Origin of the sequence: Desulfovibrio psychrotolerans (assembly GCF_013340305.1) — a bacterium.
GTDB classification, from domain to species: domain Bacteria; phylum Desulfobacterota; class Desulfovibrionia; order Desulfovibrionales; family Desulfovibrionaceae; genus Halodesulfovibrio; species Halodesulfovibrio psychrotolerans.
Genome location: NZ_BLVP01000010.1, coordinates 1 through 57,671, shown reverse-complemented (window position 1 = coordinate 57,671; position 57,671 = coordinate 1). Strand labels below are relative to the sequence as shown.

At 60.4% G+C, this 57,671-nt stretch carries 44 protein-coding genes, 1 tRNA gene and 1 pseudogene (1 of these 46 running past the window's edge); 15 read left to right on the top strand and 31 right to left on the bottom strand.

Annotation, left to right across the window (positions count from 1 at the left end):
* The 6 genes and pseudogenes from HUV26_RS12165 to HUV26_RS12140 all read right to left on the bottom strand — a co-directional run.
* Positions 1-514 carry the 5' portion of a sensor domain-containing diguanylate cyclase gene (locus HUV26_RS12165; RefSeq protein ID WP_174410420.1) on the bottom strand. 422 nt of this gene lie to the left of the window's left edge, so 514 of the gene's 936 nt are visible here — the first part of the coding sequence; the start codon lies at positions 512-514; the stop codon falls past the left edge of the window.
* Between the two features lie 467 nt (positions 515-981).
* The gene (locus HUV26_RS12160) at positions 982-3,162 is read right to left on the bottom strand and encodes a methyl-accepting chemotaxis protein (RefSeq protein ID WP_243451374.1); all 2,181 of its coding nucleotides are present in this window, start codon (positions 3,160-3,162) and stop codon (positions 982-984) included.
* A gap of 420 nt (positions 3,163-3,582) precedes the next feature.
* Positions 3,583-4,407, bottom strand: a complete 825-nt coding sequence (locus HUV26_RS12155; protein ID WP_174410419.1) for a glycosyltransferase — start codon at positions 4,405-4,407, stop codon at positions 3,583-3,585.
* A 54-nt stretch (positions 4,408-4,461) separates the two neighbouring features.
* A complete protein-coding gene (locus HUV26_RS12150; RefSeq protein ID WP_174410418.1) occupies positions 4,462-5,166 on the bottom strand; it encodes a chemotaxis protein CheD in 705 nt (234 codons plus the stop codon).
* 521 nt (positions 5,167-5,687) lie between these two features.
* Positions 5,688-5,984, bottom strand: a pseudogene (locus HUV26_RS12145) (HU family DNA-binding protein); the annotation flags it as partial.
* Positions 5,985-6,177: 193 nt separating this feature from the next.
* Positions 6,178-7,164, bottom strand: coding sequence for a YbgA family protein (locus HUV26_RS12140; RefSeq protein WP_174410416.1), 987 nt, complete (start codon positions 7,162-7,164; stop codon positions 6,178-6,180).
* Between the two features lie 130 nt (positions 7,165-7,294).
* On the opposite strand from HUV26_RS12140, the gene HUV26_RS12135 reads away from it, so the two are divergent.
* Together HUV26_RS12135 and HUV26_RS12130 are read left to right on the top strand one after the other, a co-directional pair.
* Positions 7,295-7,942, top strand: coding sequence for an HAD family hydrolase (locus HUV26_RS12135; RefSeq protein ID WP_174410415.1), 648 nt, complete (start codon positions 7,295-7,297; stop codon positions 7,940-7,942).
* Between the two features lie 173 nt (positions 7,943-8,115).
* Complete coding sequence (locus HUV26_RS12130; RefSeq protein ID WP_174410414.1) at positions 8,116-9,528, top strand: EAL and HDOD domain-containing protein; 1,413 nt, start codon at positions 8,116-8,118, stop codon at positions 9,526-9,528.
* Positions 9,529-9,581: 53 nt separating this feature from the next.
* On the opposite strand, the gene HUV26_RS12125 is transcribed toward HUV26_RS12130, so the two are convergent.
* On the bottom strand, positions 9,582-10,346 hold the full coding sequence (locus HUV26_RS12125; RefSeq protein ID WP_205245144.1) for a LysE family translocator: 765 nt from the start codon (positions 10,344-10,346) through the stop codon (positions 9,582-9,584).
* Positions 10,347-10,450: 104 nt separating this feature from the next.
* Between HUV26_RS12125 and HUV26_RS12120 the strand changes: the two genes are divergently transcribed.
* From HUV26_RS12120 to mutM, 4 genes are all read left to right on the top strand, one after another.
* Entirely contained in the window at positions 10,451-11,929 is a 1,479-nt protein-coding gene (locus tag HUV26_RS12120; RefSeq protein WP_174410413.1) for an aminotransferase-like domain-containing protein, read from the top strand.
* A 203-nt stretch (positions 11,930-12,132) separates the two neighbouring features.
* On the top strand, positions 12,133-13,398 hold the full coding sequence (locus HUV26_RS12115) for a phenylacetate--CoA ligase family protein (RefSeq protein WP_174410412.1): 1,266 nt from the start codon (positions 12,133-12,135) through the stop codon (positions 13,396-13,398).
* A gap of 4 nt (positions 13,399-13,402) precedes the next feature.
* On the top strand, positions 13,403-14,902 hold the full coding sequence (locus HUV26_RS16835) for a ChaN family lipoprotein (RefSeq protein WP_174410411.1): 1,500 nt from the start codon (positions 13,403-13,405) through the stop codon (positions 14,900-14,902).
* A gap of 176 nt (positions 14,903-15,078) precedes the next feature.
* A complete protein-coding gene (mutM, locus tag HUV26_RS12105; RefSeq protein ID WP_174410410.1) occupies positions 15,079-15,915 on the top strand; it encodes a bifunctional DNA-formamidopyrimidine glycosylase/DNA-(apurinic or apyrimidinic site) lyase in 837 nt (278 codons plus the stop codon).
* Between the two features lie 6 nt (positions 15,916-15,921).
* On the opposite strand, the gene HUV26_RS12100 is transcribed toward mutM, so the two are convergent.
* From HUV26_RS12100 to HUV26_RS12030, 15 genes are all read right to left on the bottom strand, one after another.
* Positions 15,922-17,274, bottom strand: coding sequence for a biosynthetic peptidoglycan transglycosylase (locus tag HUV26_RS12100; protein WP_174410409.1), 1,353 nt, complete (start codon positions 17,272-17,274; stop codon positions 15,922-15,924).
* Between the two features lie 9 nt (positions 17,275-17,283).
* The gene (gene hypF / locus HUV26_RS12095) at positions 17,284-19,605 is read right to left on the bottom strand and encodes a carbamoyltransferase HypF (protein ID WP_174410408.1); all 2,322 of its coding nucleotides are present in this window, start codon (positions 19,603-19,605) and stop codon (positions 17,284-17,286) included.
* 138 nt (positions 19,606-19,743) lie between these two features.
* A complete protein-coding gene (trpA, locus tag HUV26_RS12090) occupies positions 19,744-20,511 on the bottom strand; it encodes a tryptophan synthase subunit alpha (RefSeq protein WP_174410407.1) in 768 nt (255 codons plus the stop codon).
* Between the two features lie 9 nt (positions 20,512-20,520).
* On the bottom strand, positions 20,521-21,708 hold the full coding sequence (trpB, locus tag HUV26_RS12085) for a tryptophan synthase subunit beta (protein WP_174410406.1): 1,188 nt from the start codon (positions 21,706-21,708) through the stop codon (positions 20,521-20,523).
* Positions 21,709-21,774: 66 nt separating this feature from the next.
* Positions 21,775-22,413, bottom strand: coding sequence for a phosphoribosylanthranilate isomerase (locus HUV26_RS12080; protein WP_174410405.1), 639 nt, complete (start codon positions 22,411-22,413; stop codon positions 21,775-21,777).
* A 44-nt stretch (positions 22,414-22,457) separates the two neighbouring features.
* Positions 22,458-23,219, bottom strand: a complete 762-nt coding sequence (locus tag HUV26_RS12075; RefSeq protein ID WP_174410404.1) for an indole-3-glycerol-phosphate synthase — start codon at positions 23,217-23,219, stop codon at positions 22,458-22,460.
* Positions 23,212-24,207, bottom strand: a complete 996-nt coding sequence (gene trpD, locus HUV26_RS12070; RefSeq protein WP_174410403.1) for an anthranilate phosphoribosyltransferase — start codon at positions 24,205-24,207, stop codon at positions 23,212-23,214. Before trpD ends, HUV26_RS12075 begins: the two co-directional genes overlap by 8 nt.
* A 35-nt stretch (positions 24,208-24,242) precedes the next feature.
* The gene (locus tag HUV26_RS12065; protein WP_174410402.1) at positions 24,243-24,827 is read right to left on the bottom strand and encodes an anthranilate synthase component II; all 585 of its coding nucleotides are present in this window, start codon (positions 24,825-24,827) and stop codon (positions 24,243-24,245) included.
* A complete protein-coding gene (locus HUV26_RS12060) occupies positions 24,808-26,223 on the bottom strand; it encodes an anthranilate synthase component I family protein (RefSeq protein WP_174410401.1) in 1,416 nt (471 codons plus the stop codon). Before HUV26_RS12060 ends, HUV26_RS12065 begins: the two co-directional genes overlap by 20 nt.
* Before the next feature lie 126 nt (positions 26,224-26,349).
* Positions 26,350-27,141, bottom strand: a complete 792-nt coding sequence (locus tag HUV26_RS12055; RefSeq protein WP_174410622.1) for a prephenate dehydrogenase — start codon at positions 27,139-27,141, stop codon at positions 26,350-26,352.
* On the bottom strand, positions 27,138-28,463 hold the full coding sequence (gene aroA / locus HUV26_RS12050; protein WP_174410400.1) for a 3-phosphoshikimate 1-carboxyvinyltransferase: 1,326 nt from the start codon (positions 28,461-28,463) through the stop codon (positions 27,138-27,140). Before aroA ends, HUV26_RS12055 begins: the two co-directional genes overlap by 4 nt.
* A gap of 4 nt (positions 28,464-28,467) precedes the next feature.
* Positions 28,468-29,697: a prephenate dehydratase gene (pheA, locus tag HUV26_RS12045; RefSeq protein ID WP_174410399.1), complete on the bottom strand. Its 1,230-nt coding sequence runs from the start codon at positions 29,695-29,697 to the stop codon at positions 28,468-28,470.
* A gap of 2 nt (positions 29,698-29,699) precedes the next feature.
* The gene (locus tag HUV26_RS12040; RefSeq protein ID WP_174410398.1) at positions 29,700-30,671 is read right to left on the bottom strand and encodes a 3-dehydroquinate synthase II family protein; all 972 of its coding nucleotides are present in this window, start codon (positions 30,669-30,671) and stop codon (positions 29,700-29,702) included.
* Between the two features lie 22 nt (positions 30,672-30,693).
* On the bottom strand, positions 30,694-31,494 hold the full coding sequence (locus HUV26_RS12035; protein WP_174410397.1) for a 2-amino-3,7-dideoxy-D-threo-hept-6-ulosonate synthase: 801 nt from the start codon (positions 31,492-31,494) through the stop codon (positions 30,694-30,696).
* 40 nt (positions 31,495-31,534) lie between these two features.
* On the bottom strand, positions 31,535-32,335 hold the full coding sequence (locus tag HUV26_RS12030) for a 2-amino-3,7-dideoxy-D-threo-hept-6-ulosonate synthase (RefSeq protein ID WP_174410396.1): 801 nt from the start codon (positions 32,333-32,335) through the stop codon (positions 31,535-31,537).
* A 573-nt stretch (positions 32,336-32,908) separates the two neighbouring features.
* Between HUV26_RS12030 and HUV26_RS12025 the strand changes: the two genes are divergently transcribed.
* From HUV26_RS12025 to HUV26_RS12015, 3 genes are all read left to right on the top strand, one after another.
* The gene (locus tag HUV26_RS12025) at positions 32,909-34,291 is read left to right on the top strand and encodes an ammonium transporter (RefSeq protein ID WP_174410395.1); all 1,383 of its coding nucleotides are present in this window, start codon (positions 32,909-32,911) and stop codon (positions 34,289-34,291) included.
* 14 nt (positions 34,292-34,305) lie between these two features.
* The gene (locus HUV26_RS12020) at positions 34,306-34,632 is read left to right on the top strand and encodes a P-II family nitrogen regulator (protein WP_174410394.1); all 327 of its coding nucleotides are present in this window, start codon (positions 34,306-34,308) and stop codon (positions 34,630-34,632) included.
* Between the two features lie 201 nt (positions 34,633-34,833).
* Entirely contained in the window at positions 34,834-36,102 is a 1,269-nt protein-coding gene (locus HUV26_RS12015; RefSeq protein ID WP_174410393.1) for an EAL domain-containing protein, read from the top strand.
* A 356-nt stretch (positions 36,103-36,458) separates the two neighbouring features.
* On the opposite strand, the gene HUV26_RS12010 is transcribed toward HUV26_RS12015, so the two are convergent.
* Genes HUV26_RS12010 through cbiR form a run of 3 tightly spaced genes read right to left on the bottom strand, consistent with a single transcriptional unit; the run spans position 36,459 to position 39,181 of the window.
* The gene (locus HUV26_RS12010) at positions 36,459-37,610 is read right to left on the bottom strand and encodes a DHH family phosphoesterase (protein WP_243451373.1); all 1,152 of its coding nucleotides are present in this window, start codon (positions 37,608-37,610) and stop codon (positions 36,459-36,461) included.
* 3 nt (positions 37,611-37,613) lie between these two features.
* On the bottom strand, positions 37,614-38,120 hold the full coding sequence (locus HUV26_RS12005; RefSeq protein ID WP_174410392.1) for a bifunctional adenosylcobinamide kinase/adenosylcobinamide-phosphate guanylyltransferase: 507 nt from the start codon (positions 38,118-38,120) through the stop codon (positions 37,614-37,616).
* Positions 38,117-39,181: a cobamide remodeling phosphodiesterase CbiR gene (gene cbiR, locus HUV26_RS12000; protein WP_205245143.1), complete on the bottom strand. Its 1,065-nt coding sequence runs from the start codon at positions 39,179-39,181 to the stop codon at positions 38,117-38,119. Before cbiR ends, HUV26_RS12005 begins: the two co-directional genes overlap by 4 nt.
* Positions 39,182-39,375: 194 nt before the next feature.
* Between cbiR and HUV26_RS11995 the strand changes: the two genes are divergently transcribed.
* Positions 39,376-39,528, top strand: a complete 153-nt coding sequence (locus HUV26_RS11995) for a hypothetical protein (RefSeq protein WP_174410390.1) — start codon at positions 39,376-39,378, stop codon at positions 39,526-39,528.
* Positions 39,529-39,685: 157 nt separating this feature from the next.
* Here HUV26_RS11995 and HUV26_RS11990 read toward each other — a convergent pair whose 3' ends face one another.
* Entirely contained in the window at positions 39,686-43,120 is a 3,435-nt protein-coding gene (locus tag HUV26_RS11990) for a UvrD-helicase domain-containing protein (protein ID WP_174410389.1), read from the bottom strand.
* A 268-nt stretch (positions 43,121-43,388) separates the two neighbouring features.
* Here HUV26_RS11990 and HUV26_RS11985 point away from each other — a divergent pair, with 268 nt between their 5' ends.
* From HUV26_RS11985 to HUV26_RS11970, 4 genes are read left to right on the top strand one after another with little or no spacing between them, the layout of a single operon-like run.
* Positions 43,389-44,186, top strand: coding sequence for a hypothetical protein (locus HUV26_RS11985; protein ID WP_174410388.1), 798 nt, complete (start codon positions 43,389-43,391; stop codon positions 44,184-44,186).
* Positions 44,183-45,061, top strand: coding sequence for a tRNA1(Val) (adenine(37)-N6)-methyltransferase (locus HUV26_RS11980; RefSeq protein WP_174410387.1), 879 nt, complete (start codon positions 44,183-44,185; stop codon positions 45,059-45,061). Before HUV26_RS11985 ends, HUV26_RS11980 begins: the two co-directional genes overlap by 4 nt.
* Complete coding sequence (locus tag HUV26_RS11975; protein ID WP_174410386.1) at positions 45,058-45,906, top strand: class I fructose-bisphosphate aldolase; 849 nt, start codon at positions 45,058-45,060, stop codon at positions 45,904-45,906. The genes HUV26_RS11980 and HUV26_RS11975 overlap by 4 nt, the downstream gene beginning before the upstream one ends.
* Before the next feature lie 12 nt (positions 45,907-45,918).
* Positions 45,919-46,284, top strand: coding sequence for a hypothetical protein (locus tag HUV26_RS11970; protein WP_174410385.1), 366 nt, complete (start codon positions 45,919-45,921; stop codon positions 46,282-46,284).
* Between the two features lie 57 nt (positions 46,285-46,341).
* Here the strand turns inward: HUV26_RS11970 and HUV26_RS11965 are convergent, their stop codons facing one another.
* Positions 46,342-48,156, bottom strand: a complete 1,815-nt coding sequence (locus HUV26_RS11965; RefSeq protein WP_174410384.1) for a chloride channel protein — start codon at positions 48,154-48,156, stop codon at positions 46,342-46,344.
* A gap of 36 nt (positions 48,157-48,192) precedes the next feature.
* Positions 48,193-49,137, bottom strand: coding sequence for a bifunctional riboflavin kinase/FAD synthetase (locus tag HUV26_RS11960; RefSeq protein ID WP_174410383.1), 945 nt, complete (start codon positions 49,135-49,137; stop codon positions 48,193-48,195).
* A 464-nt stretch (positions 49,138-49,601) separates the two neighbouring features.
* Between HUV26_RS11960 and HUV26_RS11955 the strand changes: the two genes are divergently transcribed.
* Positions 49,602-49,688 (top strand) — tRNA-Leu (locus tag HUV26_RS11955).
* 131 nt (positions 49,689-49,819) lie between these two features.
* On the opposite strand, the gene HUV26_RS11950 is transcribed toward HUV26_RS11955, so the two are convergent.
* From HUV26_RS11950 to HUV26_RS11940, 3 genes are all read right to left on the bottom strand, one after another.
* On the bottom strand, positions 49,820-50,704 hold the full coding sequence (locus tag HUV26_RS11950; RefSeq protein ID WP_174410382.1) for an NAD(P)-dependent oxidoreductase: 885 nt from the start codon (positions 50,702-50,704) through the stop codon (positions 49,820-49,822).
* A 324-nt stretch (positions 50,705-51,028) separates the two neighbouring features.
* A complete protein-coding gene (locus HUV26_RS11945) occupies positions 51,029-52,417 on the bottom strand; it encodes a TolC family outer membrane protein (protein WP_174410381.1) in 1,389 nt (462 codons plus the stop codon).
* A 150-nt stretch (positions 52,418-52,567) separates the two neighbouring features.
* The coding region (locus HUV26_RS11940; RefSeq protein WP_174410380.1) for a tandem-95 repeat protein at positions 52,568-57,671 on the bottom strand (5,104 nt) is incomplete at its 5' end.

The following is a 57,671-nucleotide window of genomic DNA, read 5'->3' as shown; positions in this document are numbered from 1 at the left end:
ACTGCTTGCCCTTCTGCTGCGTCTCATCCAGCCACACGGGCACCGTGTCCATAAGAAACAAACGGTTGCCCAAGCCTGTCAGCACATCTTTGTAGGCATAGCGGATGGCCTTATCCATCAGCGATTCGCTCACATCCTTCACGGTAGAAAAAAAGCACTCGTGCTCGGGGGAAAACATAAGGTTCCAGCTCAGACGCTTGTATTCACCGTCATTACACTGGAAACGAAAAATCACCGATGTGGTGCTCACATCGGCGGTGATCAAACTCTGCAACTCCGCAAGGGCGCGTTCGCGGTCGTCAAAATGCATATACTCCACAAGATAGCTGCCAAGCAAAACGCTTTCGTCATGCCCGGTCACAGCCTCCCAGTGGGTATTCACATCCTCGAACCGTCCATCAATGGACACAACAGCACCCATATCATGCGTCAAAGAGAGCCACGCGTAGCGCTCTATCTGCAACATGCGTTCTATCATGCCCAAGTCGGGCTCAAAGGAAGGTATTTCGTGCACGGCTCACCCCCACCAAAACAGATTCCCCAACACGACCCCGCACGATCACGGGAGAGACGTCTCGGGCACCATCCGGCACCCGCCCCCCGCCTGCGCGGCCCACTGTTGCAATCTTCATCGCCGTGAACCGCCACTCCCAGTCTCGCCTAGGGCAATCACTCGGGCTGTACCAAAATTGGCCCGAAAAGACAAAAGGTAAATCGAAAAAACGCTATTGAGCAAATAATACCTTAAAACACGGCCACTTTCGCACCCGCAAAAAAACGGAAAAACCACACCCAAACACGCAGGGCAGGCTGCCTTATGCAGTCACTCCCGCCTTAACCTGTCGGCAAGCATACGCCTTTGCCGCACATGTGCCGGCAATGGCAACTCCCGGAACGCGAAAAACACCGAGTAAGGGCACTGCACGCGCGGAACTGCGGAGCAAACGGCAGGATAGGCTGCCAGCCACTTCCCAACGACCGCTACCCCTTGCGCAACGAAACAAGCAATCCGTTCAGTGCTTCCGCATCCCTGCGCAGCATATGAAGTGTCTCCTGCGCCCTGTCCATGTCACCTGCTGTTTCCGATGCAATGCGGCTCACGTCCTCCACTGCGCGGTTAATCTCTTCCGAAGCGGCAGACTGCTCCTCTGAAGCAGTGGCTATGGAACGAACCTGATCGGTCGTGCCCTGCACAAGGGAGACAATCTCCCCAAGGCGCTCTCCCGCCTGAACCACAAGGCCGGAAGCCTGCCCCACCGCATCACCGGCAGCCCCCATATCGCCCACGGTCTTGCGTGTTCCCACCTGTATAGCCGATATGGCGCTTCCCACTTCCTGCGTTGCATGCATGGTCTTTTCCGCCAGTTTGCGCACCTCGTCCGCCACCACAGCAAACCCGCGTCCCGCCTCACCCGCCCGGGCGGCCTCTATGGCCGCATTCAGGGCCAGCAGGTTAGTCTGATCCGCTATGTCATTGATGACGTTGATGATATCACCTATCCCTTCAGCGTGTACACTCAACTCATCCAAACCGTTTCGCATGGTGTCAAAGGTCTTCTGCACCGCCCCCATGGACGACACAACCTCACCCACAACCCCGGCCCCGGAAACGGCGCGGTTTCTGGCCGTTTCCGCGTTATCCGCAGCCGATGCGGCATTCCGTGCCACTTCAAGCACGGTCGCGTTCATCTCCTCCATGGAAGAAGCCGTCTCACCGAGGCGGTCATTCTGTATGCCGGTCCCACTACCTACCTGTTCAACCAGTGCAGCCAGTTCCCCGGTTGCGCCACTCACGCTCTCCACAACCGCTTCCAGCCGCGCGGCCGCTTCCATAAGCCCCTGCTTTTTAGCCTGCTCAGCCGCGCCACGGGCCTCTTCCGCCTCCGCCATGGCCCTTTGCGCCTGCGCCGCCTGTTCGTCCGCCTGTTCCTTCCTCTCCTCTGCCTCGGCAATCTTCGCCCTAAGCGTCTCCACCATGGTCCTCAAAGACTGCACCAGACTACCTATTTCATCCTGCCCCGCATATGTTATGCCCCGGTTCAGATCGCCCGCCGCCACGGCATCGGCAAAATGCACCGTTTCACGCAACGGGCCAACCACGCTACGGGCAAGCATAAACACACTGACCGAAACCACAGTAACAGCCGCCAGCAACAGCAAGGCTCCCACCATACCCGTCTGATCCATCACTGCACGCAAGGCGCCCTGCGCCTCATCCAGTTCCTGCCGTATGGAATCCTGCATAACCGTCAGGCTTTCCAGAACCCCGTCGCCTTCCGCATCCAGCCGGTCATCCATTTCCGCAAATGCCTGCCGCATGGCCTGCTGCTCATGGGCCCCCTCTCGAATGGCCTCAGGAAGCTCCCGCTCCAAAGCCTCGGCAAGTTGAGGCAGCAAGGCAATAGCTGTCGCAAGAGCCTGTTCCGATTCACCGGCCAAAACGGTCCTGAGCACGGGCATTTCCCGTTCCAGCATCCGCAATCCGTCGGCTATTGCTGTAGCGCGCTCCGGCGAAATATCGCCTTCCTCCTTGTCTACAATGGCATCCATGGCGGCAAGCATGACACGCAGCACCACCCTGCGCATCTCCGCAATCCGCTGGAGCATACGCCCCTCTGCACCGCCGGACTCCCTGGTATACTCCAAGCCGGACTCAATAACCGCCAGGGCCTCGTCAAGGCCGTCGCCAAACTCATCCAGCCGGTCATCCAGTTCTTCAAACCGCTTCGAAACAGCCTCTGACCGCCCCGCACTCTTCTCGATAAGATTCTTCAGGTCCACGCGCACCGCGTCAATAAACTGTACTCCCGTGTGTGCCAACTGGCGGGCAACCTCGCGCTCCTGATCCGTATCCGAAAGCATTTCCAGTTTCGGCAGTCCGCTGAGCAGCATAGCCGCGTTTGCCTCAATCCCGGCCATCCTCTCCTGACTGATGGTACCGTCTTCCCTGTCCACAATGGAATCCATGGCGGCAAGCAGCAATTCCAGCGTGGCAGTTCTCATTTCCTGCACCACCTGCAACTGTTCCTGCCGTTCATGGTCCTGTTCCACATAGACTCTGACAGCCTCCTGACCCCAGCGTCCGATGATGCCCATGACCACCAGCGCGGCAACCACCCCAACCCCCAGCACAACCATCTTTGCACGAATAGTCAGCCGCATGTCTCTCTCCCTCCGCTCCTTATCCATTCCAGCCTGTTACAAAAGCACAACGCTGCACACACAGGCCGAAAAAGGCCATCTTCCGTAGCATAGCATAACAGAGTGAACCTGCAACAGTTCAGTTGTGTGCCAATGCAGGTTCGGCGCATACGACGGCACCACCGTTGCGGGCAGAAAAGCGCAGCGACATGAATATGATCAGGAAAAGGAGGTGGAGAAGGAGGAATCGGCAGAGCAAGTCTATCTGTTTGAAAAAACCACTCCCTGCAAGCCGTTCAAACTCGGTGTGATGCAGGACGCAAAAAAGGCTCAGGCCCTGTTTCCCATGTTACCGGCAGGCGCGCAAGAGGCTTGCGCAATACCCACAACACCTCGCGGCAACACTGCAAGATGCTTTTCCGGGTTCTGCCATACAAACACCTATTCCCAGCTGCGGACCAGTGCCGCCTCCTCAGGGGAAAGCAGGTCATACCAGCGTTCGCGGAACCACGCATAGTGGTTGATGCGCAGGTCCTTCCACAGGGCGGGGCGGATATCCCACGGCTTGGGGCCGTGAAAATGGATGATGCGCCCCTCGCGCCGGGCTTCCTTCCTGTACGGGGGACAGTTGCAGGAAGGGGGCAGCTTGGTGATGCGCTTACCGAAAAAATAGTTCAGCAAAGACTGGTCCAGGTTGCCTATGTGATGCAGGTTCTGTTCGCAGTACGCCAGAAAATTGCGGATATAGTCAAGCCTGCGCAGCCGCGCCAGATTAAAGAGCACCACGCCGGATGAATACGTCCAGATGGGAAAAGGCATGGGTACCACGTAGCGCTTGCCCCGATACTGGTATTCCATCTGCTCGACGTTATGAAAGAAGGGGGCCGTATCTTCACGCGCCATGGACATATACGGGGGGCGTATCTCCAGCAGATCGTCGAACCGGGAGTGGAAATAGATATCGCTGTCGCAGTAGAGCACGAAGTCGTCTTCTGCAAGTTCCGGCACCAGTGCCAGTTCCAACTTCAGAAAAGCGCCGATGGCGCGATGAAACTGCGCGGGCACCACATCCCTGTTCAGCACCGGAGCATAGCAGGACAGGGCAATGCCTTCATCCCGCACCCCCTGCATCACGGACTCGTCCTGACCGCCGTAGACGCAGAGCACGGGCACGGAGTCGCCATACAGCCTGCGCAGGCTGCGCACCGCCACCCGGGCAAGCATGAGGTAGCGGGGGTTGTCATCGATGCAAAAGACTATCTTCATGGTGTCCCGAAACGCGGCGCCATGCGCCGGTACTTCTTGCCTTATCTCATCCGGCTACCGCTGTTTGCCCGTCATGTCCGCCGCATTTGGCATGTCCTTCAGGCCCGTTATAGCTAATTCCGATGGAACAACACCGTCCAGGCGACCCAACGGACACGCGCGCCCCTCTACAACAGGTACAAGCACGCTTTCCTGCTTCAGCACCACCTGTCCCTCGGCACGGCCCAGCATCTTCAGCCATACCTCGCCGGAGCGGGTATCAAAAACCAGCTTGCGCCCCCTGTCTCCCAGCACATTCTCCCGGGATACTGTCAATCCCAACCGCTGCAGCATCGCACGCGCCGTCTCCACATTGCGGGAGCCCACATCCACAAGGCTGCGTACAGATGCAGTACCGCCCTGCCCCATGCTGAACGCTCCCCCGAAGAGTTTTAGCTCCATGTCACGGTTGGCTATGCCACGCCGCCGGAATTGTTCATATATGAGGAGAATGGCGGAATCAACAAACTTGCAGGGAGTTTTCCCGGAGTCTTTGTATCCGGCGTGTTCCGGCAGCATGGCGTGGAATATGCCCGCAAGCCCGCTGCCCGCATGAAAAAATGACACGGACACGCACGAACCGAGCACCGTGGCGATGAGCATATCCCCGGCGGTAACTATACCCTCGCCTATCTTGAGATGCACGTTGGGCAGGTTGGAATCCCGCAGCGGACCGGGAAGCGAGGAATGAATGCTGGAGCGTTTGCTGCCTGGCAGCATGGTGGCCTGTACTCCGTCAGGATGCGCGCATCCTGATACTTGGCTGGCTGTTAAAAAATGCCCCTGCGGGCCGGTCAGAACGGCACTGTACGCATCGGGGCAGGCAATCAAAACCCATGCATGAAAAACGTGCGGAGTCCGGCAGTACAGACATTTGCGGCAGGCAGCCGCTTCGGCAGGCTGGCCGTGGTTTTCCCGGAACAATCAGCGCCCGCAGGAATGCCCCGCTCGCCGGATGCCCTACCTGCGGAATAAAGCAACCTCCACCCCATACAATACGCCGCCCCACACGGCACGCCGTCCCATTGCCCGCAGAATGCCGGAAACGTTCCGGTCTCCCCGCTGCGCTTCGGCCCATGCGCTCTGCGGGCATGCCATGGTGCGCCGTCTGAAGCGCGGTACCACGCGGCAGACACTACCAGCCGGACGCGGCGCACGCGCAACAGAGCGGGCGCGCGCCTGCTTTCCGGAATCCACCGGGCTGTGTCTCCCACGTCAAACTATGCCGGGATGGGAACAAACTAGTCGTTCACCAGCTCCTTCAGTTCCTTGCCTGCGCGGAACACGGGCAGCTTCTTGGCAGAAACTTCCACACTCTGTCCCGTCTTGGGGTTACGCCCCTTGTACCCGCTGTAATCCTTCACCTTGAACGAGCCGAAACCACGAATCTCCACTCTGTCACCTTCCAGCAAGGCATCCCGAACACTGTCAAAAAACGTGTTCACGACCAGCGCTGCCTCATCATTGGACAGGTTATGCTCTTCCGACAGCATCTTAACAAGTTCACTTTTGTTCATCCCGGCACCCTCGCTCCTACGGGCAAAAAGATTAGTCCACTATATTAGAGTAATACATACACCGCAAAACTCTGGCAAGGGGCTTTTCCCATTTTTATGCCGAGTTACACGGGGCAAGGCTGCGTCCGGCCAGCATTTCCGCCCGCATTGCGACTGGCGCAACGGCTCCCGGCGGCACTCCGCCACTCCCCGCTGCATCCCGTTGCAACCGGGGCTACACATGATTACGCAGCTTCAGTTCCAGCGGATGCGGGCTCAGGTACCATTGTCCGGCCAGATACGATTCCGCATACTTGCGCACATAATGATTCAGCAAGGTCACCGGAACAATAAGCGGTACAAGCCCTGCATGGTAGGCTTGAATGATTTCCAGCAGTTCCTGCTTTTCATCTGCCGTCAGGGTTTTCTTGAAATATCCCATAACGTGCTGCAACACATTCACATGCTTCTTCACCGTGGCCTCTCTGCCCATGGCCGTGAGCAGTAGGGTCTGATACCGCTCCGCAAGCTCTTCTGCCCTCTCATGCGTACCGGCCCCCGCGACAAGCTTCCCCATCGTGCGATAGTGCTCCACGCTGTGTGACATAATAAGCAGCTTGTGCCGGGTATGAAAGGCCACCAGCCCGCCCGGCGTCATGCCTTCCTGCAGAAGCTGCCGCCACCTGCGCATGACGAAGATGCGCTCCACAAAGTTCTCCCGCAGCGCGGGATCGTTAAGCCTCCCCTCCTCCTCTGCAGGCAGCAGCGGAAAGGCGCGCATAAACTCCGCAGCAAAGATGCCCACCCCCGCGTTAACTGGCGGTCCGGCCTTCTTCGCTTCCTCCGGCGGCACATCGCGGTAGACCTTAACCCTTTCCATGCCGCTGGAAGGAGAAGCCCGTTTGAATATGAAGCCGCACAAGCCCTCATCATGCAACCCGCGTATGCGCTCCTGCGACCACTCGCGCATGCGCCCGGTAAAATCCTCGCCCCCGCGCACGGTAATAAGCCGGGGATTCTGCGGGTCGCCCACAAGGCGCAGAGCCTCGCGCGGCACAGGCAGGCCCATCTCCACCTCCGGGCACACGGGCACAAACCGCACGTACGCCCCAAGCGTGTTCACCAGCCACGAGTCCAGCTTGTGCCCGCCGTCAAACCGCACCTTGTGCCCGAGCAGGCACGCCGAAATGCCCAAGGTAATCTTATCCGTTGCATCAACCATGTTGCGCTTTCTCCATGAAGCGGTACAATATGCACAGTGTCCGGTAAAAAAGGCACCGCACCATCCGGGTGCGCAGCTCGCCTCACCCGGCGCAGGACATGCTCAACGATTGTATACAAGGATGTGAACGATGGCGATAGCCGCGCAGGATATTCAGGTGATATTTTTTGATTTCAGCGGTGTTCTGGCAGAAGAGGGATTTGTTCAGGGACTCAAGGAAATAGGCAGACGCAACGGGCAGGACCCGGAAACATTCCTGCGTACGGCGGCAGACATATGCTACGCCAACGGCTACGCCTCCGGCAGGGCGGACGAGCACGCCTTCTGGAATGACGTGCGCGCAGACACCGGCGTTACAGGAACCGATGAGGAGCTGCGCCGGGAGATACTCTCCCGTTTCATCATCCGCCCGTGGATGCTCCGCGCCGCAGCACAGGTACGCAGGAGCAACCTGCGCACAGCCATTCTCAGCGACCACACCAACTGGCTGGAAGAACTGGACGCCGTGCACGGCATCTTCCGCCACTTTGACAGGGTATTCAACTCCTTCCGGGAAGGCATGACCAAGCGGTCCGCAGACTTCTTCACCCACGCCTGCGCCGTCATGTCCGTGCAGCCGCACCACGCGCTGTTCATAGACGACAACCCTTCCAATACCGACAGGGCAGCGACGGTGGGCCTGAACACCATCACCTACACCACCTACGCCGAATTCGTAACCCGCATGCGCGGCTTTGTTCCCGGCATCGTGCTGCCGCCGGAAGGGTCGGTAAGCTGAGCACGGTTTTCCGGCGGGCATCCCCCAAATCCGCCCGCTACAGCCCGTTGAGAATGCCGCTGCAGACAAGGCAGGGGCGATGCACCCCCCGCCTGCACACATCCCGTTGCCAGTGCACACATGCAATGATACTGTGGTAATGCTCGTACCATTCTCTGCACTCAGGAGCCCCCATGCCCACCGCACATTCCCGTTCCTGTCCGCCCCACTGCGGCAAACAAGGCTCCGGCACCCCGGAAAAGGTGCCGCCTCGCCATGCGTCCGTGACTCCCGCCCGACAGGTCGGGCAGGTCGGGCAGGGCCGGCAGAGCGAACAGGACAGACTGAACGGGCAGAAAGGGCAGAACACACCGGAAACGCCGCCTTCGGAACCCATTTTTGTGGCCCGCCAGCCCATTTTTACCGCAGACAGAGACATATGGGGCTACGAACTGCTCTTCCGCCACAGCGGAACGGCGGCAACGGCGCAGGTGGAGGATCAGGATGTTGCCACCGCCCGCGTCATCGCGGACGGCTACCAGCTTGCCCAGTCCCAGATAGCTGCCGACAAGCGCATGCTCATCAATTTTCCGCGCAACCTCATCCTTTCAGGCGCGGCGTTCACCCTGCCTGCCCACCAGTGTGTGCCGGAAATTCTGGAGCATGTGGAACCCACGCCGGATATTCTGGAAGCCTGCGCCAAACTCAAAGCGGCGGGCTACACCCTTGCGCTGGACGACTACGTGGGACAACCGGGCTATGAGGAGCTTCTGGCGCTTACGGACATCGTCAAGGTGGAAGTGCTGGGCATGAACACCATGAAGCTCAAGCTGGTCACGGCACGGCTCCGGCAGCGTCCGGTGCTGCTGCTGGCGGAAAAGGTGGAAACGGCCGAGATGTTCGAAGCATGCAGGGAACTGGGATACGGCCTGTTTCAGGGCTACCATTTCAGCAGGCCGGAAATCGTGCCCGGCAGCAAGGTTTCCTCCGCCCAACTGGTAAAAGCACGGCTGCTGTCCATGCTGTGCCGGGACTTTGAGATAGGCGAACTCGCTCATGTCATCTCGCGTGATGCCTCGCTCACCTTCCGTCTGCTCAAATATATCAACTCCGCTGCCTTCGGCCTGCGCATGCAGGTGGAATCGGTCAGTCAGGCCATTGCGCTGCTGGGGCAGAACCCCATCCGCCAATGGCTCATGGTGGTGCTGGTGGCAGACATGAACCCCAGCCATGCCGCGCAGGAACTTACCTTCCTTTCCGTGCTCCGGGGCCGTTTTCTGGAACAGACAGCACGCGCTGCGCGTCTGCCTGCTTCTGCAGACACCATGTTCCTTGTGGGGCTGCTCTCGCGCATAGATGTGCTCATGGGCATGCCCATGGCTGAACTTATGGAACAGATTCCGCTGGAACCCGATATCCGGAACGCCTTTCTGGGTGCCCCCAACCCGTTGCGCCAATGGCTTGCCTGTGTGGAAGCGCTGGAAGAAGGCCGCTTTGACGAAGCCCGAAGGGTGCTGGCCATCTACGGCATTGCTCCAAAGGATGCCGCCGCCGTGCGGCTGGCCGCCACGGAATGGACCCAGCGCATACTGGGTCAGCGGGACTGATCACAACGCGCACATAACGTGCGCGCATGACGCTCCCCCGCCTCACGCATGGGCTATACCAGCCGGGAGGCGTGTACCAATGCCAGCGATCCCACCAGCAGCCCCGCCATGACGCCGTTGAACACCCGCTGCCGCAACGATGTTTCCAGAAAACGCCGGATCTTCACCCCCGCATACGCCCACAGGGCGATGGCAGGCGCCGCAGACAGAAATCCCAAGGCTATAAAGGCCACCCCCGCCACCGTTGCCGCCACGCTGCCCGGATTATGCCCGGAGCCGCCGCCCGCCACGGAAAATGACGCAAGCGCCCCCACAATCATCATCCAGCACTTGGGATTCACCCATTGAAAAAGCAGCGCCTGCGTGAAGGAAAACGGCCTGCCCGCAGGCCTGATCCCAGCGTTGCCCGCCTCCGGACCTGTACCGGAACCGGCAGCCGGCTCCGCAACGGGCACCGTACCCGCCGTGGGCGGTATGGTGGCAATCTTCCACGCCAGATACAGCAGATAGGCTCCGCCCACCCATTCCATGGCCGCGTGGACGGCCGGATACTCCGTGAACAGCCTTCCCAGCCCCAGCCCTATGACAAGAATCATGCTCTGCACGCCCAGGGTTATACCCAGCATGTGCGGCACGGTGCGGCGGAACCCGAAGTTCGCACCGGACGCCGTGAGCATGATGTTGTTGGGGCCGGGTGTGGCACACATGGTTACGCAGAACAGGAAAAGAGGAAGGAAATGCCTGCCCATAATGCCGTTCAGAATGCTCTCTGCCATACCGTCCATTGCCGTGGCCTCCGTATCGGGTGAAATATGCATGGCGGCGAAAAATCCCGCATCCGCAGCAGCGGGCAAGGATGTTCCGGCCGCGCATGAATGGATACGATTGACACAATCCTCTCGTCAAAATATGAATTGTCATCATGACAATATTCATCCAACTCCTGCGGGAAACCTGTGCTGCCCCACCAGCATCCGCTGCCGGCCGCCCGCCGCGCCCCAAGTATCTGACCATAGCCGATGCCATTGAAACGGCTGCGGCAAGGGGCCTGCTGCAACCCGGCGTTGCGCTGCCCACGCACCGTGAGGTGGCTGACGTGCTGGGCGTTACCGTGGGCACGGTTACGCGCGGTTATGCAGAGGCGGCACGCAGGGGCCTTGTGCGGGGCGAAACGGGCCGGGGCACCTTTCCGCTCTCGCAGAAGGAAGGGTTTGCCCGCATCGGCAGGCGCGCAGAGGATACCGCAGACTTCCTGCGCGAGGCTGGCACGCTGCACGAGCCGCATGACGCAGAAGCCCACCCGTTGCAGCAGCAGTCGCAGAACGGATTCTCACGGGTGGACATGGGCCTGAACACCCCCTTCCATGCCCTTGATCCCGATCTGGGAGAGGCACTCGGCCAGCTTGCGGCGCGCGGCAACCTGCAACCCCTGCTGCATTACCACCAGCCGCGCGGCCTGCTGCGCCACCGCGAAGCCGGAGTGCACTGGGCAGCCCTGCACGGCTACCGCGCCGAACCGGACAACGTGCTGGTCTGCGCCGGAGCACAGCACGGCATGGCGGTAACACTGAGTGCACTCTTTGCCCCGGGCGACCGTATTGCCGTGGAAAGCCTAACCTATCCGCTCATCAAGCCCCTTGCCAAACGGCTGCGCCTGCAACTGGTTCCCGTTGCCATGGACGCGCAGGGCATGTTGCCGGAAGCCTTTGCCGCCGCCTGCGTGCAGGATAACGTGCGGGGGCTGTACATCATGCCCGGCTGCCAGAATCCCACCCTTGCCCACATGCCGGAATACCGCAGGCACGAAATGGCAGCCCTGTGCCGCCGCCACGGGGTACGCATCATAGAAGACGACATGTATGCCCTGACGCTGGAAACGGTGCTGCCGCCCATATCCGCACTGGCACCGGAACTCGGCTGCTTTATCGCCTCCACCTCCAAGGCGCTCACCGGCGGGCTGCGCACAGCCTTTGTCTGCGCCCCGCCGGACTGCGTGCGCAGGCTGGAATCTGCCATCGAATCCACCATCTGGATGTCCGCCCCGCTCATGGCGGAATTGGCCGTACTGTGGCTGCAAAACGGCACTGCCGCCCGCGTGCTGCACACCAAGCGGGCCGAGGCGGCAGCCCGCAACGCCATGACCCGCGACATTCTGGGCGCATGGAACTATTCCGGCAGGCCTTCCGGCTACTACATCTGGCTGCGCCTGCCCAAACGCTGGCGCTCGGTGGAGTTTTCGGAAGCTGCGGCGCAACGCGGCGTTTCCGTAGCGCACATGGAGCATTTTGCCGTGGGCAGCGCACAGCCGGAACAGGGGGTACGCGTCTCGCTGTGCGGCCCCCGCGACAGGCAGAACCTGCGCACCGGGCTGGAAGTGCTGGCGGACCTGCTCTCGCTCTGACGTTCTGATGTTCCGAATTTCTGATGTGCCGATGTCGACTGCCGCAGGAAAGCCCCCTTTCGGGGCACGGATGACACGCCGAGAGAGTGGTCATATCTATCCGAAATAGTTCATTTAAAAAAATAATCCTTGCAATGCTACGGGCCATTTGCTAGGGCCTGAAGTTCGCTCATGTCATATATTTCCACACATGGAGTACACCTATGACCCGTAAAGACCGTACAGAAGGCATCTACAGCCGCCGCGAGGTGCTGGACGAAAGTGAACGCCGTCAGTACTACCTCATTCAGCTCAAAGACCTTCTTTCCTACGCCTACCGCTATTCCGAGGACGTGAAAAAGCGTTTTGACCGCGCCCAGTTTCAGGTGGAAAAGTTCAAGACGCTCTCCGACCTCAAGCATATTCCCATTCTCAAAAAGAAGGAGCTTATCTTCCTCCAGTCCATGGGGCCGCGCCTCGGCGGTCTGCTCACCAAGGACTTGGGCGAACTCAAGCGCATCTTCCTGTCGCCCGGCCCCATCTTTGACCCGGAAGACCGGGCGGACGACTACTGGGGCTATACAGAAGGCTTTTACTCCGCAGGGTTCCGCTCCGGCGACGTGGCGCAGATCACCTTCAACTATCACCTCGCCCCGGCAGGTCTGATGTTCGAAGAGCCTCTGCGCAACCTCGGCTGCGCTACCATTCCCGCCGGACCCGGCAACGCCGCCACCCAGCTTGAGATCATGCAGAAGCTGCGCGTAACCGGCTATGTGGGCACGCCCAGCTATCTGATGCACCTTGCCCAGAAGGCGGAAGAAAAGGGCCTGAACCTGCGCAAGGACATGTTCCTTGAAGTGGCCTTTGTCACTGGCGAAAAGATTTCGGAAAAAATGCGCTCGCAGCTTGAAAAGAAGTTCGACCTCATCATGCGCCAGGGCTACGGCACGGCGGACGTGGGCTGCATAGGCTACGAATGCTTCCACAAAACCGGCCTGCACATTGCCAACCGCGCCTATGTGGAAATCTGCCACCCGGACACCGGCATTCCGCTCAAGGACGGCGAAGTGGGCGAAATCGTGGTCACCGCCTTCAACAAGACCTACCCGCTCATCCGCCTCGCCACCGGCGACCTTGGCTACATTGACCGTTCTCCCTGCGCCTGCGGCCGCACCTCGCCCCGCATCGGCTCCATCGTGGGCCGTGTGGACACCACCGCACGCATTAAGGGCATGTTCGTGTACCCGCATCAGGTGGAGCAGGTCATGGCCCGTTTTGACGAAGTGAAACGCTGGCAGATAGAAGTGACCAACCCCGGCGGCATTGACGAGATGATCCTGTATATCGAGGCGAGCAACTTCAAGCGCGAGGACGAACTGCTCCATCAGTTCCGCGAAAAGATCAAGCTGCGCCCGCAGTTGAAGATTCTCACCCCCGGCTCGCTCCCGCCGCAGATACGTCCCATCGAGGACAAGCGCATATGGGATTAACCCCATGGCAATAAACCGCAGACACATAACGGGGATGCTCTGCATCCTTGTCTGCATGACCCTTCTGGGCGGCTGCGCGCACAGGCCGCAGCCGCCCGTTTCCTCCCTGCCGCCCGTTACGGCAGACATGCCCGCAGACATGCCCGCGGACATGGCAGAAGGCTCCCTGCTTCTGCACGATGCCAGCCCCGCCAGCCTTGACGATTTTCTCCGGCGTGCCCGGCAGGCAGACTTCATCCTTCTGGGCGAAGGCCACACCGTGCCCTGCGACCATCTTATCCAGTCGCGCCTCCTGCAGGTCCTTGCCGAATCGGGCATGCGCCCCGCCGTGGGGCTGGAGATGCTCTCCACAGACAGGCAGCCCGCGCTGGACGCCGTGAACAACGGCACCGTACCCCTTGCGGACTTTGCCGATGCCGTGGACTGGAAAAAGGAATGGGGCTACCCCTTCGACCTGTACCGTCCGGTGCTTGAAACCGTATACGCGCACCGCCTGCCCCTCCACGCCCTCAATGTGCCGCAGCGCATCGTGCGCAAGGTAAGCCGGGGCGGTGTTTCCAGCCTGTCGGACGAGGAACGCGCCCTGCTGCCGGAACGCATCATCCCGGCCTCCGATGCGCAGCGCGAGGCCCTGCAAGACATGGTGAACGCGCACAAGGCCATGCGGACCATGCGCAACGCCACCCGGCAGGACGTACCCTCCCCGTCGGCTACCGATGCACAGCCCGACGCAGACGTACAGCCGGATGCAGGCGTACAGCCGGACACCGGCGCACAGACAGACTCAGGGCCACAGGCAGACTCTGGCACACAGGCAAACGCTGCGGCACAGCCGGACAGGCTGGCAGGCAGCATGGAGCGCTTCTTCCTCGTGCAATCTCTCTGGGATACAGCCATGGCAGAGCAGGCCATTGCCGCGCATGAATCGCGTAACGCGCCTGTGGTGGTGCTTATCGGCGCGGGGCATGTGGAGTTCGGATGGGGGCTGGCGCACCGCATACGTACCCTGCGGCCCGAATCCACCGTGCTCATGCTCTCCCCGTGGCGCGGCACCGAGCCTGTTGACCCGCAGGAAGCGGACATGCGGTTTTTCTGCCGCCTCGCCCACAAAAGCCGCATGGGTTTCACGCTGGTGCAGACAGAGGAAGGGGCGCTGGTAGAATCCGTCAATCCCGGTTCCCGCGCGGAACAGGCCGGTTTTGCGGCAGGCGATGTCATTCTCTCCGTAAACGGTACGCCCACGGATTCCATGTGGGTACTGCACCGTGCAGGTGCAGAGGCCGCCAAGTCCAATGCCCCGCTGGTTTTTGACATACGCCGGGGAGAGGCCCGGCTTACCCTCTCGGTGTCCATGCCTTCCAGACAGGAAATCGGTCAGGATGCAGGCACGGACAATGGCCCGGGCAATGGCCCGGACAGTGCGCCGGATAGTGGCTCGGATAAGGATAAGGACTCGGGCAAAGACCCGGGCAAGGATCAAACAAGCGGCCAAGTCTCCGACTAAGTATCTGACCAAGTATCTGGCTAGGTAGCCGAACAGGTATTCGACCAAGTATCCGACCAAATATCCGACCCAATAACCGATCAGCCATCAGCCCAATAACCGATACCCGTTTCCCATGCGCTGCCCGTTCATGGACAGAGCAAAGCCGCCCGGAACAATACCCCCTGAGGATTCCCATGCCTGAACTGCCGGAAGTGGAAACCATAGCACGCGGGCTTGCCCCGCAAGTGGAAGGCCGCACCATCACCGCCGTGCATGTCTTTAATGCCTCCACCGTGCATGGCACCCGCGCCCTGCTTACGCATAAAACAGCGGGCTGCACCGTGCGGCGCGTGCACCGACGGGGCAAGCTGCTGCTCATGGATATGGCCGCAGCCGAAGAAGGTTCCCCCGGTCCCACCCACATCGCCTTCCATCTCAAAATGACAGGCCGCCTGTTTGTCTACCCGCAAAATACGCCGCCCGCCGCGCACACACGGCTCATTTTCGACCTCTCGGACGGCCGCCGCCTCTTCTTTGACGATGCCCGCAAGTTCGGATACTGCCGCGCACTGGCGCAGGCGGATTTCAAGGAGTGGGATTTCTGGCAAACGCTGGGGCCTGAACCGCTGGAAACAGGGCAGCAGGCCTTTGTGGAACGGCTGCGCCACCGCCGCACCCGCATCAAGGCAGCCCTGCTGGACCAGACCGTCATTGCGGGCATAGGCAACATCTATGCGGACGAGTCGCTCTTCCGCGCCCGCATAAGGCCGGATGCTCCCTGCAACAGCATACCGGAGAAGCAACTGCGCACCCTGCACGGGGTCATGCAGGCTGTGCTGCAGCAGGCCATCCGCGAATGCGGTTCGTCCATCCGGGACTACCGGGATGCCCACGGCGATGCCGGAGCATTCCAGAACAATTTTCTGGTCTACGGAAGAAGCGGTGAACCATGCCGGGAGTGCGGCATCCCCCTTTTCACCTCTAAAGTCGCCGGCCGGACCACCGTCTTCTGCGGCGTGTGCCAAAGATAGACTATTCTACTGGAAGATAAATCTTTCTTTCAAAAAATCGTCACCCTTAACAACCTTTCGCTGTACTGCATCATGATATACGTCTCCAATTTCACAAACAACCTCTTTGGAAATCACCCCGTCAGCTACCAAGGCTCTACACTGCTGGAGTATCTTATTTAGCAAAACCTTTGAATTAATATTAGACACCCTTTCTATCAAGAAAAAAACCTGTGCTTCTGATGGCTTAACAACAATATCTCCAAAGAAATACTTCATCGCTGGAATAACACCATAAACGCCATGCTCAAATCTCACCGAGCCAATATACATCTCTAATTGCTCGCGCTTACTAAGAATAGAATTAACCCAAAACGCCAGTATTATTTCAACAGTTTTCCTTCTATAGACCTTTTTTTGATCAATAATGAACAATGACCTTGCCAGCTGTTGCGTTATGGTAGACCCACCAACACGTTTTTTTCTTAATAAAATATGAAGCAAAGCTCTAACAATACCACGAAAACTTACACCGCCATGTCGATAGTAGCTTTTATCTTCAATATTGACTAATATTTTAAAAAAATCTTCTGATTTGACTTTTAGCCGCTCAACTTCATACCCTGACAGCCTGCTTCTATATATTACATATTCTATATCATCAACCATTTTCACTCTTAAAATCCATGCCAAAAAACGCCCAACCAAAAGCAACATTCTTTCATGAACATCAAAAAGAGAAATTCTGTAAACTAAACCTACTATAATTACAGGAATAAAAGAAGCAGCAAAAACAATAATGCCATATTGAAAGTCTGTTAATTCAAATTGGACTTCTCTTGCAATTCTATCAACAAAAATCATCAAAGAACAAGCCAACAGGGCAGAAGAAACATAAAAAGGATACGCAGCGGAAGAAATCCATCCATTAAAAATTTTTATAGAAAACGGCTTACTTGCACCATCATGACGCCCCCTATGTAAAACCAACTGCAATGCCCCATAATCCATTCCGAGAATCTCTCTAAGAATAACAACCTTTCTAGCAGAAAAAACAGAAATTTTCTGTCTATAAGCAAAGTATGAAATCATTGCAGAAAAAATTAAAATCAAAGCCACATACAAAACAGAAGAAAAAAACAAAATTCTATTACGATCAGAAAGAGTAACGATAGCACTCAAGCCACCGCCTACAAAAACATACGCCATAACTGCGCCAAGAAACGATACAAAACTCGACACTCCAGCAAAAACCTTCTCCTCAACCTCAAGCAGCGCCGCAGCAAGCTTATATTCTTCGACAACAATATCCCTTCTCTTATATCCATACGTTGGATAATGTTGCTTCCATGAACGAGTATCTTCATCAGTGAAATCCATATGGTCCTCCTACAGCAGCATCTTCCGGCCCCATGCGGCCTGTCCAAGCGATATGCAGCCATCGTTGGGCGGCAGATGCCCGTGCACCAGCGGAGTAAGGCCACGGACGCGCAATGCCTCCGGCAGTTCAATGCTCACGGTCCGGTTCTGCATCACCCCGCCGGAAAGCCCCACTGAGTGTATTCCCAGCACCTCCGCCGCCATGGCCGCAAGGTCCGCCGCGCCGCGTATCAGGCCCAGATGAAACCTGCGGGCAATGACGGATGCCGGCACTTCCATGCACCAGTCCAGATAGGCCTGCATGAACAGGGTGTGTGTATCCAGCACGGCGGGCTGAACATCGGTGAGCACGGGGCAGCCGTACCCTTCCGTCACGGAAAAATCCTGAATCTTTTCCAGCATGATGGCGGCCTGCCCTTCATACGTCACCGTGTGGCACACGCCCAGCATGGCGGCCACCGCGTCAAACAGCCGCCCGCAGGATGAGGTCATGGGCGTGTTTATGCGCCGCTCCAGCACCTGCGGCAGAAACGATGCCGCCTGCGCGAAAGACTCCCACCACGTCCATTGCCGCGTATCCGGTTCGTGCACGCCCAGATTCCAAAGCAGTCCCTGCGCTATGCGCCACGGCTCGCGGATGGCGGCCTCGCCCCCCGGCAACGGCATAAGCGCAAGCTGCCCCACGCGCTCGTGTTCCAGCTCCACGGTATCCACATAGAGCAGTTCCCCGCCCCAGATGGTGCCGTCTTCTCCGTATCCGGTGCCGTCCAGCGCAAGCCCCAGAGCCGGACCTTCGTACCTGTTTTCCGCCAGCACGCTGTGAATGTGCGCGTAATGATGCTGCAGTGTCAGCACAGGCACCCCGTGCCGCTGTCCGTATTCCTCCGCGAACCGGGTGGAAAGATAGTCCGGGTGCAGGTCGCGCACCACGGCCTGTGGCCGCACCTGCAGCACCGCCGCCATATGCTCCGCAATCTCCTGATAAAATCCGTACGTTTCCAGATTCTGCATGTCGCCTATGTGCTGCGATACAAAGGCCTGCGCGCCGCGCGTGTAGCACAGGGTGTTCTTCAGTTCCGGCCCCGCGCCGAGCACACAGGGGCCTTCTCCCTCCAGAAACACCGGAGCGGGTGTGAACCCGCGCGCACGGCGGAAAAACTGGCGCTCCCGCGTACCGGGATGCACGCGGAGCACGGAATCATCGGTGCGGATAAGAATATCGCGGTTGTGCAGCAGAAAGATATCGGCAATGCCCGCCAGCCGCCGCAACGCCTCGCGGTTGCCCAGCGCAATGGGCTCGCTGCTCATGTTGCCGGAGGTCATGACCAGCGCAGGCACCTGCCCGGAGGAAAACTCCCTCAGAAAACCGAACAGCACATGGTGCAGCGGCGTGTAGGGCAGCATAATGCCCACATGGTGCGTATCCGGCATAACCTGCGCCGCAAGGGGGGTATTCTCCAGCGCGCGGCACAGCACTATGGGCCGTTCGCGCCCCTGCATCGTCGCGGCTTCCGCCTCTGTCACCGTGGCCAGTTGCCGCGCGGTCTCCACATCCGGCACCATCACGGCAAGGGGTTTGCCCCAGCGGTTTTTCCGGGTGCGCAGGGCGGTTACCGCCGCCTCGCTTGTGGCATCGCAGGCAAGGTGAAAGCCGCCCAGTCCCTTAATGGCGGCAAGGGCACCCTTGCTCAGTGCCTTGGCGGTCTGGCGCACGGCTTCCGTATGGCGGCACACCTCAGCCCCGTCTGCCGTGGTCAGCCACACCTGCGGTCCGCACACAGGGCAGGCATTGGGCTGCGCGTGAAACCGGCGGTCCAGCGGATTTTCGTACTCCGCGCGGCAGGAAGCGCACAGGGGAAAGCACGCCATGGAGGTCTGCGACCGGTCGTAGGGAATGGCACGGGTAATGGTATACCGGGGGCCGCAGTTGGTGCAGTTGGTAAAGGGATACAGGTAGCGCGGATTGGCAGGGTCGGCCATGTCCGAAAGGCAGTCGGCACAGGTGGCCACGTCCGCGCTTATGAGCACCGTGTTGCCGCTTCCGCCCGTGCTGGCAACAATGACAAACGTCTCTTCCCCGTCCACGGCAGGCAAGTCGTGTTCCGTGCGGCTCACCACCTGCGCCAGCGGGGGCAGTTTGTCGTGCAGGTCACGCCCGAACCTTTCCACGGCGTCCGGCACTCCCTGCGCCTCAATGAACACTCCCTCGGAGGTGTTGCTCACCGTGCCCGTCACGCCGTTGTCCAGCGCAATGCGATAGACGAAGGGGCGAAACCCCACGCCCTGCACCTGTCCCTGAATGACGAACTTACGGCGTAGCATGTCTGGCATGGCACGACGATAGCCGAATTATTCAACCGTGGGAAGGGGTTGTAAGCCGCCTCTGCCAACACCTGCCGGCGGCCCCCGCCACAAGAAAAAGGCCGGAACCCCTGCGTAGTTCCGGCCCGTATTGCAGAACAGCGCAGCCTAGGCCCAGCGGGCCATGAACCCTGCGGTATCCCCTGTCTGGCGTATATGAGTGATAAGCGCACTGCCGAAGATAACCGCATCTATGCTGTCACCAAAAATCTGCAGCTGCGCCGGTTCCCGTATGCCGAACCCCAGCGCGACAGGCAGGTCAAACGCCTTCCGCGCACGGGCCAGTGCCTGCGCGAGTTCTGCGGGAAAACTCTCCCGCGCCCCCGTGGTGCCCAGCACGGAAACCACATACACATATCCCATGGCCACCTGCGCATAGGCGCGCATGCGTTCCTCATCCGTATTCAGCCCCACCAGCGGCACAAGGGCCATGCCCCGCTCCTGCAGCACCGTGCGGTAGGGAGCGTCTTCATCCAGCGGCAGGTCAGGGATGATGAACCCGGAAACACCCGCTGCCTGCGCATCTTCCGCCAGCCGCCCGAACCCGTACTGCAAGAAGGGATTCAGGTAGCCCATAAGCACCAGTTCGGCCTGAAAACGCCCTGCACGGGCGGCAAGCCCTTGCAGCAGCCAGCGCAGGGAAGCACCGTTTTCCAATGCCTGTATGGATGCCTGTTCCACCACCGGCCCGTCGGCGCAGGGATCGGAAAAAGGCACGCCCACCTCTATGATGTCCGCCCCGCCCGCATCCAGCGCCTCCAGATGCTTCCAGAAGCTTTCCCGGTCCGGAAACCCGCCGGGAAGGAAGGGGATGAGCGCCTTGCGGCCCGCCTTGTTGGCCCTGCGAATCCGTTCCGTCAGTCGTGAAGTCTTCATGCCTGCCCCCTATCCCAGTTCGGCAAAACTGTGGCCGATATTCTGCTCAATGATATCCATATCCTTGTCGCCGCGCCCGGAAAGGTTCACGATGACGTTGGCCCCGCGCGGAATGCTCTCCCGGTTTTCCAGCACCCACGCCACGGCGTGCGCGCTTTCCAGAGCGGGCATTATGCCCTCCGAACGGGTCAGCTTCATAAAGGCGGCAAGGGCCTGCGCATCGTTCACGGTACCATATTCGGCGCGCCCACTGGCGTGCAGGTGGGCATGTTCCGGCCCTACGCCGGGATAATCCAGCCCTGCAGCCACCGAGTGCGATGGCAGTATCTGGCCGTCTTCATCCTGCAGCAGCATGGTCATCTGCCCGTGCAGCACGCCGGGGCTGCCCAGATTGAGCGGGGCCGAATTATGGCACTCCGGCTCGCCTGTACCCGCCGCCTCCACGCCCACAAGACGCACCGCCGCATCGGGCACAAAGGCGTGAAACGCCCCTATGGCGTTGGAACCGCCCCCCACGCAGGCAACCACGGCGTAGGGAAGCTCTCCCGTCTTTTCCAGAATCTGCTCTCGCGCCTCACGCCCCACCACGGCCTGAAACTCGCGCACCAGCGTGGGAAAGGGGTGCGGCCCCGCCGCCGTACCGAAGCAATAGTGGTGGGTCCGCTGCTCTGCTATCCAGAAGCGCAGCGCCTCGTTAATGGCGTCCTTAAGGGTCTTGGTGCCGCTCTCCACCGGAACCAGCCGCGCACCGAGCAACTGCATTCTGCGCACGTTGTGCGACTGGCGCGCCACGTCCGTGGCTCCCATGAACACAATACACTCAAGATCCAGCGCACGGGCCGCCGTGGCGGTGGCCACGCCGTTCATGCCTGCGCCTGTTTCCGTAAGCAGGGCGGGTTTGCCCATATATTTGGTCAGCAGGGCCTGACCGAGGGTGTTGTTAATCTTGTGGGAGCCGGTGTGGTTCAGGTCCTCACGCTTGAGCCAGAGGTTGAACCCCAGTTCCCGGGAAAGCGTGGGGCACAGGGTAAGGGGACTTTTGCGTCCCACGTAATCCTTGAGCAGGGCGTTGAATTCATCCTGAAACCCCTGCGAACGCACAATGGTTTCGTAGGCGTGCTCCAGTTCGCGCAGCGGGGGAATAAGCAATTCCGCCACAAACTGGCCGCCAAAGTCGCCGAAGTATCCTTTTTTCATGACTCACCTGTCCGCTACAGTATAGATTGTCCGCCGCATCGCACGGCAGCACCGGGTCCGCGCCGGTTACGGCACCAGCGGCCCGTGCACCATGTCGAACACGGCCTTGAGTTTTTCCGCGCTTTTCACGCCGGGCGCACTCTCCACGCCGGAGTTAAGGTCCAGCCCGCACGGATTGCAGCCCATAATGGCCTGCTTCAGATTGTGCGGCCCAAGCCCTCCGGCGATGAACCACGTCTTTATGCCGCGCAGTCCGGCAAGGAAGGACCAGTCCTGTTCGGTGCCATGCCCGCCGCCCCCGCTGCCCGCGTCGAACAGGTAAAAGCGGGAGTAGGGAGCAAACCGCTCCATATCCGCCTCCAGTTCCTGCCGCGTGGCGTAGCGTGACGGCCAGAAAACCTTCATCACCCTTGTCCTGCCCAGCGCCTTGCAGAACTCCGGGTCCTGGTCGCCGTGCAACTGCGCCAGATTAAGGCGCGCGTGCTGCATAATGCGCTTAACCTCGTCCACGCTCTGGTCCGTGAACACGCCGGTGCGCATGAGCGTGGGCGTTTCTATGGCGCGCACCTGCTCCACCGTGACACAACGCGGGCTGCTTGCGTGAAAGATGAAGCCTATGAAGTCCGCATCAAACTCCACGCACAGGTCCGCATCATGCTGGCTGGTTATGCCGCACACCTTGATGAAGATTTCCTTGTCCAACATGACGTCTCCTTGCCGTTAATTCTGCGTGCCGCACCGCAGTGCGGTCAGCCCAGCAGGGCCTGCAAAGCCTTGCACGGCTCGCCGCCCCGCATAAGCGCGGTACCCACCAGCATGGCATCGTACCCCAGAGAAGCCACGTGGCGCCTGTGCTCCGGGGTGGATATGCCGCTGGCGGCAATCCATACTTCAGCGTAGCTACGTTGGTGCACCAGTCGCCCGCAAATGGCAAGGTCCGTCTGCAATGTCTCCAGATTCCGGTTGTTCACCTGAATGATGCGCGCACCGGCTTCGCGCGCCATATCAAGGTCCCGTTCGTCAAACACCTCCACCACCGCCTCCATGCCGTACTCGTGGGTCATGTCCAGCAACGCGCGCAGGGGCGCGGCACTTTCGAACATGCGCACAATGAGCAGCAGGGCGGATGCTGGCGTGGCCGCCGTCTGCACTATCTGCAAAGGGTGAAAGAGGAAGTCCTTGCGCAGCAGGGGCAGACCCGTAAAGGCCATGCGTTCCAGAAACGTGATATCCCCCTTAAAGTACACATCTTCCGTAAGCACGGAGAGTGCGGCCGCGCCGCCCTGCGCGTATTGGCGGGCCACCTCTTCCGGCGAAAGGGCAAGCTCTATGTCGCCCTTTGAAGGCGAAGCCCGCTTGTATTCGCAGATTGCGGCCAGCCCCGCCTGTTTCAGAGCCTGCCCCAAAGAGGGACGCACGCCGGTAAAAGGTGCGGGCAGCGCGTTGCGGGACGCAAGGTCTTCAAGCATGCGTATCTCATCCGCCTTGGCGGTACGAAAGCGCTCAAGCATGGAGCACCTTCCCGCCCGCGCCCGCCATAACGGCCTCGCGCGCCATATCCATGCACCGGCGCATGTCCCTGCCGTCTTCCAGCAAGTGCACGGTTACCCCCACGTTCAGCACCAGCATGTCGCGCATGGCGGCGTTTCCGCCGCCGGAGAGCAGGTCGCGCAGCACCGCCAGCCCTTCTTCTTTGCCCGACACTGACAGATCGCGCGGGTCGCACGGCCCGATGCCGTACTCCGCCGGGTCCACGGAAACAGCGCGGGTAGACGTGCCTTCCACCATAACCACCTGCGCCGGCCCCATGGGGGTTATCTCATCATACCCGCCCGCTCCGTGCACCACGGCGGCCCGTTCTATGCCCGAGAGGGCCAGAACGTCCGCCATAAGTTGCAGGAACTGGGGCCGGGCCACTCCCAGCAGCTGATGCGTGGGACGCGCGGGGTTCAGCAGCGGGCCGAGCAGGTTGAACAGGGTGCGCATTCCCAGTTCCTGCCGCACCGGCATGATGTGCCGGAAAGCGGGATGAAAGTGCGGCGCGAACAAAAAGACAAAGTTGCGCCGCTTCAGTTCTTCCAATATGGCCTGCGGCTCCTGCAACATGGGCAGCCCCATGCCGTCCACCGCGTCCGCGCTGCCGCAGGAGGAAGAGACAGCCCTGTTGCCGTGCTTGGTAACGGCATAGCCCATGCCCGCCAGCGTAAGCGCCGTGGCGGTGGAGCAGTTAAAGCTGTTCTTGCCGTCGCCGCCCGTGCCCACGGGGTCCACCCGCCTGCCCTGCACGCCGGGAATGAGCCGGGCGCGTTCAAGGCACACCGCCACGGCGGCAGCCATTTCCTGCGGGGTTTCTCCCTTGAGCCTGAGCCCCATGAGAAAGGCTCCCGCCTGTGCCGGTGTCATCTCACCATCCATAAGATGGGTGAACGCCTCTTTCGCAACAGGGGCGGAAAGGTTGTTCCCCTCTGCCAGTGTTTCCAGTATTTCCGATATCTTCATACGCGTGTTCCTTCTCTTTCAGGCCGCCGCACCGGCTACAGGATGCGGTCGGGGAAGTTGCCCAGCAGGATTTCCCCTTCCGGGGTAAGCACCGATTCCGGGTGAAACTGCACGCCCACCCACGGGCGGTCCCTGTACCGCAGGGCCATAACCTCCGTCTCACCCGCCTCCGTGTGCACGGCGCAGGTAGCCTCCAGCAGGTCCGGTGCCTCGTGCACATGGACGATGAGCGAATGGTAACGCCCTATGCGCATGGGCGAAGATACGCCCGTAAACAGGCCCGTGCCGTCATGCTCCAGCATGGACGACTTGCCGTGCATGATGCGCGGCCCCACCACCACAGACGCCCCGGCAAAGTGCCCCAGGATCTGATGCCCCAGACACACGCCCAGCACGGGCACGGTCTTGGGCAGGCGGCTCAGGAATTCGAGGCACAGCCCCGCGTTCTGCGGATTGCTGGGACCGGGGGATATGCACACCATGTCCAACTTCCCGCTCTGCGCCAGTTCAAGGATGGATACATCGTCATTCTTGCGCACTTCCGGAAACCGCCCCGTCTTCTGGAACGCCTGCACCAGATTGAAGGTGAAGGAGTCATAATTATCGATAAGCAAAAACATCGCCGTCCCCCGTTCCGTTGATGGTGACCTTCAGTGCCCGCGCCTTGTTATGGCACTCTTCCCATTCCCGCTCAGGCACGGAATCGTGCACAATCCCTGCTCCGCACTGCCACTGCACCAACCCGTCGCGCACCCACATGGTGCGGATGAGGATGCCGGTGTCCATGTCCGCCCGGTTGTCGTCCAGTCCCATCCAGCCCACCGCGCCCGCGTAAGGCCCCCGTTGCAGGGCCTCCATGTCCGCAATAATCTCCATGGCGCGCACCTTGGGCGCACCGCTCACTGTGCCTGCAGGAAAGGTTGCCGCCATCACGTCCAGCGCGTCCGCCCCTTCCTTCAGGCGTCCCTTGACATACGAGGTCATGTGCATGACGTGGCTGAACCGCTCCACCTGCATGTACTTGTCCACAGAAACGGTACCCGGCGCGGACACGCGCCCCACGTCGTTACGTCCAAGATCCACCAGCATGACGTGCTCCGCCTGCTCCTTGGGGTCTGCTCTCAGTTCTTCCGCAAGGGCCAGGTCTTCCGCCTCCGACGCACCGCGCGGACGCGTTCCCGCGATGGGGCACACTTCCACCTCGCCCTCACGGCAGCGCACCAGCACTTCCGGCGAAGAACCCACAAGGCTTATGCCCGGCAGCCGCATGAAGAACATGTACGGCGAGGGATTAATCTGCCGCAGCCTGCGGTAGAGTACGAACGGCTCGCCGGAAAACGGCGCCTGAAACCGTGTGGAAAGCACCACCTGAATGGCCTCGCCCTGCCGGATGAGTTCCTTCACGCGGTCCACGTTGCGCAGATAGGTGGCGCGGTCCGGTATAGTGGTCACGGGGCCCACGTCCGGGGGTTCCGCCTTGCGCTCCACCGCCGCCCGGTCCATGCGCACGTTCAGCCCCTCCGCCAGATTGAGCAGGCAGAGCTTGTTGTACAGATGGTCGAACAGCACAATGGTGCCGGGCAGCACAAGGCACGCCTCGGCACTTTCCGGGGGCAGCACGCCGCGCAGCTTGGGCTCGAACATGCCCGCCGTGCCGTAGCCGAAGTAGCCGAACAGCCCGCGCGCGATGGGGGGCAGTTTTTCAAACCCCTCTGCCGCCTGCACGGTAACGGCCTTGCCCACGGCGCGCACGCCTTCCAAATAGTCCATACCTTCATACTTTTTTAAAAAATCCAGTCTCTTGTCGCGCGATGCGACCTCCAGCCGCCCTTCCTTGCAGCCCAGCCGCAGCAGGAAGTTGAACCCGATCACGCTGTATCGGCCCCAGCGCCCGTCTACCTCCGCGCTTTCCAGCAGGAATCCCTGCCCGGAACCGACCAGCCCCAGAAACAGGCTGATGGGCGTCTGGATATCCGCCGCCAGCCACTGCCCTGTCTGCTTGAGTACTACGCTCATGTGGTTATCTCCCTGACTTGCTTGTGTTTGCTGTTCTATCCGTCACGGCCCAATCAACAAAAAAACGCCGCGTTCCGGGAGGAACGCGGCGTTTGAGAACTTGATACTACTCTGCCTGGTGGTCTTTTATTGACGCACTCCTCCCGTATTGCTGTTCTCACGCCACCACCAAAGAGCGCGCTCAACGAGCACGTTGATGTCGCCACCGGCGGCAATGTTCAGCATATTACGGAAAGAACGCACTGCGTCCAACGAACTAGGATTGGCTTCGAAAAGCCCCTCGAACAGTTCGGCGTCCTCGGTCATCATCTTCTGCGCGGCGTCAAGGCGGCGCTGAAAGGAGGGGGTGAGATAAGGGGTTATCTCATCCTTGTGCGCCAGCGTGGCAAGGTAGGAAACAGTGGTGATGAAGTTCAGTCCCTGAATAAGGGCGGCTGCCTCGTCATGCTCTTCCGGCGTGGTGCGAAAAGGTTCGCACCCCATACGGGTGAACATGTCTTCCACCATGGCCACATGCTCCCCGTCCGTGCCCTCTGCGGGCGTAACGGCCACGCGCACCTCGTCCGCCTTCGGCTCCGGGCCGAAGAGAGGATGGGTGCCCACAATGGGGCCGTTGTAGACGCGTTGCATCTGACGCATGGGTTGCACCTTCACCGATGTGATGTCCACCAGCACCTGCGGCGGACGGAGTATATCCCGTATCTGTTGCAGCACCGTATCGAATACTGCTGCGGGGATGCACAGGAGTATCACCTTTGCTTCCGCCAGTCCAGCAGCAAGTGACGATTTTGTCAACGGGCGGTCAATTTCTTCCACAGCGTATCCCGCCGCCCGCAAACGGGTGCAGAACATGCGGCCCATCCGCCCCTGCGCCCCTATGACAGCCACCGTGCAGCCGCTAAACTCTCCCTCGCTCATGCCGTTACCCTGCCCCACTTGCGCCAGAAGGACGGAAAGGATTTGGAAACGCATTTGGGGTCGTCCAGCCGCACGTCCACGCCCGCAAGCCCCAGCAGAGAAAGGCTCATGGCCATGCGGTGATCGCCGTAGGCATGGAATACCGTTCCCTCCGGGGCGGCTATGGCTGCGCGTCCTGCCGGGTGCACGGTCAGGCCGTCTTCACGCACCTCCACCCGCACCCCGGCCTTGCCCAGTTCCGTGGCCGGTCCGGCAAGGCGGTCGCATTCCTTGATGCGCAGATGCGCCACATTGGTCACGGTGGTCGGGCCTTCCGCAAAGGCGGCCAGCGCGGCCACTGTGGGGACAAGGTCCGGGCAGTGTCCCATGTCCACCTGCGTGCCGCGGAGCGCGGAAGGATGCACCGTAACGGCCGTTGGTTCCACCTCCACACGGGCTCCCATGCTCCGCAGGATATCGAGCATGGCCTTGTCGCCCTGCAAAGAGTCGGCCCGCAGGCCGGTCACGCGCACAGGGTTCGGCCCCGCCGCGCCCGCTGCCAGAAAATAGGAAGCGCTGGACCAATCTCCCTCCACGCGGTAATCGCCCGCGCGGTAGATGCCGGGCTTGACCACAAACCGGGTCCTGCCGGGCAGCACCTCGCGGATGGTCCGCCAGTCTTTCTGCACCCAGCCGTCCTCTTCCAGCATCTCCACCCGGAACGAGTGGCCGAAATCTTCCATGGCCTTGAGGGTCAGTCCCACATAGGGCCAGCTCACCGCCTTGCCGCCGGTGACGTTGATGGTCAGCGTCTTCCCCAACGGGGCTGCCAGCAAAAGGCCGGAAAGGTACTGGCTGGATTCATCAAGGCCTATGTTCACCTCACCCCCGGGCATGCCGTTGGTGTCTATGACCAGCGGGGGAAAGCCCGGTGCGCCCTCCCACTCCACGCCCACGCCCAACATGCGCAGGGCCATGACTAGTTCGCCGATGGGCCGCTCGTGCATACGCGGTGCGCCGTGGATGCGGAACAGGCCAAGCCCTGCCGCCACCACGGCGGTGAGCAGGCGGCACGTGGTGCCCGATTCACCCACAAAACAGGAAACAGGTTCCTCCCTGCCCCCGGCGGGTGTTCCGGCCACGCCCCGGATGGCGTACAGCCCTTCACCCAACCGCTCCATGCGCGCCCCGCAGGCCTGCATGATCTCCATGGTCCGCTTCAGGTCGTCACTTTCCAGCACGTTTGCCAGCCGCGATTCTCCCACGCCCAGTGCCGCGCCTATGACCATGCGGTGCGAAACCGATTTGGACGGCGGAGCTTCCACCTCAATTATCTTGCTCATGGCATTATCCTTGTCGTTGCGCGTTCGGCGCAACGTTCGCATGTGTGTCCGGCGTGCCCGGCGTATCCGGTGTGTCCATGGTATTCGGGGCAGCAGCCTGCGCGCCCTTGTCTTCTGTCCCGGCGGAAACATCTATATACGGGCCGGTGGGATAGCTGCCCAGAATACGCAGGCTCTGGCAGTGGCCGCGTATCTCGTCCAGCAGGGCGGCATATTCTTCGCGGGCCAGATCGCTCTCCACGTCCACAAAGAACACGTAGCGCCACTTTTCGCCGCGCATGGGCCGCGATTCCAGCTTCTTCATGTTCAGCCCCTCCACCGCCATGACATTGAGCACGCTTACCAGCGAACCCGGCTTGTCCGGCAGTGAAAAGAGCATGGATGTCTTGTCGCGCCCCTCTCCGTCCGAGGGCTGCGGCCCCACAATGACAAAACGCGTCCAGTTGTCCGGCAGGTTCTCTATGCCCCGGGCCAGAATGTTCAGGTCCAGCAGTTCGGCAAGCTTGCCGTGCCCTATGGCGGCGGCTCCCTTTTCGTCGCACACGCGGCGGGCGGCTGCGGCCGTACTCTCCGTGGGCACAATGCGCGCATTGGGCAGATTGGCCCTGAGCCAGCCCCCGCACTGCCCAAGGGGCTGCGGGTGGGAGTAAACGGTGGTTATCTCTGCCAGTTCGCGCTCGCGGGTGAGCAGGCTGTGGCTTATGCGGCAGTACAGTTCGGCCTGAATGTACAGCTCAAAATCCATGAACAGGTCCAGACTCTGGCCCACCGTGCCCTCAAGCGAATTCTCCAGCGGAATGACACCCAGTTCGCACTCGCGGGAATGCACGGCCCGGAACACCTCGTGCAGGTTCTTCTGCGGCAGGTATTCCACGGCCTTGCCCAGATATTCCACCCCGGCAAAGTACGAGAAGGTGCCCTCCGGCCCCAGATAGGCCACCCGCTGCGGACGCTGCAATGCGCGGGAGGAAGAGAACACCTCCCGGTAGATGGAGCGCAGATGCTCAAAAGGAATGGGCCCGGCGTTATGACGGCGCAGGTTCTCCATAACCTCTTTCTCGCGGAAGGGCTTGAAGATCACGTCGCGCGAGCCCCGTTTAAGCTGGCCCACCTCCAGACTCAGCGAGGCGCGGCGGTTAAGCAGCTCCAGAATATCGCGGTCTGTGGCGTCTATCTCCTGCCGCACTTCCTGCATGCGTGGATTCTCGTCCGTCCTGTCCGTCCTGTCGGGCATGGCTAGCCTTCCTTGATGTCTTCTTGGATGCGCATGCCGAAATGGCGTCCTGCCGCATCGGTGCGCACAAGTATCTCATCCCCTTCCTTCAGGGCAACCACGCTCACGGGCGAACCGTCACGGCGCACCACACGGATGGTTTCCGCATTCTGCAGGAATACGGCCCCTTCCGTTCCGCCCACCCGCGCCTTGATAAGCAGCATGGGGCGCACCTCCACCTTGCAGCGACCTACGGTGGCAAGGGCGGTGGAACCGTCGTGCCCCACAATGAGCACCTCTTCGCCCGCCGCCAGTTCCTCCAGATAGGTGGTCCTGTCGCCGGGCATGACTACATAGGCGTGCACGGCGCCGGCGTTCACGCGGAAAGGACGCGCCGCGACATATTCGTTGCGCTCCGTTTCGGCATGAACAAGAAAGGTAAACGCGCTGGAGTTGCCCACCAGCATGCCCTGCCCGGTCTTCATCACCGACATGGTGTCCACGCAGACACGGTGACCAAGCCCCGCGTGCTCCACCGCCGTAACGGTCGCGGGCACCAGTTCCAGCCTGCCCTGAGAGAGTTTGAGTTCCGCCACGATACGCTTCAGCTCCTCCGCGCCTTCCGGGAGAACCACCACGGCGTTCACCCCGCGTTCAAGAATTCCCGCCGCCAGCTTTGCCTCGTCCAGCGTTGCCACTTCCACGGTCACATTGTCCGACTGCGCCAGCAGGTTTTCTATGGGAATAATCTCCCACCCGCGCGCAATGACCACATCCTCGCCCTTTGCAAGGCGGCTCACAGCCTCTTCCTCATCCTTCTTGGAGGCAAAGGCGATAACGGGCATGGCGTCCTGCGCCAGCACGGTGCAACGTGCCAGCGAGCGCACCTTCTCCACGTCTTCCTGCGCCACGATAATGGCGTCCACGCCGGATTCCAGCGCCAGTGTGATGTGGTCCTTGTTGAACGGGACGCTCTTGAACAATACCTTTTTCATTGTTTTTCCATTTTTGTAAATTTTAATCTTCGCCAACAATGGCAATGGCTTGTTCTACATCCCAATCTTCGTGCACCACGCCGCGCAGGGCTTTCACCAACTGCGGGGTGCGTTTGTGCTGGAAGATATTGCGGCCCACGGAAAGCCCCGCACCGCCCGCGCGCACGGAATCGTGTACCATCTGTATGAAGTCTCTGGTGGAATCCATCTTGGGACCACCCGCTATAACCACGGGCACACAGGTGGAATCCACCACGCGGGAGAAGGAATCCATGTCGCCGGTATAGGGCACCTTCACGATATCCGCCCCCAGTTCCACGGCCACGCGGGCGCAGTGGGCAACCACGGTGGGGTCGAACTGGTTCTGAATCTTGGGTCCGCGCGCATACATCATAGCCAGCAACGGCATGCCCCAGTCCGCCGCCACGGCAGCCACGCGTCCCAGGTCGGCCAGCATATCGCGTTCAGTCTCATCGCCCAGGTTCACATGCACGGAAACACCGTCCGCACCATGCTTTATGGCGTCTTCCACCGAGGAGGTAAGCGACTTGGCGTTGGGCGTGGGAGACATGGAGGTGGAGCTGGAAAGATGCACAATAAGACCCACGTCCTTGCCGCCTTCACGGTGTCCGCAGCGCACCAGTCCCTTGTGCATGAGCACGGCATCCACGCCGCCTTCCGCTATACTGTTCACGGTCTCGCGCATGTCTACAAGGCCTTCAATGGGGCCTACGGTCACGCCGTGGTCAAGCGGTACAATGATGGTGCGCCCGGTGAGCCGGTTGAATATACGCTCGATGCGAATCTTCTTGCCGATATGCATTTGATATCCCTCGCAGAATTATGATTACCCGCCAATATGGCTAGTTCGCTTCCAGCACTGCCATGGCTTTGTCCACGGTCCATTCACTGTGTACCACGCCGTGCAGGGCGGCGACCAGAAGGTCGGGCCGGGCATGCTGAAACACGTTGCGGCCCATAGAAAGCCCCGCCCCGCCTGCCTTGACGGAATCGTGCACCATTTCTACCAGCGCGCGGTCCGAATCCATTTTGGGACCGCCCGCAATAACCAGCGGCACGCAGCAAGCTTCGCACACGTAGGCAAAAGAGTCCATATCACCAGTATAATTCACTTTCACAACATCCGCCCCAAGCTCCATGCCCACCCGCGCGCAGTGGGCTATAATGGCGGGATCAAACTCGTTCTGCACCTTGGGTCCGCGCGCATACATCATGGCCAGCACAGGCATACCCCACTCCACCGCGCGCGAGGTCACCTTGCCCAGATCCTCCAGCATGTAGCGTTCCGTTTCATCGCCCAGATTCACATGCACGGAAACAGCGTCCGCACCAAGGCGCAGGGCGTCTTCCACCGTGCCCACCAGCGACTTGGCGTTGGGCAACGTGGCAATGGACGTGCTTGCAGAAAGATGCACGATAAGCCCCACATCCTTGCCGTAGCCACGGTGCGTGCAACGGGGCAGCCCCTTATGCATGAGCACGGCATTGGCTCCGCCTTCCGCCACCTTGTTCACGGTGCCGGGCAGGTCAAGCAGCCCGTAAATGGGCCCCACCGTTACGCCGTGATCCATGGGCACGATGATGGTCCTGCCTGTGTTGCGGTTGAAAATGCGTTCCAGCCGGACGCTTTTGCCAAGCAACATACGTTTCTCCTCGTGGGTTTGCAGCCCTTCGGGCCTTGTTCACGGCAAACAAAAAAGGGCCGCCGGCTTTCGCCCGCGGCCCTCATCTTGTACCTTTTTTACCGAATGTTCAGTTCGTCAGGCACCAGTGTTCGCACCACGGGCTTTCCCATAGCTAAAGTAATACCAAAAATAAAATTCGGTATTCGCGGCGCTGGTGGCAAAGGTGGTGGCAAAGGTGGTGGAAATGGTGGTCATGTCTGAAAAACAGCCTTTTGAAGCGAAGTGAAACTCTCGGTTACAGCAATTTCCGGCACAATAGGAGAGAGGTCATTCCGCTGTCAACACAAATATTCAACATTTTTGCAAACCACCCTCTTCCCTTGTCGCGAGCTGTTTTTACAATTTTGCACATTACTGCACTTCTGTATTATACAAATTTGTTAAATTAGACTATGTACCTTACAGAAATTGCATGCCCACCTTTTCTTGATTCTAACAAATTCAAACACATACCCTATTTGGCACACTAGATGCTCCAGTGTGGGCAATCGATATGGAACAGGGGTGTTTACCCACGAAAAGGAGGATTCCATGTTTTCAACCACGCTCACTTCGTTGCGTACACTGAGGAAGCTGCTTCCCGCTGCGGGCGGTGCGGCAGCGCTTACGCTGGTTCTTGCCACCTCCGCGCTGGCAGAAGACGCCCCCGAAATGCTCACCCAGCAGAACGCCAACATCCTGTGGACACTGATCGCTGCCATTCTGGTCATGTTCATGCAGGCGGGCTTTGCCATGGTGGAATGCGGCTTCACCCGCGCCAAGAACGCGGGGAACATTCTCATGAAGAACTTCGTGGACTTTGCCGCTGGTTCGCTCATCTTCTTTCTCATCGGTTTCGCCTTCATGTTCGGCACCGATGCGGGCGGATTCATCGGCCTCAGCGGGTTCGGTCTCAGCGGTGTGAACGCCACCACCGATGACGGCATGTGGACGCTGACCTTCTGGTTCTTCCAGTCCGTGTTCGCCGCCACCGCCGCCACCATCGTTTCCGGCGGCATTGCGGAACGCACCAAATTTCCGGCCTACATCCTCGTCAGCATTCTGGTAACGGGTTTCATCTACCCCATTTCCGGCCACTGGGCATGGGGCGGCCTGAACGGCAACGCCGGCTGGCTTGAAGGTCTGGGCTTTGCAGACTTTGCAGGCTCCACCGTGGTACACTCCGTGGGCGGCTGGGTAGCCCTTGCCGGTGCCATAATCCTTGGCCCCCGTACCGGAAAGTACGCACCGGACGGCACCCCCAAGGCCATTCCCGGTCACAACATCCCCATGGCCGCCCTTGGCGTGCTGATTCTGTGGTTCGGCTGGTTCGGCTTTAACGCAGGCTCCACCACCACGGCCGACGGCACCATAGGCTACATCGCCCTGAACACCAGCCTTGCCGCCTGCGCGGGCACCGTGGCCGCCATGCTCACCGTGTGGGCCCGGTTCGGCAAGCCTGAAGCTTCCATGACCATGAACGGCTCTCTGGCCGGTCTGGTGGGCATTACCGCAGGCTGCTACGAAGTTTCCCCCGTGGGTGCCATCATCATCGGCCTTCTCAGCGGCGTGGTCGTGGTGCTCTCCATCGAATTCATCGACAAGAAGCTGAAGATTGACGATCCGGTGGGCGCAGTTTCCGTACACGGCGTGTGCGGCGTGCTGGGCACCGTGGCCGTGGGCCTGTTCGCATCGCCCGATTTCGGCAGCATCTCCGGCCTGTTCTACGGCGGCGGATTCGGGCAGACCATGACACAGATCATCGGCGCAGGCGCGGTCTTTGTCTGGGCATTCGGTATGGGCTATGTCGCCTTCTCCGCGGTCAAGCTCATCATGGGCCTGCGCGTCTCCCGCGAGGAAGAGATGAAGGGTCTGGATATCTGCGAGCACGGCTCCGAGTCTTACAACGGCTTCCAGATCTACACCGTGGAATAGGCAGGAGGAATATCATGAAACTCATCATCGCATACATTCGGCCGGAAATGCTCACCCTTGTGAAGCAGGCCCTCTACAGCAAAGGAATATACGCCCTTTCGGTCACCAACATTCTCGGCAGCGGCCAGCAGAAAGGGTTTACCGAAACCTACCGCGGCGTGGTCATGGAAGTGAACCTGCTCAAGAAAGTCCGCCTTGAACTGGGCGTGCAGGACGACAAACTCGACGACGCCCTTGCCGCCATCCAGTCCGGCGCAAAAACCGGCAAGGAAGGCGACGGCATCATCTTCGTGCAGGATATCGTAAAGACCATCCGGGTCCGCACGGGCGAAGTAAAATAACCGTTTCCGACGCCGGGGGGCAACACCCAGCCCCCCGGCACCCTGCGGAAGCGACACCGAAAGGACGCTCCGCGCTCCACACACCCTGCCGGACCGGCCTGCTCCGCCACCCCAAGGGCCGGTCCGGCCCCTTTTACTCCCCGCCGTGCGGTGGCGGGTGCCAAAAAGGGCAACATTCCCCGCGACAGCAGGCGGATACACATGAGCCACTCTCTCGACATAGAAGCCATTATCGCGCACAGGCGGCTTGTCGCCCACTTCCAGCCCCTTGTCTCCGCACGGCGGGGCATGGTCATCGGATTCGAGGCACTGAGCCGGGGGCTGAGCGATACAGATAACGCCACCATCACCCCCGACACGTTGTTCGCGCTCGCCTCCAGACAGGGCATGAGCCTGCAGCTGGACCGTGCCTGCCGCGAAACCGCCTTTGCCGCCTTTGCCGCAATGCATGCCGCACACCCGGAAGCGCTGCTTTTCCTCAATGTAGACGCCTCTGTGCTGACCGAGGCCGTAGTGGGTTCCGGACACATAGAATCCCTTGCGCAACGCCACGGCGTGCCCGCCGCCAATGTGGTGCTGGAGATCATAGAATCGCAGGTGCAGGATACGGCTGCGCTCATGCGTTTCATCCGCCGCTACCGCGAGCGGGGCTTTCTCATCGCGCTGGACGACGTGGGCGCGGGGCATTCCAATCTGGAACGCATTGCCTCCATCAAGCCGGAGGTCATCAAGATTGACCGCTACCTCATCAGCAACATCCACAATGAATTCCACAAACAGGAAGTGGTGAAGGCCCTTTCTGCTCTGGCAAGACGCATAGGTGCCATGACCGTTGCCGAAGGGGTGGAATGCCGGGAAGAAGCCCTGTGCCTGATGGATGCAGGTGCAGACGTGCTGCAGGGATTCCATTTTGCCCGTCCTGCACTTCCGCACCGGATACAGGATGTTACAGAGCCGCTGCGGAGCATTATTGCCGCCTACAAGGAGCATTCGCTGGAACGCTACGAACACATGAAGCGGAGCAATGAAGAATTTCAGGAACTGGTGGGCAGAACGCGCGAGCATCTGCGCGGCTATCCCATGGCCGATTTCACGCACGCGCTGCTGGAACACCTGCTGGCCTTTCCCCAGCTGGAATGCGCCTATGTGCTGAGCGAAGAGGGTACGCAGATTACCGACACGGTATGCAACCCGTTCAGCATTCAGGAAAACAAGCGGTTCATCTACCAGCCTGCGCGCCGGGGCACGGACCATTCCCTTAAGGAATACTTCCTGCCCATACAGTCCGGGGTGGATACCTGCATGACGCAGCCCTACATCTCGCAGGCTTCCGGCAACCGCTGCATCACCTTGGCCGCCCGCTGCATCAGTGCAGACGGCGTGGCGTGCGTGCTATGCTTGGACGTGATGCAGGAGGAGCACGCGTTGCCCCTGTTCATACGGGAAGAGTTGGCAAATGCCTGCTGCTGACGGCAGCGGATAAATTTACGGACCTGCCGAACTGGGAACGGCATGTCCCGGGCGGGGAAGCCCGTTTGGCCGCGCTGATCCATATCGTTGAGGCAAACACCCGCAGCCCCGGCACCATACGGCCCTGCCGGAAGGGTTCCGGGGTGCGCCACGGGTTCCCCGCCCGCCCATTGCATGCACCTCCACACCCCACGGTGCTTCATAACAGGCACCGGAAACGCGAAAAACCCTGCCATCCGGTCTTGGCAGGGTTTTTTGTTGCCGCAAAACATGGCGAAGCCATAACGGAACCATAGCGGAACAGCGGCTACCGGACGTGTTTCGGAAAGCAACGGCCTCTGTATCCTGTGCAGGGCTTACTTCTCCCCGCTCCTCTGGTCCGAGCCTGACTTCATGGCTGGCACAGACGTACTCTCCGGCGGGCTCTTTTGGTTCGTACCGGATTTTTGTTCCGGACCAGACTTCTTTTCCAAATCGGACTTCTGTTCCGGATCGGACTTCAGGTCCGGCGCAGCCTTTTCCTGCCGGGTCCGCTGACGCGGCATAAGCAGCCGCTTGAATACATACATCTCCGCGTCCTTGCCCTCCAGCTTCTCCAGCGGAATCTCCGCGCGCGCCATAGCCTTGTGCCCGCCCGCAGAACCCACCTGACCGAACTGCATGCTGGCGAACCTTCCCAGGTCGCGGGTTACGCCGTCTCCCCGGAAGATGATGACCAGCTTGTCCTCGCTGACTCCGGCAACGGCTATCCAGCGTATTTCATGCACCCGCATGAAAAAGTCGGCAATAACCACCAGCGCGTCCGGGTTGGGCACCTCGCCTATGTAGGTAAAGTACCCCGTGCGCACCTTGTGCATGCTGGAAACACCCCGGGCAAAGTAGTCCAGCCAGCCGAAATGATATTCGCTGCGGGAGATGCGCGAGAGCAGCAACTGGCTGGAAAGCTTGGAAAGGTAACGGAAAGCCCGCACATCGATATCGCAGAACTCCCGTTCAAAGCTGTTGGTGTCGGTCTTTATACCGTAGACCAGCGCGGTGGCGAGGCGGTTTCCCGGACGTATGCCCAGATTGTACAGATACTCCGTCATAAGCGACGAGTTGGCCCCGTACTCGGGCTTAATGTCCTTGAAATCCACCACCACGGGATGCTCCGCCGAAAGAGGATGGTGGTCGAAGACCACGGAAAAGTGCATTTCCTTGAACAGGGGGTGATGGTGCGGCTGCGAATCCACCAGCGCAAACCTGTCATACTGCGCGATAACGGCAGGCGTAAGCTTCATCATGGGAATGCGCAGATACCGGATCATGGCCAGATTGTCGGGCCTTGTCACCTCGTTCACGCGGGCTATGCCCACGTCCGCCACGCGGTGGATCATGATGCGCTTAAGCGCCATGGCAGAGGCCATGGCATCCGGGTCGGCGTTTACCACGATGAGCCAGCGTTCATCGCGGGAAAACAGCTCCATAAGATTGGACAGACCCGGTTCCAGCTTTCTGAAATAGGACATGCGTCAAGACCTCTTCAGGTACAGGGGCAGCCCGGCCATAACAAGGCACACCTCGTCGCTCACGGCCGCAACCGCCTGATTGAGTGCGCCCAGCCCGCGCACAAACGCGCGCACCTCGGCACTGGCCGGAATAGCCCCCAAACCGGCTTCACAGGACACCAATGTAATATGAACATGACGCGGCAGACGCGCAAGACATTCCGTGAGTTCGGCGGCGGATTCCGCCTCGCGTCCGCTGCAGGCGAACATCCAGAAGTCCAAACTGTCCACCAGAATGCTGCCCGCCTGCTTCGCCGCCTCTTCCAGTGCAGGCACCAGTGCCGCACCGGTTTCGCGTACGGGAATTTCCGGCATGCGGGCCGTGCGATGGTCCAGAATCTGGCTTCGGAAGGAAAAATCCTGCGCCTGTCCGGTGGCAAGCAGCACCCCCGGCTGCGGCCCCTGCCCGAACACGGCAAGCCCGTAGGCAGACTTGCCTGATTTGTCGCCCCCCAGCACCAGCCGTATCATGTCTCGTCTCCATGCCGCGGGCACAGCATCTGCTCCGCCACGGGTATCGAGGCGGCAACCCCCGCCCAGTCAAAAAGTTCCATCATCAGCACCGCTTCCGGGTCCGCAAGGCGCAGCATGGCTGCCACCGCCTCAAACCACCCGTCCGAAAGGGCGGTAAGGGGCAGATGTTTGCCCGTGCCCGCAACGGCCTTGCTCCCCCGATCATCTTGACCAGCCTGACTTGCCGCACCTGCCGGGCCTGCCTGGCTTGCCTGACCTGCCGAGCTTGAGGCCCCACCCTGATTGACCACGCCGGGCGCGTTAAGATGCACCATGCGCAGCCGCTCCCGCAAGCCAGGCATACCCAGCAGCCCATGCTGACCGTAGGACAGCACATGCCCGGTGTCCAGGCATACGCCGTAGTCCTGCGCCTCTATGACGGGCCATACATCGGTAAGGTCGGCACCCCGCACATTTTCCAGCAGGCAGTCTCGCGTATCACGCCCCGTCCCGCGCCAGAGCCGGGCGAATATCTCCAGTGCCCTGCCGCTGCGGGCGGCAAAGGCAGCGGCAGATTCCTCCCCCGCTGCAACTGTGTCGGAACACATCCCCCCGGCACAAGCCTTTCCGGCCTCGGCGCTTCCAGAAAATTCCGCCCTCCCCCCGCTGTTTCCGCCCGCCGCTTCCTGCGACATGCGGCAAGGCTGCGGGGGGTGCAGCACCGCACGCCGCGCCCCCAGAAAGGCCACCTTGTCCATAAGAGCAAGGCACACACGCGCCGTCTCTTCCGGGTCGTGCCACGGCAGGTCCAGCGGCAGGTGCACATGCCATGCAAGAGGCAGGCCCGCCAGATCAGGCGGCAGATCCTGCCGTGTGTAGGCAAGGCAGGCCTTTGTCTCAAAAAACAGCAGCCCCACTTCGTCCACCCTGCCCGCCAGAAAGCGGCAGTTGGCGGCAAGCGTGTCGGGCACCACCCACGAGGGCGCGGCAATGGTACGTTCCCGCAGCACCGGAAAACCGTTCTTGATGCCTCCGGTCATTGACAGCACATCCCCATACGGCGTATGCGTTTCAAGCATGCCGTGCTCTGACAAAATTGGACAACCCTACAGGGATGCCGGTTTTTCGCCGATAAGGAGTACATGTGGGGCATTGCCTGCCCCCCTGTACGCACGGCACAAAACGTAACTGCCCCCGCCATTGAACAAACGGCATGCGGGCACATGGATTGCAGTAATGCTTTCATGAAATACGGTGCACGACGAGGTTCGCCATGGTTAAAGTTCGCAATTATCTCCAGCACAGGCTCAACCCCCTGCATGTCTACTGTAGACTGCTGGACTGCGGCTTCAGCCGCAGGACAGCACACAGGGTTTCCGGCCTGTACGAACGCTGGTTCTACCGCAGCTCCCTGCCCGAAGCCTAACCGGCTACCTGATCGGGCACCTGATCAGTCACCTGATCGGCCACCCGACAGGTCGCATGATAGGTCGCCTGATAGGTCTCCAGAAAGGTCGCCTGCGCACGGTGATACGCTGCCGCGCCGGGAAATCCGTTCTTCCGCCGCCGGAACTCCGCGCCCCCTACATCAATGAAAGCTGCTTTTCCTTACGCTTGGTGTGTGCCTTAAGCGCGGAACGCTTCACCGCCCCCTCCTGCGGCAACTCCGCCAAAAAACGCGAAGGCTTGAGCCGAATCTCCCTGCCATACAGCGTACGCTTGCCCGACCAGCTCAGAAACAACGCCTGCTCGGCACGGGTTATGCCCACATAGAGCAGCCTGCGCTCCTCTTCCGCATCATAGCTTCCCTCGTTCCGGTCGGCCTTGCCGGTAAGCACGCCCGCCCCCGCAAAGGGGAGAATGCCGTCTTCCAGCGCAGGCAGAAACACTGCCTTGAACTCCAGCCCCTTGGCGGCGTGCAGGGTGAGTATCTGCACCTTTTCACTGCGCCTGCGCACCAGTTCCAGCTCCGACTGCAGGTTTATCCAGTTCAGCAGTCCCGCCCAGCCGCCCAGCTCGTCATGTCGCTTCGCCATCTCACGGAACGCGGCAGACTTCCAGAACAGACGGTCAAAGGGGGGTATGTCTTCCAGATAGGCGGCTACCCCCAGCGGTCCCTTGGCAAGCATGGAGTCCGGGCAGGAGAGCGCATCTTCGCCGGGAGTACCGGCAATGCCCAGAAAACGGCCCACGGCGTTCAAAATGAGCCGTATGCGCGGCTCCACCCAAAAAGCCTCATTCTCCGGTACCGCGCAGGGAATGCCCAGCCGGGAAAGCGTGCGCTGAATGGGGTCCACCAGCGCCTTAAAGCGCACCAGCACCGCCACATCACCGGGAGAAAGCTCGCCGCCGAGCAACCTGCCGTCCCCTTCCGCATCCTTGAGCGAATGGCTGGTGGCACCAATAAGCCCTCGAATCTGCTCGCCTATCCATGAAGCCTCGCCCTCAGGAGACTGGGCCTCAAACATGCGCAGGTCAGAAGGAATGGCCCGCATGGCCTTCAACGCTTGCGGGGCATTGCCGCGCGCCATGAGCGCGGCGGCCATATCCAGCACGGGTTGGGCGCAGCGGTAGCATTCTTCCAGCCGCACCATGCGCAGCTCCGGCCACGCTTCGGCCAGAGTCGCCGCCACATCGCCATGCGCCCCCCGGAAACCGTAGATGGACTGGTCCGGGTCGCCGATGCCGAAAAAGCCCTGTCCGCCCTGCGGCACCAGTTTGCGCACAAGGGCCAGTTGCAGGGGGGTAAAATCCTGAATCTCGTCCACCAGCACATGGGTCCACGGGCAGGAGTAGACCCCCGCATCCGCCTGCTCCAGCCAGAACTCCAGAAGATCGGTGTAATCTGCCAGATTCCACGAATCCTTGAGCTTGGAATAGTTCACGAACAGGTCGTGAAATTCCAGCGTGCACACCTGCATGCGCTCGCGGCACAGGGATATGCCGTCCCACGCATCGCGCAGACGCTGCGCGGATTCGCCGGGATTGGCCTCCGCGAACACCCGTCTGGCCCCCTCCTCAGAAAGCAGGGTGGGGGCATCGTCATAGGAATGCTGCCAGTATTCAAAGGCCAGCGCGTGCAGCGTGTCGGCGCGGGGCGTGGCCTGCCCCTCTCCCAGCGAGGCCACAAGCCGCTCTTCCATTTCGCGGGCGGCGCGTCTGGTAAAGGTAACAGCCAGCATGTGCCGCGCGCTCACGCCGCCATCCAGAAGATGCCGGATGCGCCCCACAAGGGTGCGCGTCTTGCCCGTTCCCGGACCGGCCATGACCAGCACGGGTTCCGGCCCTGCGGCAATGGCGACCCGCTGGCCGTCATTGTAGACGATGGACGGCGCGGCAGAAGGGGCGTGTCCGGCCATGCGCCCGGAGCCTTCCGCATCGGTGCGCAAACCGTGCTCCATTGCCGCATCGGCTGCGCCCTGCATCCCTGCTGCTTCCGATGCCTCACCAGCGGAGCCCGCCCTGCCTGCGGGGACGAGCATGCCTGACCGGGCCTCGTTCCGCTCACGCAGGGCGTTCGCCAGCATGGGCATGGCGGCGGCACGTTCGGCTTCCGTCAAATCTCTGGCCGCACCCGCCTGCGCGGCCTCTCCGCCGGGGGCGTCTGAATGTCGGCCTGCTGCATGTTCTGGCCCGTCGTCCGGTTCATGCACTGTTCCGTCCTGTGGCCCACGCCCTGTCAGACGTTCGGCCTCGCGCTCTGGCCCACGCTCGGGCAAATCCACCAGAAACGCGCCCTTAAGAAAGGTGTCACGTTCCTTGCGCGAAAATACCCGCACCACGCCATATTCACCATCGTAGCCGGGCTGGCGCATAACCTCGCCCCGCCGCATACGCATCACGCCTTCCGCCAGCAGCGGATGCACCTTGCGAATCTCCTCTTCCGGCGCATCGCGCAGAATGGTCAGTTCCGGCCCCAAGGTCCGCACCGCGCGGGCATACAGCGCCATAACCTTTTTACTCTTGGAGCCAGTGCCCATTATCTCGCCGATAAGTTCCGGCAGCGGAACCAGCGAAACGAATCCCGGCTGGGAGGCGGGCTGTCTGGGTACTTCCCTGTCCGCCAGTTCCAGCACGCGGTTGAGCACGCCCACGGTGAGCGGCTTGCCGCATACGGGGCAACGTCCGTCCCGCGAGCGGGTTTCACCCGGCTCCATCACCACGCCGCACTTGCGGTGTCCGTCCAGATGGTATTTGCCCTCTTCCGGAAAAAACTCCATGGTGCCGAGGAACTTGTGCCCCAGTGCCTCGCCGCGCAGGCTCCGGTAGATGCCTTCATACGATATTTCGCCGCTGAAGAGGTTGCATTCGCGGCCCAGATTATCGCCGGAATGGGCGTCGGAATTGGAGATAAGCCGGAAGCGGTCCAGATGGCTCCAGAGCCAGTTCATCTCCGGGTCGGAAGACAGCCCCGTCTCCAGCGCAAAAATTTCTGACGCAAGGTCGCCGAAGCACTCCTCCATGCTGTCGAATCCGGACTTTGAGCCGAAAATGGAAAACCAAGGGGTCCATATGTGCGCGGGAACCAGAAAGGCAAGGGGGTGCGTTTCCAGCACCATTTCCAGCAGGTTTCGGGAATCCAGCCCCAGAATGGGGCGGCCGTCTGAAGCAATGTTGCCCACCTCCGCCAGCCGGGTGCTGAAGCGGCGCGCAGCCTCCAGCGTGGGCATGTAGACAAGGTTGTGCACCTTGCGCACCTTGCCGCCGCGCTTGTAGATGGAGCTTATCTCCCCCTGCAGCATAAACAGGGTGCGCCCGGAAAAAGGCATACCGGAAAAATCCGGTATCTCGTGGTCCAGCCTGCGGTCGTCCTTCAGACGAAACAGCCCGGTGGCGCTGTCCTGCACCAGTTGGGACTCCAGCTCATCCAGCCACTCCGGGTGGGTAAAGTCGCCGGTGCCCAGCACGTCCAGCCCCTTCACGCGGGACCATGCCGCAAGATGGCGCGGGGTCAGCTTTTTGCTGGTAGCGCGGGAAAAACGGGAATGTATGTGTAAATCTGCCCTGAACTGCTTCATGGGGTACTCCTCGCGCATGAAAGCCCGCCCGGTGGTTCGTTACCGCGCCGTTCCGTCTCCGGGATGTATCCGTACCCACCTGATGTATCAAATGTGCCGCTAAGATACAAATGGTTACAGCCCCACCCTCTGCCTACAGCACTACCCTTGCCGGATGATGCAGGAACACAATCGGCGGTCTTCCCTTTGACTCCGTCGCGAAATAGCCTACAACCATCCCACACGCGCGGCACACGCCACGCCAATCACAAAGGAGTTTCTGCACAGCATGCAAAAGCCGGAATCCCAGTGGAAGCATATAAATCTGCTCATCCTTACCCTTGCCGCCTGTGTTCTCGGCGCGTTTGTCATCCGCGCCAAGCTTGAAACAGAGCCGGAATGGCGGCTCCTGTCACCCAGCAAGGAAAACCTGTTCGTGCAGCACCCCGTCACATGGCTCATGGGGCAGTGCTACGCGCACCAAGCCGTGCTCGACTCGCTTGCCGGGGCCGCCGCCTCGCTGCGGCAGACAGCGCAGGAAATGGCTCAGCGCATGGGCGGTGAGGCGGAGATTGTGCCCATGGCTGTTCATGCCCTCTCCTCCCGTCACGCCAATGCGGACAACACCGGATGGACCGCCGACATAGGCTACGCGGGCCGCACCGCCAACGGCCGCTTCTCGCAGCAACGCCCCTCCCTGCTGACCTATGGTCGCTTCATGCGCTATGCGGACGATGCCACCAGCGGCTCCACCACCTTTGACGCCCACGCCACCCTTGCCATCCTTCGTGCCATTGCCGCGCAGCCCCATGCGCTGGTAGATTCCATAGCCGTTGCCCCCTTTGCGGCCTGGCGGCTGCACGAGGTAATACGCACCCTGCCCGATGCGGAACGTGCACGCCTTGCCGACCTGCTGCGCGAAGAAGAAGGACGCGCGGGTTCCATGCGCATCACCTTCCGTCCCGCAGGGCAGGAGAGGGTTTTTGAAAGCGTGCCCCTGCTGGACCATCCGGCGGCGGAAACCCTTGCCCCCGCAGCCTCCACCGCCCCCACCTTCTCCGGCAACGAAAAGGACCTGCGCCAATGATGCCGCCCCAAGCCGATGCCGAAGCGGTAACGCTTGCGCGCAGCCGGTTTCCGCGCGGTCTGCTGCAACCGGAAGGCTCGTTCCGCTTTGCCATGGATGCCCTGCTGCTGGCGCGCTTCGCCCTGCCGCCGGAAACAAGCCGGGAGCAGTCCGTGGCTGACCTTGGCACCGGATGCGGCGTGGTGGCGCTGGCACTGCTGCTGGATGCCCTTCCCGGTACTCCCGGTACGCAGTGTCCGCAGGCAGCCCCCGACAGCGAAAAGCCCACCCGCGCACAGCGCCGCGCCTTTATGCACGCCACCGGAGTGGACATAGACCCCCTGCTCTGCGAGGCGGCCACATACAACGCCGCCGCGCTGGGACTGGCAGACCGCTTTGCCGTGCACACCCTGAACCTGACAGAGGTTCGCGACATCCTGTCTGCGGAGAGCTTTGACCTTGTGGTCACCAACCCGCCGTACCGTCGCGCGGACCAGGGCCGCCATGCCGCCACAGAAAGGCGTACACGCGCCCTGTTTGAAACGGACGGCTCGCTGGAAACATTTGTCAGGGCGGGGGGCTTTCTGGTACGCAACAGGGGGCGGTTCTGCTGCATCTACCCTGCGGAGCGCCTTGCCGCGCTGCTTACCGCCTGCACGGCGGCACGGCTGGAACCCAAGCGCCTGCGCATGGTGCACTCCAAACCTGACCGTGACGCTGCACTGGTGCTGCTTGAGGCCCGCAAGAACGCCCAGCCGGGCTGCGTTACGGAACCGCCGCTCATCCTGTACGCAGGACAGGGCGAGGCAACCGCCCTGACCCGGGAAGCACTGGAATTCTGTCCTCATCTGGCCTGCAACGCACGCGGGCATTATCAATACGGAGACCCTGCATGATAGGCACCATTCGCAAACTGAAACGATTTTTCCCCGCCCCCAGCGGCAGAGCCGTCATCCTTTCGCTGGACCATGGTGCCTACGAGGGCATGCTGGCAGGCATAACCCACATGCCCGAACTGCTGGAGCACATACGCACCCGCAACGTGCAGGGGGTTATGCTGAACAAGGGCTACGCCCGTGCGCACGCCCTTTCCCTTGCGACGGAACTGCCTCTGGTGGTGCAGCTTTCTGCCGGAACCCGCCACGGGCTGCCCGCATGGAACAAGGCGCTGGTCTGTTCCATCCCGGAGGCTCTGCGCCTCGGCGCAGACGCCGTTGCCATTCAGGTAAACATCGGTAACGAGCTGGAAGACCGCATGCTGGCAGACCTCGGTGCCGTGACGGACGAGGCGCACCAGCACGGACTGCCCGTACTGGCGGTCATCTATGCGCGTGGAGACCGGATCGTGAAGGAACTGGATCCCAGCCTCATCGGGCACTGCATCCGTCTGGGCGGAGAACTGGGGGCAGATATGGTTTCCGTGCCCTATTCAGGCGACAGAGCCAGCTTCACGCGGGCCGTGGAATCGTGCCCGGTGCCCGTGCTGGTGGCGGGCGGCCCCGGACAGCCGAACTTCGATGCCTTCCTGTCCATGGTGGCAGAGGTGCTGGAATGCGGCGCGGCAGGGGTGAGCATAGGGCGCAACGTCTTCCAGCAGGAACGGCCGGAAGAGGCACTGGACAAGCTGCTGGCACTGGTGCACGGCGCTCCGCAGCAGGCGGGAAGTGCGGCAGACAATGCCCAAAACACCTCCGGAGATACGAACAGCGCACAGGAACCCCCGGCGCGGCACCCCGGCTAAGCGGCGCAGGGCATGTTCAAGTTCGCCGTCATCCTCTTTGTGCTCGTATGGCTGGGCAGCCTTGTCTTCAGCCGTCGGCGGCGCGTCATAAAGGATGTGAACCACCTCCTGCAACTCATCATCGCCGCCGCGCTGTTCTTCATGGGCAGCACGGTGCTGCGCAACACAGTCATATACGAGAACATGTTTCTCTATGTGCCTGCGCTGGCGGGGCTGATGGCAGGGGCGTGGGGCACGGCGTATCTCATCATGCGCAACGTGGGCAAGGGTACCCGGAGCAGCCTGAAGACCGGCTCAGGAAACGGGAAGACCGGCAGAACAGCCGGAGGAACGAATAAAGCCCGCAGCAGCTCGTCTGCCCGCCGCCCGCGCGACTGACCCCAGCCCACGGGCAGCATATCCCCGCAGGAATCCCCGGAAACTGCAGACGCGGAACTACTCTTCCGCCTGCAACTTCTTCAGATGCTCCGTATAGGCGAGAAACACGTCCGTACGGTTAATAAGCCCCAGAATCTCATCGGGATTATCTTCCCGCACCACGGGAATCTGCCCCAGATCGGCCTCCACGAACTTGAGCAGGGCGGTGTACAGGTCATCGCCCTCTTCCAGCGTCACCGGGGCACGGGCAAGCTCTCCCACCACCACCAGTTCAAACAGGCTTTCCTCGTACAGCAGGTTGCGCACGTCGTTAAGCGAAAGGATGCCGGTTATGCTCCCCTCCTGATTCTTGACCGGAAAATGAAACTCGTTGGTCCCGGCAATAATATCCGTAAGGGCCTTCAGGGTGATGGATTCTTCCAGAATGGTCACCCGCCCCCGCTGGTAGAAATCGGCCACGTGCAGCTTTTCCAGAATATTGATGGTCGCGTCGGTTATGTGCGCGGGTGATTCGAACTTGTTCTCCAGCTGGTTCTCATACAGCGATGCCTTGCGGTTGACCACAAGGCACACCGCCGACGCCAGCATGAGCGGCGCAAGCAAGCCGTAACCCTGCGTAAGCTCGCAGACCATGACCAGCGGGCCTATGGGCGCGTGCGCCACCCCGGCAAAAAACGCTGCCATGCCCACCATCACATAGCCGCCGGGCTGGGTAACGATATCCGGATAAAACTTGTGAGCGGTAAAGCCCACCGCACCGCCGGTCATGCCGCCCACAAACAGGGCAGGTGCAAACATACCGCCGCTCATGCCCGACCCCAGCGTAATGCTGGTGGCCAGAGTTTTGGCCAGCACCACCACAATCATGGTGGTCACGGTAAGCTCTCCCAGAATGGCCTGTTCCAGCCAGCCGTAGCCGCCGGAGAGCACCTTGGGGTACAGCATGCCGAAAAGGCCCATGAGCAGCCCGCCCGCGGCCATGGTCCACATAATGCCCACCCGCACGCGCAGCTTTTCGAACACGGAATACTTCATGTACACAAAGGTGCGCACATACAGCCAGCCGGAAACGGTGCACGCCAGCGAAAGCACCACATAGAACGGCAGTTCCATGATGTTGCTGAAGGAGAACTCCGGAATGCCAAACATGGGCTCGGTGCCGAAAGCCATGGTGAAAATGGAGTAGGCGACAACAGAAGAGATAACGGCAGGCACAATGGCTTCCGACTCAAAATCTTCCTTGTAGATAACCTCAATGGCCGTAAGCGCGCCGCCCAGCGGTGCGCGGAACACCGCGCCAAGCCCGCCCGCCGTGCCCGTAAGCATAAGAATGCGCCGTTCCTTGACAGAAAGCCCCAGCTTTCCCGCCAGCCACGAGCCTATGCCCGCACCTATCTGCGAAATGGGGCCTTCGCGCCCGGCAGAGCCGCCCGCCGCGATGGTGAGAATGGAGGTGAAGCCCCGGATGATGGGCCCGCGCGGCTTAATAACACCTTTGTTGTGGTGAAACGCCTTGATCATGGCGTCCGTGCCGTCGGTCATACCGTGAATGGAGTCCGGCAGAAAACGTTCCACCAGCCAGCCCGTGAACAGTCCCACTGCAAGACAGGCAAGGGGAATAATCCATGGCCGGAAAACGCCGTCGCCCTGCAGCCCGTGGAACATGCTCTCGCCCGCCGGGGCAGGCAGGTCGTATCCGGCCCACTGTACCTGCACGAGGTGCGAAAGATATTCTATGCCCCAGAAAAAGACTATGGAAGCAACGCCTGTGAGCGCACCCACCAAAATGCCTATAACCGTCATCCGCACATAGGTGACGTTCCGGTACAGGCGAAGATATTCCCGCCAGAGCCGCCGCAATGGGCCTGTCATGCATGCTCCGTGCTGTTTGGCCGGGTGCGCGCCGGATTAAAGCTGCGCCTCGGGCGTTTCCAGTATCTGGCGGGCAAGGTCCACGTCCTTGCGTATCTGGGCCATAAGCTCCTCCACGCCGGAGAACTTTTTCTCGTCGCGGAGGCGGGTGACAAAATTAAGCCGCAGTTCCCATCCGTAGAGGTCCTGCGAAAAGTCCATAATGTAGGTTTCCACGCTAATCTCATCGTTGCCGAAGGTCGGATTGGTGCCGATATTGGTCACCGCCTTGTGAACCTTGCCGTCCACCTCCGCCCACGTGGCGTAAACACCCGGCATGGGAGTAAGCTCATCGCGCACCCGCATGTTGGCGGTGGGAAACCCCAGCAGCCTGCCGCCCCGGTTCATGCCGTGAATAACCGTACCGCGTATGACGTAGAACCTGTCCATGAGCGGGCGCACATACCACACGCGGCCCGCCTGTATCATATCCCGTATGCGGGTGGAGCTGACAATTGCGCCGTCAATGATCACGGGGTCCAGCCGCTCGGTTCCGTAGCCATGCTTGCTCCCCAGTTCGGAAAGCAGAGCAAAGTTGCCCTTGCGCCCCTTGCCGAACGAATAATCATACCCCACCACAAGCTCTTTCATGTTCAGCCCGTGCACCAGATACTCTTCCACAAAGGATTCCGGCTCCATGGCGGCCAGTTCCTTGGTGAACTTGATCATAAGCACCAGATCCACGCCCAGCGCCTCAAAGAGATCCAGTTTCTTTTCGTAGTCTGTTATCAGCGGGGCGGCGTGTACTCCTGCCAGAACCTTGAGCGGATGCGGGCAGAAGGTCACCACCACGCTGGGCAGCCCCAGCTTGGCCGCCTTTTCCATGGTGCGCCGTATAAGCTTGCGGTGCCCGTTGTGCACGCCATCAAAGTTGCCAATGGTGACGGAGGTGCCACGCGAAATATCTATGGTAATTTCCTGAAGTTCTCGTGCTATTTCCATCCGGTGCCAGCGGCCTCCATTCTTGTGCCGAACATGGGTGGGCTGCCCGGCGGGCAACCCGTCTGTGAAGGCGACTATTGCTACCCCAAAAGCCCCGCAGCATCAAGCGCACATGCGGTGCAGGTGTTCATGCGGTGCAGGCCTTCGTGCGATGCAGGCGTCATGCGGTGCGCCGTGCCGACGTGCGTCATGAAACGCCAAAACGGTCATGACCCGGCCAAGCACGGCAGGAAATCGCAAACTGCCCCGCCACGACAGGAAATCGCAGACTGCCCCTGCGTGCAACCATGCGGACGCAACAAGACCGTGCAGATGCAACCCCCTGCATACAGGTTGAACCGCACAGGCACAACCCGGCACGTTCTTTTTGAAAACGCTGCCCTGCCCCAAAAAGTTCTTGCCAAAAAAACGCGATGCGGATAAACACACTCCTCGCTGCCGGGAAATCCCCCGGCACGTTCCGTGCCCAAGTGGTGGAATTGGTAGACACGCTAGGTTCAGGGTCTAGTGAGGGTTCCCTCATGGAGGTTCGAGTCCTCTCTTGGGCACCACGGAAAAAGTGAAAGGCTCCGGCGCATGCCGGAGCCTTTTTCGTTTCGTATCTGCCTGTCTGTCACCGCCCTGCATATGTTCAGGCACGGCCCGCTTCTGCAAGCAGGCCGGTCAGAACACGAAGCTGCGGTTACTCCATGCCGTTCACGGTTAGGCAGGCGCGGTACAGCCCCTGCGTGCCCATATTTTCCAGCCCCTGCGCCTGCGCGGCAATATACAGCTGCTGCACCAGCGCAAGCCCGGGGAGCGAAAGGTTCATGGCTCTGGCTTCCTGCAGCGCAATCCCCATATCCTTGATGAAGTGCTTGATGTAGAAGCCGGGGTCGTAGTCCCCCTTGGCAATGCGGCGGCCCAGATTGTTTATGGACCACGAACTCGCCGCCCCGCTGCCTATGACATCGATAACGGCATCCATGTCCATTCCCGCCCGCACCGCATACAGCAGCGATTCCACCGTGCCGACCATCGTCCCGGCAATGAGTATCTGGTTGCACATCTTGGTGTGCTGCCCCGCCCCGGCAGGTCCCATGCGCTGCACGGTCTTACCCATGATGTTGAACAGCGGCAGAACGCGGTCAAACACGTCCTTCTCTCCGCCCACCATGATGGCGAGGGTGGCGTTGCGCGCGCCCAGGTCGCCACCGGATACCGGGGCGTCCAGCGCATGCATTCCGGCTGCCGCCGCCTGCGCGGCAATGGTACTGGCCAGAGAGGGGCTGGAGGTGGTCATATCCACCAGAACAGTGCCCGGACGGGCATTGCGGATGATGCCGTTCTCGCCCAGATAGACCTCTTCCACATCGGCGGGAAAGCCCACGATGGTAAAGACGATATCGCTTGCCGCAGCCACCTCGGCAGGAGAGGCGCAGTAGGTGGCCCCCATGTCCACCAGCGGCTTGGCGCGTTCCGGCGTGCGGTTATACACTGCTGTCGGGTACCCTGCGGTTATAAGGTGACCGCACATAGATTTTCCCATGACGCCGGTACCTATCCAACCGATTTTCTTCAATCCCATTGTGCGTACTCCTCTGCCGCAAAGCGGTCGTATTCTTGTTTTCCGGTAATGCATTGAAACGCGCACCAAGGCCATGGGCAAACCGGTTCGCAGGCCAGAAGGGCAAATCCGGGACGCAAGCCCAAAGGGCAAACCATGGCGCGCCATTCCTCATACTATCCCACGGGTCCGGCCAATGGCAACCCTGCGGCACAAACATCCCGCCGATACGGAAAACCGCCGGAACACCCCGCCATGCCCGAAGGCAGCCGCACGAAAAGCCCCCCGCCTTTTTCGGGGCGGGGGGCTGAAATGGAAAAGGCTGTTCCGTAAAAAAACCGATTTCTATTCCAATTCCTTCACGGGCGCGGCGGCTGCCACGGCATCCATGTAATCCTTCTTGTCTATGTTCAGCGCGCTCAGAATGTCGCCGTTCAGGGCCAGCAGGCGGAATCCCCCCACAACCACGTTCATACGGGCGGTAATAAGCTGCCCCTGCGTGTTGAAGAGTTCATTTTCCGCATCCAGCACGTCCAGCAGGCTGCGCTGTCCCACGGTGAACTGTTGCAGGTACATGTCTCGGGTCTGGCGGTTAAACTCCACCGCCTGCTCATACAGAGCCGCCTGTTCCTTGGCCGCCTCATACAGGCTCCAGCTGGCAAGCACTTCTTCCATCAGGGCATCGCGCGTATCACGCAGTCCCAGTTCCGCAGCAGACTTGCGCGCCCGTGCGGCACGCACCCCGGCCACATCCGAACCGCCCTTGAAGAGGTTCCAGTCCATGGTGACCATGACCTGGTCTTTCTTCGTATAGGTGGTGGAAGATTCAGCGTTCTGGGTAAAGCCGGAAGAGGCCTTAAGATTGAATTCCGGATAGTAGTTGGCCTCGTTGCGGCGAATATTCTGCACAGCGCGGTCCACTTCCGCCAGCAGCGTAACAATCTTGGGATTGTTCTCCAGCGTCTTCTCCGCTGCCGCGTCCACATCGTGCGGCACGCCATCCGGCAGTCCGGGTTCTTCCAGATTCTGCGGCACCTGCCCGGTAAGGCGGTAGTAATTGGCCGTCAGCACGTTCAGGTCGCTGCGGGTGGCAGAAAGAGTCGTCATGCTGCGGGCAAGACGTCCACGCGTCTGGGTCACGTCTGCAAGGCTTCCGGCTCCCAGTTGCTCACGCTCCTCCATGGAGGCCAAAATGTCCTGATGCTGAACCACGTTGTCCTGCGCCAGTTCCACCAGCAGCCGCTGCCGGAGCACGCCTATATGCGCGATAACGGCATCCAGCCCCAGCGAATCGGCGGCATCCACAAACTGGCTGTCCGCAAGGCGCATGCCTGCTTCCGCAGCCGCCACGCTGCTGGAGGTGGCATGACCGTCCCACAACATCTGGGTGGCGGTAAGGGCGGCATCCATTCTGTCGGTAAAATGCCCGTCCTGCTGGGCACGGCGGGTTGCAGCATCGCTGTATGCCTCAGTGCCGTACTGCGCGCTGGCGTCCAGACGGGGGAAGAAGCCGCCCCGAGCCTGTTTGTGATCCTGTTCCGCCGCCTGCTTACCCTGCTGCAACTGCTGCAGCTGCGGGTGCTGCCTGAGCGTTGTCAGCACGGTATCCCGAAGACTGGCCTCATCAGCCAGAGCTGCCGCGGGAAAAAACGCCACACATGCCAGCAGCGCGCTTCCTGCCGCTGCCGTACGCAGCCGTTCCTTCGTGTGTTTGCTGAAAAGAGAAAAAAACATTCCGCCCCCTGCATATTTGCTCGCGCCGCTTCCCTGCGTTGCGGGAAGCGCGCGTATGGATTTTTCTGTATGTAGCCTTGTGCGTTGAAGATATCAACAGAAAAGCACCCTCCCGCAGAGATGGGGAGGGTGCTCGGTTGATGTATGGGACTACAGGTCGGTGATGACCTTGTTATTATTGAGCATGTCCGAAAGCACGCTGTCCAGGTCACTGCCGGTCGCAGGGGCGGTAAAGGTGACGCTATGCGTAGCCTCTCCGCCGGCTTCCGATGCAATACCCAGCGTGACCGTGCCGTCTGCGCCCTTGGATACGGACAGGTAGCCGGAAAGGCTTTCACCTTTTACATCCGAAAGCAGGTCGCTGAGGTTCAGCACGTCTTTTCCAGCATCAAAACCCTCAATGATAGCACTGCCCGTCACGTGGAAGATATCCGCACCAGCCGTGCCTGTAAGCTTTCCTTCACTGGCTGCAATGTCACGATACAGCGCATTCTCACGCACAGTGTAGCTGCTGCCGTCATTGAATTCCAACGACTCAACGTTATTCAGTGTATTACCATTGCCGAAGGTGACGGTGCCGTTTGAAACTCTCATGTTCTGGACGCCATAGCTGCCAAGATAGACCTTATCAAAACCCTCGCCGCCATCGACAGTGGTATTGTTCAGGTTGCCGTTGAACGTGAAGGCGTCATCTCCAGAACCGCCGTATATTTTGGAGCCCTGCACGGTGGATGAGAACGTGAATGAGTCATTCCCCGAGCCTCCTTCCAAAGTGGACTGGTTGACATTGCCCGCAACGGTAACGGTGTCGTCTCCGGCACCACCATACACCTTAGAGTCACTCAATTCTTTGCTGAAGACGAAGCTATCGTTTCCGGCTCCGCCATCCAGCGTGGAGTTAGAGGCATTGCCCACAACGGAAAGACTATCTTTTCCCGATCCCATGAGAATGGTAAACGTGCTCAGGTCGCTTTGGGCGTTAAAGTTATCGTCGCCATCTCCGCCCACCAGAGTATCATTGTTATTACCACCCTGTATTGTAAAGGTGTCACTCCCCTTCGAGCCATATCTCACCGCGCCGTTAGTGTTCTCTAACACCACGCTGGTTCCTGTGGTTGCGGCATAGTCACCACCTTCGGCAACAGTAGCCCGGAAAACAACATCGTTGAAGTCCTTGTCGCTCCCTTCAATCTTGTCTTCAAACCGATAGGTGCCCTCGTCAACTTGAACCCATTCCTTCTCTCCGCTGTTCAAGGTGCTGTCTGAGAAAACCAGAGGCGCTGTTTCCAATTTCCCGTTCACGGCAACATAGCGCAATGAATAGCTCCCGTCTGCGTTCAAAACAAAGCCATCGATGAGCTTGAGATTCTTCAAATTTTGTGTTCCATCGGGAACAATGAAGAACCCGTACTGCTGACCCGATGGAATAACAAACGATATGGAAGATCCACCGCTCAGCGGGTTACCGCCTCCGGAGGCCTGCTCCCACAGTATAGTGGGAGAGAAGGGCTTTCCATCCGCATCAAGAAGGTAGTACCCCACCACATTCTTATACCCTGCATCAGAACTTACATAGCTCACGGTCACGGTCTGGTAGGGCTCCTTGAAGAGCTCGTCCACTGAAACGCTTTCTCCCCCTGACCCACCAAATTGCAGAAACTCAACATTACGAAGCGTGTCGGTTCCATCTGGACTGTTATCCCTCAAGTCCCGCACAGTAATGGAGCCGTCACTGTTGCGCGTAAAAGAATAGGCACTGCGGTTGCCCGCATAGACAGCGGTATCCGTTCCTTCTCCGCCATCAATGTAGTCGTTGCCCGTGCCGCCGGTGATGGTATCATTCCCCGTGCCGCCGTATATGGTGTCGTTTCCGGCACCGCCGAAGAGCAGGTCGTCACCGGAACCACCGTCAAGAATGTCCGCAAGGTCACCACCGTATATGGTGTCGTTGCCTGCACCGCCTTCCAGCAGGGCAGACTTGTAACCGCCGCCTGTAAGGATGATGGTATCGTTGCCATCGCCCGCATCCACGTTAAACACCGTTTCTGCGGCTGCGGTCTGCCCGCCGAGCTTGGTCGCGGGGTTAACGGAAAGGGTTATCTTGTCGTCACCGGCTCCGGTTTCCACATTGATATTGCTGTGCCAGCCGCCGGAGTTCTGGTTGCTCCACGCGGTAATGGTTACATCATCCGCTTCGCTGCCGGTCTGCACTTCTGCGCGCTTAACGTTTTCCACCACCACGGTGCTGCCCACGCCGTCACCGTCCGCTCCGCCCGCACTCAGATCCACATCCGCACGGACAAAGTTCGAAATGGTAACGGTGGAGTCCGCATCGGACTGCGCCTTCACGCTCTTTATGGTGTTCCATGAACCGCCAGCCGCAACGGAGCTACCGTCGCCGCCCACGGTGACTGTGCCGTCAGGCAACGAGTAGGTGCCGTCGTAAGCTATACCATCGCCGGAATAAACCGGGTTGGGCTTTTCGTCATCGTTCACAATGTAGGTCACGCCGTTGGCAACGCGGTCCACCACCACCGTGAAGGTGGCGGCATTGCTCACTGCCTGCCCGTCCGTCACATGGTAGGTGATAACGGCTTCGCCGAAGAAATCCTTGGCAGGCGTGAAGAGAATGTTGCCGTTCTCATCAAGCGTAACCGTTCCGTGCGCCGGGTCTACCGACACATCGGTGAGCGAGAGCGCATCGCCATCCGCATCGCGGTCGTTGGCGAGCAGGTCGGCGGCACTGACGGTCAGCGGAGTGTCTTCCAGCCCGCTGAACGGTGCCGTGGTGCCCGTGGTGTGCAGCGAGAAGTTTTCTCCCTCTGCGGCTGTGCCCAGCACGGTCCAGTCGGCTGCGCCGCTCTCCTGAATCTCCACCTTGAGCACATAGGCTCCGCCCTGATCCCAGTAAACCATATCCAGCGGATAGTAGCCGTCTTCCGCCACGGTGAATTCAAAGGTGGTAGTGCCCGCGCCACGGTCGGTGACGAACTGTCCGACCACCTTGCCGTCAATGGACATCTGGAAACCGTCGTCGGAGTAAACGCGCATCTTGTACGTGCCCGCAGCCAGATACACGGTGCCGGACATGTGCATAATGCCCCGGTCCGCCCCGTCAAAGCTGCCCGTCTGCACCACATTGCCGCCGTTTGCACCAAGGAAGGACTGCAGTTCGCCAAGGCTGTTCAGGGTGCCGCTCTGGGGGGCGAAATCCAGCGCCGAAACCGTGAAGGTTGCGTCAGGCGTTTCGTTAGCTGCTATATGCGCCAGCACCATGTTCAGGGCGTTGGCAGAGGTCCACGTGCCGTGCTTCTGGTTATCAAAGGCGTAGAAGCTGCCGGTAAGCCCGGAAACGCCTACAATCTCAGAAACCGCCACCGGGGCGTCATTCACAGCCTCAACCGTAAAGGTCGCCTTGGCGCTGGCGGTGGCTCCGTCAGAGTCAGCCACGGTAACGTTGAACGTGACCTTGCCGTTAAAGTCCTGCGCCGGGTCAAACCGATAGTTTCCGTTCCCCAGGTCGGTTATGGAGCCCTGCCCTTCGGCAAGCGTAAGGGAGGAGACGGACAGGTTGGTGCCGTCCTCCACGTCAAACCCGTCCAGCGAGGCAATAATATCCGCCGCCGTGAACATAAAGGCAGTGTCTTCCGTGGGGGTTACGCCGTCTACGGTAAGGGTGCCGTCGCTCAGCACGGGCACATCGTTCACCGATGCCACGTGCAGGGTGAGCTTGCCGGTATTGGACACCGCGCCGTTGTTGTCCTTGGCGGTGTAGGTAAGCAGTACATCGCCGTGCCAGTTATCCGCAGGGGTAAAGGTGATGCTGCCTGTCGCGGCATCCCACACAAGGCTGCCTGCTTCCTCAAAACCGGGGGCAAGCTGCACCGAATGCAGAGAAACCGTATCGCCGGAATCCGGATCGGTCACATGGGCAAGGATATCCGCTGCATTAAAGGCAAGGGCGTTGTCTTCCAGCCCCACAAAGGGATCGGGGGTTACGCCGTCCTGCACCAGCATGGTGGACCCGAGCACGGTATAGTCAGACCACGTTGCGCCCGTCTTTTCCGCAATGGCCACGTTCAGCACATATGCGCCGCCCTGATCCCAGTAGACGATCTCAATGGAGTGGTAGCCGGAGTCCGCAATGGTGAATTCCGGGCTGACGGTTGTCCCGGCACCCCTGTCCGAAACGAACTGCGCCACCACAACCCCGTCCACCTTGATCTGGAAACCGTCGTCAGAGTAGACCTTCAGCCTGTAGGTTCCGGCATCAAGATTCACCTGACCGGAAAGCTGCATGATGCCGCGATCCGCTCCGGCAAAATTGGCGTCTTCTGTCGCGGCAACGCTGTGCCCGTTGGTGCCGATAAAGTCCCGCAACTCCTCAAGGCTGTTCAGCGTGTTGGACTTGGGGCCAAAGTTCAGCGTGTCAGCCACAAAAGTGGCATCCGGGCTGGAACCGTGTTCGGCAAGGTGCGCCAGCACGGTGTTCAGAGCCTGCCATGTGGTATCTGCGCCATGGGTCTGGTTGTCGTAGGCGTAGAACTTGCCGGTAAGGCCGAACTGAGCCTCTGCCCCGTCAGCATAGGTTATATCGTTCGCCACGGGAGCATCGTTCACGCCAGAGACCTTGAAGGTCAGGGTCTGCGTATCCGTACCGCCCTTACCGTCATCAACCGTATAGGTCACCACCACGTCCCGCACCTCGCCCTGCGCAATGGAATCATAGGCGGGGTCCTTGGGATCGAAGATGTAGCTGCCGTTGGTCTGCATGGTGAAGCCGGGCACATCGTCCACCACGGAGAAGGAGAGGCTGTCGCCGTCCACGTCCGTAGCCGTCACCCGTCCCTTGACCAGAGCACCGTCCTCGGTTGCTGCAACATCCGCATGGGCGTTGGCTACAGGCGCGTCATTGGTGCCTGTTACCTTGATGGTCAGCTTGGCAGTGGCTTCACCGCCGTGGCCGTCTTCCACCTTGTAGGTCACCACCATGGTCTTCACCTGACCGGCCTTCAGGCTGTCATAGGCGGGGTCGGTGGCGTCAAAGGTGTAGGTACCGTCCGGGTTCAGCGTAAAGCCCGCAGGGGCCGCGCTCATCAGCGAATAGGCCAGCTCATCGCCATCCACGTCCGTGGCTTCCAGCTTGCCGGCTACATGCTCCTCACCGTCCGGCACAAAGCCTTCTTCCACCAGCAGCGTGGCCGCCTTGGCAACGGGCGCATCGTTGGTACCCGTCACCGTAATGGTAAAGCTG

Excerpts from the sequence above, each read along its gene's own strand:
- HUV26_RS11980 (WP_174410387.1), top strand. The coding sequence starts at position 44,183 with ATGATGCCGCCCCAAGCCGATGCCGAAGCGGTAACGCTTGCGCGCAGC.
- HUV26_RS11950 (WP_174410382.1), bottom strand. The coding sequence starts at position 50,704 with ATGGGATTGAAGAAAATCGGTTGGATAGGTACCGGCGTCATGGGAAAA.
- HUV26_RS12080 (WP_174410405.1), bottom strand. The coding sequence starts at position 22,413 with ATGTTGGACAAGGAAATCTTCATCAAGGTGTGCGGCATAACCAGCCAG.
- HUV26_RS12120 (WP_174410413.1), top strand. The coding sequence starts at position 10,451 with ATGACAATATTCATCCAACTCCTGCGGGAAACCTGTGCTGCCCCACCA.
- HUV26_RS12135 (WP_174410415.1), top strand. The coding sequence starts at position 7,295 with ATGGCGATAGCCGCGCAGGATATTCAGGTGATATTTTTTGATTTCAGC.
- HUV26_RS11975 (WP_174410386.1), top strand. The coding sequence starts at position 45,058 with ATGATAGGCACCATTCGCAAACTGAAACGATTTTTCCCCGCCCCCAGC.
- hypF (WP_174410408.1), bottom strand. The coding sequence starts at position 19,605 with ATGCCAGACATGCTACGCCGTAAGTTCGTCATTCAGGGACAGGTGCAG.
- HUV26_RS12115 (WP_174410412.1), top strand. The coding sequence starts at position 12,133 with ATGACCCGTAAAGACCGTACAGAAGGCATCTACAGCCGCCGCGAGGTG.
- aroA (WP_174410400.1), bottom strand. The coding sequence starts at position 28,463 with ATGAGCAAGATAATTGAGGTGGAAGCTCCGCCGTCCAAATCGGTTTCG.
- mutM (WP_174410410.1), top strand. The coding sequence starts at position 15,079 with ATGCCTGAACTGCCGGAAGTGGAAACCATAGCACGCGGGCTTGCCCCG.
- trpB (WP_174410406.1), bottom strand. The coding sequence starts at position 21,708 with ATGAAAAAAGGATACTTCGGCGACTTTGGCGGCCAGTTTGTGGCGGAA.
- cbiR (WP_205245143.1), bottom strand. The coding sequence starts at position 39,181 with ATGCTTGAAACGCATACGCCGTATGGGGATGTGCTGTCAATGACCGGA.
- HUV26_RS11965 (WP_174410384.1), bottom strand. The coding sequence starts at position 48,156 with ATGACAGGCCCATTGCGGCGGCTCTGGCGGGAATATCTTCGCCTGTAC.
- HUV26_RS12025 (WP_174410395.1), top strand. The coding sequence starts at position 32,909 with ATGTTTTCAACCACGCTCACTTCGTTGCGTACACTGAGGAAGCTGCTT.
- HUV26_RS12010 (WP_243451373.1), bottom strand. The coding sequence starts at position 37,610 with ATGTCCTATTTCAGAAAGCTGGAACCGGGTCTGTCCAATCTTATGGAG.
- HUV26_RS11960 (WP_174410383.1), bottom strand. The coding sequence starts at position 49,137 with ATGGAAATAGCACGAGAACTTCAGGAAATTACCATAGATATTTCGCGT.
- HUV26_RS12140 (WP_174410416.1), bottom strand. The coding sequence starts at position 7,164 with ATGGTTGATGCAACGGATAAGATTACCTTGGGCATTTCGGCGTGCCTG.
- HUV26_RS12030 (WP_174410396.1), bottom strand. The coding sequence starts at position 32,335 with ATGTTGCTTGGCAAAAGCGTCCGGCTGGAACGCATTTTCAACCGCAAC.
- HUV26_RS12005 (WP_174410392.1), bottom strand. The coding sequence starts at position 38,120 with ATGATACGGCTGGTGCTGGGGGGCGACAAATCAGGCAAGTCTGCCTAC.
- HUV26_RS12160 (WP_243451374.1), bottom strand. The coding sequence starts at position 3,162 with ATGCGGCTGACTATTCGTGCAAAGATGGTTGTGCTGGGGGTTGGGGTG.
- HUV26_RS11990 (WP_174410389.1), bottom strand. The coding sequence starts at position 43,120 with ATGAAGCAGTTCAGGGCAGATTTACACATACATTCCCGTTTTTCCCGC.
- HUV26_RS12100 (WP_174410409.1), bottom strand. The coding sequence starts at position 17,274 with ATGGATTTCACTGATGAAGATACTCGTTCATGGAAGCAACATTATCCA.
- HUV26_RS11985 (WP_174410388.1), top strand. The coding sequence starts at position 43,389 with ATGCAAAAGCCGGAATCCCAGTGGAAGCATATAAATCTGCTCATCCTT.
- trpD (WP_174410403.1), bottom strand. The coding sequence starts at position 24,207 with ATGAAGATATCGGAAATACTGGAAACACTGGCAGAGGGGAACAACCTT.
- HUV26_RS12040 (WP_174410398.1), bottom strand. The coding sequence starts at position 30,671 with ATGAAAAAGGTATTGTTCAAGAGCGTCCCGTTCAACAAGGACCACATC.
- HUV26_RS16835 (WP_174410411.1), top strand. The coding sequence starts at position 13,403 with ATGGCAATAAACCGCAGACACATAACGGGGATGCTCTGCATCCTTGTC.
- HUV26_RS12060 (WP_174410401.1), bottom strand. The coding sequence starts at position 26,223 with ATGAGCGTAGTACTCAAGCAGACAGGGCAGTGGCTGGCGGCGGATATC.
- HUV26_RS12065 (WP_174410402.1), bottom strand. The coding sequence starts at position 24,827 with ATGTTTTTGCTTATCGATAATTATGACTCCTTCACCTTCAATCTGGTG.
- pheA (WP_174410399.1), bottom strand. The coding sequence starts at position 29,697 with ATGCCCGACAGGACGGACAGGACGGACGAGAATCCACGCATGCAGGAA.
- HUV26_RS12150 (WP_174410418.1), bottom strand. The coding sequence starts at position 5,166 with ATGCTGCCAGGCAGCAAACGCTCCAGCATTCATTCCTCGCTTCCCGGT.
- HUV26_RS12055 (WP_174410622.1), bottom strand. The coding sequence starts at position 27,141 with ATGAGCGAGGGAGAGTTTAGCGGCTGCACGGTGGCTGTCATAGGGGCG.
- HUV26_RS11945 (WP_174410381.1), bottom strand. The coding sequence starts at position 52,417 with ATGTTTTTTTCTCTTTTCAGCAAACACACGAAGGAACGGCTGCGTACG.
- HUV26_RS11970 (WP_174410385.1), top strand. The coding sequence starts at position 45,919 with ATGTTCAAGTTCGCCGTCATCCTCTTTGTGCTCGTATGGCTGGGCAGC.
- HUV26_RS12155 (WP_174410419.1), bottom strand. The coding sequence starts at position 4,407 with ATGAAGATAGTCTTTTGCATCGATGACAACCCCCGCTACCTCATGCTT.
- trpA (WP_174410407.1), bottom strand. The coding sequence starts at position 20,511 with ATGAAGACTTCACGACTGACGGAACGGATTCGCAGGGCCAACAAGGCG.
- HUV26_RS12015 (WP_174410393.1), top strand. The coding sequence starts at position 34,834 with ATGAGCCACTCTCTCGACATAGAAGCCATTATCGCGCACAGGCGGCTT.
- HUV26_RS12125 (WP_205245144.1), bottom strand. The coding sequence starts at position 10,346 with ATGCATATTTCACCCGATACGGAGGCCACGGCAATGGACGGTATGGCA.
- HUV26_RS12130 (WP_174410414.1), top strand. The coding sequence starts at position 8,116 with ATGCCCACCGCACATTCCCGTTCCTGTCCGCCCCACTGCGGCAAACAA.
- HUV26_RS12075 (WP_174410404.1), bottom strand. The coding sequence starts at position 23,219 with ATGCTTGAGCGCTTTCGTACCGCCAAGGCGGATGAGATACGCATGCTT.
- HUV26_RS12020 (WP_174410394.1), top strand. The coding sequence starts at position 34,306 with ATGAAACTCATCATCGCATACATTCGGCCGGAAATGCTCACCCTTGTG.
- HUV26_RS12035 (WP_174410397.1), bottom strand. The coding sequence starts at position 31,494 with ATGCATATCGGCAAGAAGATTCGCATCGAGCGTATATTCAACCGGCTC.
- HUV26_RS11995 (WP_174410390.1), top strand. The coding sequence starts at position 39,376 with ATGGTTAAAGTTCGCAATTATCTCCAGCACAGGCTCAACCCCCTGCAT.